50 protein-coding genes and 13 tRNA genes (2 of these 63 cut by a window edge) are annotated in these 57,671 nt (G+C 42.3%); 29 read left to right on the top strand and 34 right to left on the bottom strand.

Features of this window, described 5'->3' with window-relative positions:
* The 4 genes from J8Z24_RS13875 to arcA form a co-directional block, all read left to right on the top strand.
* Positions 1-1,028, top strand: the 3' portion of a protein-coding gene (locus tag J8Z24_RS13875; protein ID WP_176033537.1) for a methyltransferase. It extends 1 nt beyond the left edge of the window; 1,028 of the gene's 1,029 nt are visible here — the last part of the coding sequence; the start codon is cut by the window's left edge — 2 of its three bases fall inside, at positions 1-2; it ends in the stop codon at positions 1,026-1,028.
* 165 nt (positions 1,029-1,193) lie between these two features.
* Positions 1,194-2,816: a sensor histidine kinase gene (locus tag J8Z24_RS13880; RefSeq protein WP_176033538.1), complete on the top strand. Its 1,623-nt coding sequence runs from the start codon at positions 1,194-1,196 to the stop codon at positions 2,814-2,816.
* Positions 2,817-2,854: 38 nt separating this feature from the next.
* Positions 2,855-3,334 (top strand): YfiR family protein, encoded by a 480-nt coding sequence (locus J8Z24_RS13885; RefSeq protein WP_225740676.1) that lies wholly within the window; start codon positions 2,855-2,857, stop codon positions 3,332-3,334.
* 107 nt (positions 3,335-3,441) lie between these two features.
* Positions 3,442-4,161 (top strand): two-component system response regulator ArcA, encoded by a 720-nt coding sequence (gene arcA / locus J8Z24_RS13890; protein WP_125253298.1) that lies wholly within the window; start codon positions 3,442-3,444, stop codon positions 4,159-4,161.
* 9 nt (positions 4,162-4,170) lie between these two features.
* Here arcA and arcB read toward each other — a convergent pair whose 3' ends face one another.
* Positions 4,171-6,489 carry an aerobic respiration two-component sensor histidine kinase ArcB gene (arcB, locus tag J8Z24_RS13895; protein WP_125253299.1) on the bottom strand — a complete coding sequence of 773 codons (2,319 nt, stop codon included), beginning with the start codon at positions 6,487-6,489 and terminating at the stop codon, positions 4,171-4,173.
* Positions 6,490-6,795: 306 nt separating this feature from the next.
* On the opposite strand from arcB, the gene folE2 reads away from it, so the two are divergent.
* Complete coding sequence (gene folE2, locus J8Z24_RS13900; RefSeq protein WP_176033539.1) at positions 6,796-7,716, top strand: GTP cyclohydrolase FolE2; 921 nt, start codon at positions 6,796-6,798, stop codon at positions 7,714-7,716.
* 163 nt (positions 7,717-7,879) lie between these two features.
* Here folE2 and J8Z24_RS13905 read toward each other — a convergent pair whose 3' ends face one another.
* The 8 genes from J8Z24_RS13905 to J8Z24_RS13940 all read right to left on the bottom strand — a co-directional run bounded on the left by J8Z24_RS13905 (position 7,880) and on the right by J8Z24_RS13940 (position 10,640).
* Positions 7,880-9,469, bottom strand: coding sequence for a methyl-accepting chemotaxis protein (locus tag J8Z24_RS13905; protein WP_252094867.1), 1,590 nt, complete (start codon positions 9,467-9,469; stop codon positions 7,880-7,882).
* 219 nt (positions 9,470-9,688) lie between these two features.
* Positions 9,689-9,764, bottom strand: a tRNA-Glu gene (locus J8Z24_RS13910).
* 69 nt (positions 9,765-9,833) lie between these two features.
* Positions 9,834-9,909: transfer RNA gene (locus J8Z24_RS13915), tRNA-Glu, on the bottom strand.
* Between the two features lie 69 nt (positions 9,910-9,978).
* Positions 9,979-10,054, bottom strand: a tRNA-Glu gene (locus J8Z24_RS13920).
* Positions 10,055-10,123: 69 nt separating this feature from the next.
* A tRNA-Glu gene (locus tag J8Z24_RS13925) sits at positions 10,124-10,199 on the bottom strand.
* A 69-nt stretch (positions 10,200-10,268) separates the two neighbouring features.
* Positions 10,269-10,344 (bottom strand) — tRNA-Glu (locus tag J8Z24_RS13930).
* 69 nt (positions 10,345-10,413) lie between these two features.
* Positions 10,414-10,489: transfer RNA gene (locus tag J8Z24_RS13935), tRNA-Glu, on the bottom strand.
* A gap of 75 nt (positions 10,490-10,564) precedes the next feature.
* A tRNA-Ala gene (locus J8Z24_RS13940) sits at positions 10,565-10,640 on the bottom strand.
* 518 nt (positions 10,641-11,158) lie between these two features.
* Between J8Z24_RS13940 and J8Z24_RS13945 the strand changes: the two genes are divergently transcribed.
* From J8Z24_RS13945 to J8Z24_RS13975, 7 genes are all read left to right on the top strand, one after another.
* Positions 11,159-11,234, top strand: a tRNA-Val gene (locus J8Z24_RS13945).
* A 37-nt stretch (positions 11,235-11,271) separates the two neighbouring features.
* A tRNA-Val gene (locus J8Z24_RS13950) sits at positions 11,272-11,347 on the top strand.
* A 37-nt stretch (positions 11,348-11,384) separates the two neighbouring features.
* Positions 11,385-11,460 (top strand) — tRNA-Val (locus tag J8Z24_RS13955).
* A 38-nt stretch (positions 11,461-11,498) separates the two neighbouring features.
* Positions 11,499-11,574, top strand: a tRNA-Val gene (locus J8Z24_RS13960).
* A gap of 37 nt (positions 11,575-11,611) precedes the next feature.
* Positions 11,612-11,687: transfer RNA gene (locus J8Z24_RS13965), tRNA-Val, on the top strand.
* A gap of 37 nt (positions 11,688-11,724) precedes the next feature.
* A tRNA-Val gene (locus tag J8Z24_RS13970) sits at positions 11,725-11,800 on the top strand.
* A 395-nt stretch (positions 11,801-12,195) separates the two neighbouring features.
* Complete coding sequence (locus J8Z24_RS13975) at positions 12,196-13,827, top strand: response regulator (RefSeq protein ID WP_125253302.1); 1,632 nt, start codon at positions 12,196-12,198, stop codon at positions 13,825-13,827.
* Between the two features lie 22 nt (positions 13,828-13,849).
* Here the strand turns inward: J8Z24_RS13975 and msrB are convergent, their stop codons facing one another.
* The 6 genes from msrB to J8Z24_RS14005 form a co-directional block, all read right to left on the bottom strand.
* Complete coding sequence (msrB, locus tag J8Z24_RS13980) at positions 13,850-14,290, bottom strand: peptide-methionine (R)-S-oxide reductase MsrB (protein ID WP_147390154.1); 441 nt, start codon at positions 14,288-14,290, stop codon at positions 13,850-13,852.
* Between the two features lies 1 nt (position 14,291).
* A complete protein-coding gene (locus J8Z24_RS13985) occupies positions 14,292-14,804 on the bottom strand; it encodes a DUF2919 domain-containing protein (protein WP_147390155.1) in 513 nt (170 codons plus the stop codon).
* 4 nt (positions 14,805-14,808) lie between these two features.
* On the bottom strand, positions 14,809-16,827 hold the full coding sequence (gene ligA, locus J8Z24_RS13990) for an NAD-dependent DNA ligase LigA (RefSeq protein WP_128730547.1): 2,019 nt from the start codon (positions 16,825-16,827) through the stop codon (positions 14,809-14,811).
* A gap of 64 nt (positions 16,828-16,891) precedes the next feature.
* Positions 16,892-17,617: a cell division protein ZipA gene (zipA, locus tag J8Z24_RS13995; protein ID WP_147390156.1), complete on the bottom strand. Its 726-nt coding sequence runs from the start codon at positions 17,615-17,617 to the stop codon at positions 16,892-16,894.
* 17 nt (positions 17,618-17,634) lie between these two features.
* Complete coding sequence (locus J8Z24_RS14000) at positions 17,635-21,024, bottom strand: AAA family ATPase (RefSeq protein ID WP_252094868.1); 3,390 nt, start codon at positions 21,022-21,024, stop codon at positions 17,635-17,637.
* A 64-nt stretch (positions 21,025-21,088) separates the two neighbouring features.
* The gene (locus tag J8Z24_RS14005) at positions 21,089-21,823 is read right to left on the bottom strand and encodes a TrmH family RNA methyltransferase (protein WP_185745607.1); all 735 of its coding nucleotides are present in this window, start codon (positions 21,821-21,823) and stop codon (positions 21,089-21,091) included.
* Between the two features lie 258 nt (positions 21,824-22,081).
* Between J8Z24_RS14005 and J8Z24_RS14010 the strand changes: the two genes are divergently transcribed.
* Positions 22,082-22,378: a hypothetical protein gene (locus J8Z24_RS14010; protein WP_125253309.1), complete on the top strand. Its 297-nt coding sequence runs from the start codon at positions 22,082-22,084 to the stop codon at positions 22,376-22,378.
* Between the two features lie 105 nt (positions 22,379-22,483).
* On the opposite strand, the gene J8Z24_RS14015 is transcribed toward J8Z24_RS14010, so the two are convergent.
* The 5 genes from J8Z24_RS14015 to J8Z24_RS14035 form a co-directional block, all read right to left on the bottom strand.
* Positions 22,484-22,921 carry an energy transducer TonB gene (locus J8Z24_RS14015; protein ID WP_252094869.1) on the bottom strand — a complete coding sequence of 146 codons (438 nt, stop codon included), beginning with the start codon at positions 22,919-22,921 and terminating at the stop codon, positions 22,484-22,486.
* 100 nt (positions 22,922-23,021) lie between these two features.
* On the bottom strand, positions 23,022-24,029 hold the full coding sequence (gpsA, locus tag J8Z24_RS14020) for an NAD(P)H-dependent glycerol-3-phosphate dehydrogenase (protein WP_125253311.1): 1,008 nt from the start codon (positions 24,027-24,029) through the stop codon (positions 23,022-23,024).
* A 3-nt stretch (positions 24,030-24,032) separates the two neighbouring features.
* The gene (gene secB / locus J8Z24_RS14025; protein ID WP_125253312.1) at positions 24,033-24,518 is read right to left on the bottom strand and encodes a protein-export chaperone SecB; all 486 of its coding nucleotides are present in this window, start codon (positions 24,516-24,518) and stop codon (positions 24,033-24,035) included.
* Between the two features lie 89 nt (positions 24,519-24,607).
* A complete protein-coding gene (grxC, locus tag J8Z24_RS14030) occupies positions 24,608-24,865 on the bottom strand; it encodes a glutaredoxin 3 (protein ID WP_167508272.1) in 258 nt (85 codons plus the stop codon).
* 12 nt (positions 24,866-24,877) lie between these two features.
* Positions 24,878-25,309 (bottom strand): rhodanese-like domain-containing protein, encoded by a 432-nt coding sequence (locus J8Z24_RS14035; protein WP_125253314.1) that lies wholly within the window; start codon positions 25,307-25,309, stop codon positions 24,878-24,880.
* Positions 25,310-25,584: 275 nt separating this feature from the next.
* Between J8Z24_RS14035 and gpmM the strand changes: the two genes are divergently transcribed.
* The 5 genes from gpmM (at position 25,585) to J8Z24_RS14060 (ending at position 30,842) form a co-directional block, all read left to right on the top strand.
* Positions 25,585-27,126, top strand: coding sequence for a 2,3-bisphosphoglycerate-independent phosphoglycerate mutase (gpmM, locus tag J8Z24_RS14040; protein WP_252094870.1), 1,542 nt, complete (start codon positions 25,585-25,587; stop codon positions 27,124-27,126).
* Positions 27,127-27,138: 12 nt separating this feature from the next.
* Positions 27,139-28,284, top strand: a complete 1,146-nt coding sequence (locus J8Z24_RS14045; RefSeq protein WP_252094871.1) for a murein hydrolase activator EnvC family protein — start codon at positions 27,139-27,141, stop codon at positions 28,282-28,284.
* Between the two features lie 38 nt (positions 28,285-28,322).
* Entirely contained in the window at positions 28,323-29,534 is a 1,212-nt protein-coding gene (locus J8Z24_RS14050; RefSeq protein ID WP_147390161.1) for a S41 family peptidase, read from the top strand.
* Between the two features lie 81 nt (positions 29,535-29,615).
* Positions 29,616-30,359 (top strand): divergent polysaccharide deacetylase family protein, encoded by a 744-nt coding sequence (locus J8Z24_RS14055; RefSeq protein WP_252095640.1) that lies wholly within the window; start codon positions 29,616-29,618, stop codon positions 30,357-30,359.
* Between the two features lie 9 nt (positions 30,360-30,368).
* Positions 30,369-30,842 carry a GNAT family N-acetyltransferase gene (locus J8Z24_RS14060; protein WP_252094872.1) on the top strand — a complete coding sequence of 158 codons (474 nt, stop codon included), beginning with the start codon at positions 30,369-30,371 and terminating at the stop codon, positions 30,840-30,842.
* A gap of 21 nt (positions 30,843-30,863) precedes the next feature.
* Here J8Z24_RS14060 and J8Z24_RS14065 read toward each other — a convergent pair whose 3' ends face one another.
* Positions 30,864-31,517, bottom strand: a complete 654-nt coding sequence (locus J8Z24_RS14065) for a DUF2987 domain-containing protein (protein WP_252094873.1) — start codon at positions 31,515-31,517, stop codon at positions 30,864-30,866.
* A gap of 137 nt (positions 31,518-31,654) precedes the next feature.
* Here J8Z24_RS14065 and J8Z24_RS14070 point away from each other — a divergent pair, with 137 nt between their 5' ends.
* Positions 31,655-32,074 (top strand): CBS domain-containing protein, encoded by a 420-nt coding sequence (locus J8Z24_RS14070; RefSeq protein ID WP_125253319.1) that lies wholly within the window; start codon positions 31,655-31,657, stop codon positions 32,072-32,074.
* A gap of 48 nt (positions 32,075-32,122) precedes the next feature.
* On the opposite strand, the gene pepB is transcribed toward J8Z24_RS14070, so the two are convergent.
* The gene (gene pepB / locus J8Z24_RS14075) at positions 32,123-33,418 is read right to left on the bottom strand and encodes an aminopeptidase PepB (protein WP_252094874.1); all 1,296 of its coding nucleotides are present in this window, start codon (positions 33,416-33,418) and stop codon (positions 32,123-32,125) included.
* A gap of 77 nt (positions 33,419-33,495) precedes the next feature.
* On the opposite strand from pepB, the gene sfsA reads away from it, so the two are divergent.
* The 10 genes from sfsA to J8Z24_RS14125 all read left to right on the top strand — a co-directional run bounded on the left by sfsA (position 33,496) and on the right by J8Z24_RS14125 (position 42,034).
* A complete protein-coding gene (sfsA, locus tag J8Z24_RS14080; protein ID WP_176033801.1) occupies positions 33,496-34,215 on the top strand; it encodes a DNA/RNA nuclease SfsA in 720 nt (239 codons plus the stop codon).
* Positions 34,216-34,389: 174 nt separating this feature from the next.
* A complete protein-coding gene (dksA, locus tag J8Z24_RS14085; protein ID WP_017216564.1) occupies positions 34,390-34,833 on the top strand; it encodes an RNA polymerase-binding protein DksA in 444 nt (147 codons plus the stop codon).
* A gap of 10 nt (positions 34,834-34,843) precedes the next feature.
* A complete protein-coding gene (gene gluQRS / locus J8Z24_RS14090; protein WP_252094875.1) occupies positions 34,844-35,791 on the top strand; it encodes a tRNA glutamyl-Q(34) synthetase GluQRS in 948 nt (315 codons plus the stop codon).
* Between the two features lie 167 nt (positions 35,792-35,958).
* On the top strand, positions 35,959-37,278 hold the full coding sequence (gene pcnB / locus J8Z24_RS14095; protein ID WP_176033803.1) for a polynucleotide adenylyltransferase PcnB: 1,320 nt from the start codon (positions 35,959-35,961) through the stop codon (positions 37,276-37,278).
* Positions 37,279-37,761: a 2-amino-4-hydroxy-6-hydroxymethyldihydropteridine diphosphokinase gene (gene folK, locus J8Z24_RS14100; protein ID WP_128730534.1), complete on the top strand. Its 483-nt coding sequence runs from the start codon at positions 37,279-37,281 to the stop codon at positions 37,759-37,761.
* A 20-nt stretch (positions 37,762-37,781) separates the two neighbouring features.
* Positions 37,782-38,576, top strand: coding sequence for a 3-methyl-2-oxobutanoate hydroxymethyltransferase (panB, locus tag J8Z24_RS14105; protein ID WP_176033804.1), 795 nt, complete (start codon positions 37,782-37,784; stop codon positions 38,574-38,576).
* Between the two features lie 293 nt (positions 38,577-38,869).
* A complete protein-coding gene (gene panC / locus J8Z24_RS14110) occupies positions 38,870-39,718 on the top strand; it encodes a pantoate--beta-alanine ligase (protein ID WP_176033805.1) in 849 nt (282 codons plus the stop codon).
* A gap of 9 nt (positions 39,719-39,727) precedes the next feature.
* Positions 39,728-39,958: a hypothetical protein gene (locus J8Z24_RS14115; protein ID WP_128730531.1), complete on the top strand. Its 231-nt coding sequence runs from the start codon at positions 39,728-39,730 to the stop codon at positions 39,956-39,958.
* A 462-nt stretch (positions 39,959-40,420) separates the two neighbouring features.
* Positions 40,421-41,614: a porin gene (locus J8Z24_RS14120; protein WP_125253327.1), complete on the top strand. Its 1,194-nt coding sequence runs from the start codon at positions 40,421-40,423 to the stop codon at positions 41,612-41,614.
* Between the two features lie 12 nt (positions 41,615-41,626).
* Entirely contained in the window at positions 41,627-42,034 is a 408-nt protein-coding gene (locus tag J8Z24_RS14125; RefSeq protein ID WP_128730529.1) for a type 2 periplasmic-binding domain-containing protein, read from the top strand.
* Between the two features lie 357 nt (positions 42,035-42,391).
* Here J8Z24_RS14125 and J8Z24_RS14130 read toward each other — a convergent pair whose 3' ends face one another.
* The 12 genes from J8Z24_RS14130 to J8Z24_RS14185 form a co-directional block, all read right to left on the bottom strand.
* Positions 42,392-44,014 (bottom strand): methyl-accepting chemotaxis protein, encoded by a 1,623-nt coding sequence (locus tag J8Z24_RS14130; protein ID WP_128729649.1) that lies wholly within the window; start codon positions 44,012-44,014, stop codon positions 42,392-42,394.
* Positions 44,015-44,221: 207 nt separating this feature from the next.
* Positions 44,222-45,190, bottom strand: a complete 969-nt coding sequence (locus J8Z24_RS14135) for a PstS family phosphate ABC transporter substrate-binding protein (protein ID WP_125253330.1) — start codon at positions 45,188-45,190, stop codon at positions 44,222-44,224.
* Positions 45,191-45,267: 77 nt separating this feature from the next.
* Positions 45,268-46,596: a phosphate regulon sensor histidine kinase PhoR gene (phoR, locus tag J8Z24_RS14140; protein ID WP_125253331.1), complete on the bottom strand. Its 1,329-nt coding sequence runs from the start codon at positions 46,594-46,596 to the stop codon at positions 45,268-45,270.
* Positions 46,597-46,646: 50 nt separating this feature from the next.
* Positions 46,647-47,336, bottom strand: a complete 690-nt coding sequence (phoB, locus tag J8Z24_RS14145; RefSeq protein WP_010378755.1) for a phosphate regulon transcriptional regulator PhoB — start codon at positions 47,334-47,336, stop codon at positions 46,647-46,649.
* 309 nt (positions 47,337-47,645) lie between these two features.
* Complete coding sequence (locus tag J8Z24_RS14150; RefSeq protein ID WP_128729650.1) at positions 47,646-48,599, bottom strand: porin; 954 nt, start codon at positions 48,597-48,599, stop codon at positions 47,646-47,648.
* A gap of 809 nt (positions 48,600-49,408) precedes the next feature.
* Entirely contained in the window at positions 49,409-50,473 is a 1,065-nt protein-coding gene (gene fba, locus J8Z24_RS14155; RefSeq protein ID WP_125253333.1) for a class II fructose-bisphosphate aldolase, read from the bottom strand.
* 198 nt (positions 50,474-50,671) lie between these two features.
* A complete protein-coding gene (locus tag J8Z24_RS14160; RefSeq protein WP_176033806.1) occupies positions 50,672-51,850 on the bottom strand; it encodes a phosphoglycerate kinase in 1,179 nt (392 codons plus the stop codon).
* 131 nt (positions 51,851-51,981) lie between these two features.
* Positions 51,982-52,992: an erythrose-4-phosphate dehydrogenase gene (epd, locus tag J8Z24_RS14165; RefSeq protein ID WP_147390514.1), complete on the bottom strand. Its 1,011-nt coding sequence runs from the start codon at positions 52,990-52,992 to the stop codon at positions 51,982-51,984.
* Between the two features lie 170 nt (positions 52,993-53,162).
* Positions 53,163-53,780, bottom strand: a complete 618-nt coding sequence (locus J8Z24_RS14170) for a 3'-5' exonuclease (protein WP_128729653.1) — start codon at positions 53,778-53,780, stop codon at positions 53,163-53,165.
* 3 nt (positions 53,781-53,783) lie between these two features.
* Positions 53,784-55,622, bottom strand: coding sequence for a DUF294 nucleotidyltransferase-like domain-containing protein (locus J8Z24_RS14175; protein ID WP_252094876.1), 1,839 nt, complete (start codon positions 55,620-55,622; stop codon positions 53,784-53,786).
* Positions 55,623-55,710: 88 nt separating this feature from the next.
* Entirely contained in the window at positions 55,711-57,435 is a 1,725-nt protein-coding gene (locus tag J8Z24_RS14180) for a sodium:solute symporter family protein (RefSeq protein WP_176033808.1), read from the bottom strand.
* 11 nt (positions 57,436-57,446) lie between these two features.
* On the bottom strand, positions 57,447-57,671 hold the 3' portion of the coding sequence (locus J8Z24_RS14185; RefSeq protein ID WP_125253339.1) for a DUF4212 domain-containing protein. 39 nt of this gene lie beyond the right edge of the window; the window shows 225 of its 264 coding nt (coding positions 40-264); its start codon lies beyond the right edge, outside the window; the stop codon is at positions 57,447-57,449.

Genomic DNA, 57,671 nt, shown 5'->3' on the forward strand with positions numbered 1-57,671 from the left:
TGCAATTTACCAACCCCAGCTTGTTATTACTTCGAAATGAAGAAGAACTCATTGCCAATAATATTCTGGTAATCAATCATCCTCGAGATGGTTTTTTACGTGAATTGAAAGCGCTAAATCCCAATTCAGCGATCCATGCTTTTAGCTTTGATTTTGCAGATCATACACATGCAAATAATATTGCCGGTGTGAGTAGTCATGTTGGTCATCAGTTACCGGCTTTACAAAACTGTGATCTCGTTATTTATTACTACCCTAAATCAAAGCCTGAAGCGCAGATGGTATTTGATAACATTCGTTATTTAAGCACTGACGAAACACGACTGCTCGTCGTTGGTGACAATAAAGGCGGAGTAAAAAGTGCTGAAAAGCAGCTAAAAGAACACTCTGAGCATTGCTACAAGTTAGACAGTGCAAAACACTGCATTTTGTACGAATTCAACCAATTAACCAGCAATCCAAACTTTGAGTTAGATCGGTATGTTCAAGAGTTTACTGTACGTATCGCCGACACAGAGTTTACTGCCGCTAGTTTACCTGGAGTATTTAACCACGGTAAGCTTGATGCTGGGACAAAATTGTTGCTGGAGAGTATCACTCTGCCTTATAAAGGGAAGGTACTAGACTTTGGTTGTGGTGCAGGAATTATAACTTGTTACTCGTTGCTAAAAAGCCCAACTCTTAAATTTACCTGTTTAGACGTCAATGCCCTCGCGCTGTACGCGACTCAAAAAACCTTGGCTTTGAACGGGCTCAACGCAACCTTACTGTTGAGTGATGGACTGAGTGAATTAAGCGGTAAGTTTAACTTAATCCTCAGTAATCCACCATTTCATACAGGCATCTCTACTGATTATGGAATTGCTGAACAGTTCTTGCAGAACATTAAGCGTTTTATGGAGGCAAAATCAACTATCCAGTTGGTCGCTAATAGCTTCTTAAAGTATCCGCCAATATTAGAAGCACAATTTAGTCAATTTGAAACAGTCAACAAAAATACAAAGTTCGCCGTATATAAAGCACAATAACACTACTAACCTATAAGGTTTACTTGAAAATTAAGTAAACCTTCGCTGAAATCTGCCTTTTATCTTTTCATTTTCAAAGATTTGCTCTACTTTATTATAATGAGTGTTTGGGATCCCAATACTCTGTTAGCCGCAGCTAAGGCTGATCATCCAGCTGGAATAAGAATGAGTAAGCAATTAACCAAAACAAGCATAAGAAAAGTATTGATCAGCGCAGTGATGCTTGTAACTGCATTGTGCTTGTCTTTATCTATATCCATCTCAACGTATTTAGATGTAAAGGAACAAAGACAACTCATTATTAATAAAATTGAGATGATAGCTGATATCATTTCTTTCAACTCTCAAATAACCATTTTATTTGATGACAGGAAAACTGAAGATGCACGCCTAAAATCTTTTCAGCACGTTGATATTATTAAAAATATTCACATATATGCAATTGATGATGTCACCAATAGGCCAGTGTTTTTCACAAGTTATAATGCAAGTAGAACACCTCCAGTTCCTCTCAAAGTAAACCAAATTGATGAACTCTTAACTCCTAGAGTCTCAGAAGATCACATCGAGCTTGTGAGGCCCGTTATTTACGAAGGTAATATTGAAGGCTACGTATATGTTCGAGGTGGCCTTGAACGCTTATCTAATTATATCAATCAGAAAATTTTGGTTGATATTGCCCTCACCTTATTTGTATTGGTTCTCGTTTTATTAGTTTCTAGAGGCATACAAAAACGCATTGCAACACCAATTGAGGGGCTTTCGACCCTACTTCAAGATGTGTCTAAAAACCACAATTACAATGCCAGAGCTCCTGGCAGTCACATCGCAGAGCTAAATGTACTTGCTAACAACCTCAACATAATGCTGGCCAGAACAGAAAACCAACTTGAACGCCACAAAGCTGACAAACAAGAAATAAAACAGCTAAACCAAAGCCTTGAAGAAAAAGTGAACCAACGCACCATCGCACTCAGAGAGGCTAACCAAGAGCTGCTCAACGCTCTCGAACGAATGCACCAATATCAAAATCAAATCATTGAAAACGAAAAAATGGCATCTTTGGGGCAAATGGTGGCTGGAGTAGCCCATGAAGTAAATACACCAATTGGTTTAGGTATAACTGGCTCGACACTGTTACGAGATAAATTGTCAGACATCAATGATGCATTTCAGAGCAAGTCCCTCACCTCTAAGCAACTAGAAAGGTTCATTGGTGACGGTATCGAAAATTTAGATCTCATCTATCGAAACCTAAATCGTGCAGCTGAGCTCGTTTCTAGCTTTAAGCGCCTTGCTGTAAGCCAAGACTTAGAAGTAAACTCGAAAATAGAACTTTCTAATCTACTCACAGAAGTCGTCGCCTCTTTACGAGCTGAAATTGCGACCAAACAACCAGAGATCAGCATTCACTGTGACAAGGGTCTTGAAATTGAAAGCAAAGCTGGACCTTTACAACAAGTATTAGAGCAGTTGATTTCGAACTCATTACTACATGGTTTTAAAGATCAGCAAAACAACATTATAAATATTACTGTTACCTCAAGCTCAGAGCATCTAAAGCTGGAGTACTTTGATAATGGAGGAGGCGTTCCAAAAGCAATTAAAAAGCGAATTTTTGACCCCTTTGTAACGACACGCCGTGGTGAGGGCGGTAGCGGTTTAGGTATGCACCTAGTTTATAACCTAGTTACACAAGCGCTTGGGGGCTCAATTGCTTTAGATGAAGAGTGTAAAAAAGGCGCAAGGTTTATTATTACACTTCCTCTTTCTGGAAACGTACAATGAAGCGCTGCTGTATTATCATAATATGCTTATTTGCATCTATGGTTCTACATGCAAAAACGCCTGATCAAGTACGTTCTGCTTTTTTATATCAAATGGCCAAGTTTATAGAGTTCCCTGATGAGGATACCAAACAAAGCTTAATATTTTGTTTTTATTCTCTTGAAAGTGGCCCCGCATCTAATTTAAAAAATGCAACAAAACTGTCAATTCGTGGCAAACCCATAACGCTTATTGAGGCAAAAGAAACATGGACTTACCGGGAACTTTCCAGCGCCTGCGACGTCACATACATTGATGAAACCAATGAAAATGATATACTATCCGCTTGGACCGATACAATAGAGTCAAACATGTTGACCGTGGGCGAAAGTATTGAGTTTTTAGAAAGAGGCGGGATAGCTGCTTTGGTCCAAGAAGGAAGCAAAATTCGACTGTACATTAATAAGCAAGCCCTGAACAAACAGTACTTCATCGTACGCTCAAGGTTGCTTGCCGTATCCAAGTTTCATCCCAACTGATTTTACTTGTTAACAATTGGATAAGCTCCTATAATCGTAAATATTCGGATTTATTATATAAGTCCGAACTCATTGTAAATTATATATTCCGAAAAGGTTAATTAATAATGCAAACGCCAGTCATTCTAATTGTAGAGGATGAAGACGTAACTCGACTGAACCTCGTTAGTTTATTTGAAGCGGAAGGTTATAAGGTAATTGAAGCCATTGATGGCGACGACATGCACGACAAGCTAACATCACACGATGATGTAAACCTTGTTATCATGGATATCAACCTTCCTGGTAAAAATGGTTTGATTTTGGCTCGTGAGTTACGCCAGAAGAAAAACATCGGCCTTATCTTCCTTACAGGTCGCGACAATGATGTAGACCGTATCCTTGGTCTTGAGATTGGTGCTGATGATTACATCACAAAACCATTTAACCCGCGTGAACTAACTATTCGTGCCCGTAACTTAATATCTCGCACAGGCAGTTCAGCAGAAGAGTCTACGATCGATAGTAACGGCGTTATTACGTTTAATGGTTGGGAATTAGATGAGAACAGTCGCTGTTTAACATCTCCAACAGGTGACTCAAAGCGTCTACCTAAAGGTGAATATAGAGCGCTTCGTCTAATGTTAGATTCGCCTGGTCGTATCTTTAGCCGTGAGCAGCTTATTAAGCACATGACTGGTCGTGAGCTGCGTGCTAATGACCGTACAGTTGACGTCACAATTCGTCGTATTCGTAAACATTTTGAAACCGATAACAACACACCTGAATTAATCAGCACAATTCACGGTGAAGGTTACCGATTCATTGGTAAAATCGACGCTCAATAATCGTTTTTGCTAGTCTTCAGCGAGTTTTGCAATTAATGGATGAAGGGCTTCTTGCCCTTCTTCTATTTTTGCTTCCAACTCCGAAACCCACAGCAATAGCGTATCATCATCTTTTCCATCTGACTCCAGTTCCATTTTCTTTGCTTGCAACTGTGCGAGTTTCAAACCTACAGAACCTGCTGCTCCTTTCACTTTGTGAGCTACAGCTCCGTACTCTTCAATATCATTTTCGACTACTGCATCTCTTAGTTCTTGGCAGTATTTAGGGCTTAATTTTGTAAACAAATCACAGCTTCTTTGGAAAGCTGGGGCTCCCATTGACTCAACAAAGTCACAAATCGTTTCTATATCTAAATCACTATATTGCGGCTGTAATAAAGCTTCTCGAAGATCTAGGCTTTGCTTGTTCTTTTGTGCTTCTATACCGAATAACTCTGCTAACATTTTATCAAGTTTAGTGGTATTTATCGGTTTAGCTAAAGCACCTTGTACACTGATCCCTTCAAGCTCCTGTTCGGCGCTTCTAACATTTGCTGTTAATGCGACAATGGGTAGGTGATCAAAGTGACTTTCTTGGCGTATTTGGCGCGCAACTTCATCCCCATTGATGTCAGGTAACTGCATATCAAGCAAAATCAAATCTAGATCATCTTCAGTTTCAACAAAAGATAGAGCATCTTCCCCAGTTTCTGCCCAGATAACTTCATGACCACGCTGCTCAAGTAAGTTAGTCGCTATTTCTGCATTTAGAGGGACATCCTCCACAAGTAGAATGTAAAGACTTCTACCTGCGTAGCTTTGCTCTTTTGGTGCACTACATAACTGCAGTGGAACTTCAACATCAAAGCGGCTACCTGTACCTTCAGAGCTAACAACGGAAATAGAGCCTTTCATTGCATGCACTAATGCTTTTGTCACAGCTAACCCTATACCTGAGCCTATCGCATTACTGCCAGACGCATCTGGCGCTTTATAGTACATTTCAAAAATTCGTTCTAGCTGCTCTTCGGGTATTCCCATTCCAGTATCAATAACGCTAATGGACAGCCACGGGCCATCACTACGATTCTCACGTCGACACTCTAACGTGACACTACCTCTGTGCGTGAACTTCACCGCATTATTGATTAGATTCCACAATACTTGGCGAAGTCGAGTTGGATCAAGTAAAGCATATACATCTAAAATACCAGAGCGGTTAATTGTAAACTCAAGCCCTTTCTGCTCGGCTATTAAGCCAGCAAAGTTTACAACATCATTGATAAAGTCTGAGACGTTTATACTATCTGTCGCAATGTCTAGCTGTTCTCGGTCAATTTTGTCTAGGTCTATAATGTCGTTAAATATATTCCCCAGCGTCTCAGCACTTGAGAACACTGTATTACACCAACTCTTCTGCTGCGCGGTCAGCTCTGTATCTAACATCATGCGAGTCAAACCGACGATACCGTTTAGTGGTGTTCTTAGCTCATGACTGAGTGTTGCGATGAACTTACCTTTGTCTTTATATGCAGTTTCAAGTGCCTGCTCCGCTTCTTTTCGGCTAGTAATATCCCGTCCAAATGCTAATAAGCCGATATACTCACCTTTATCATTAATAAACGGTAACTTACGCATTTCAAACCAGCGCTGTTCACCCTTAACTGGGTATTCGACATCGAGAGTTAACGGTTGCTGGGTGTTTGCGACCTGTTCATCCGTTTCTAAAACTTTGGGTAAATACTGAGTGGGATAAATTTGCTCTACAGATTTGCCAATAAGCTCTTCACTGCTCTTCCCCATTACCAATTCAAACATCTTATTGCAGCCGGCAAACACACCATTTTCATCTCGGTAGTAAAACAAATCAGGAGATGAGTCGACGATGTTTCGCAATAACATACCTTGCTGAGCTAGCTCTAATTGCGTCTTTTTGCGCTCCGCAATTTCTTTTCTTAATTCATCAATAGCCCTATGCTTTGCGTGCAGGGCTAGTTTCCTTTCATCGATTTCACTATTCAGCCGATTAATATTGTCCTTCAATGTTTGATTCAACATTTTTTCTTGCTGTGTGGCTGATTCAAGATACGCTTTTGAAGACTGAACTTCTCTCATTGCGGCAACTGACATCATGATCAGAGCGGGTGAAATGACGGCGGTTAGAAAAAGTAACGCTGATATATCAGCTATTTCCACCACACCAAGTGCAACGTAATAAAACATACAAGACAGGATCACGGCAACAAATAACGTAAATACATAAGCAATTGCAAATGCACGTTTGTTACCATACTTTTCTACCAAATTTGATAAAATTCGAGCCCATGAGCCAAACGAATTTTCTGCCATATTATTACATCACCACTTATTAAATACTGATCAGAACAAGAGTATTTCACTGCTTATAGCCTGACCATCGCACAATTTAGACCGCAAAGTAAATATTATACAAAAGCCCTAGTAATAAGCGAGCACAGATATTGCTGAGCACAGTATTACCTATAATCATTGGATTCTACGAGCACAAATAAAAGCCTGTATCACTAAATGCACAAATTGTTTAATTTAATACAGATAGATTTGCACTCATCATCCCAACTTTATGTGATTTGGTGTAATATGCGCGTTTTTTAAGTCTTAGAAAAGAGAGCCTCTATGCAAAATAACATGCCAGACATTGCACATAGTGCAAGTGCGTTACAAACCGGAACTTTAGACTGGGTAGGCATGGGCAACATAGAGCTACCTTTAGTTATTGAAGTTAAGGGGCTGGGCCAAGTCACCGTAACAGCAAAAGCAGATGCTTTTGTTGATTTGCAAAAAGAGGATGCCAAAGGCATTCACATGTCACGCCTTTTCCTTGCTCTCGACTCACTCTCCTGTGAGAAAGTATTAACGCCTAATACCTTAAAGCAGTTATTAGACAACTTTTTAAGTACCCATAATGAACTGAGCACAAGTGCAAAAGTACTTTTTCACTTTGAGTTGCCAATTAGGCGCCCTTCACTTTTAAGTAAAAAAATGGGCTGGAAATCGTATCCAATAAAGCTAGATGCGACATTACGAAATGGTGTTTACACACTTGAACTCGCTTTAGACATAACCTATTCATCTACCTGCCCTTGCTCTGCGGCACTATCACGCCAGTTAATACAAGATGCCTTTCAACAAGCATTTGACGGTACCGAATTAGATTTTAATAGCGTTCATAAATGGCTTGGTAGCACAGAAGGTATTGTTGCTACTCCTCATTCTCAGCGCTCCATTGCAAATATTAAAATTCGCCTCGGCGAGCATATCGATGAGTTTGAGATCTTAGACTTAATTGAATTAGTCGAGAATGAATTAAAAACACCAGTTCAAGCCGCTGTAAAACGTGAGGATGAACAAGAATTTGCTCGTCTAAATGGACAAAACCTTATGTTTTGTGAGGATGCTGCACGAAAACTTAAAGCACTTTTCAACCAACAACAATTAGCTGACTTTTATATAAAAATTAACCATTACGAGTCACTTCATGCCCACGATGCTGTTGCTTATGCAGTTAAAGGGATAAACGGTGGTTATCAAATTTAATATACTTTTTTAATTCAATGATCTATACGTGGCGGGAAATCATCTCGATAATCCCGTTACTGCTGAAGTACCTATTTTCATAATAGGTACTTCAAAGAAACAAAGTATCATAAATACTAAAAAGTCATCAAATGAACACTAATTCACCCCAGATACTCTAGGTTTAATCACGGCTGCTGTTTAACTTGCGAATAAACTGATCAACCAAAGCCTCCTGATTATCAAGTGCTTGCTCTGTATTTTTCATGGTTTCGTGCGTTTTGCGTGCGCTTTGCATTGATTCATCAGCAAGACCTGAAATCGTCACTGCATTCACATTTAACTCATTTGATACGCTTGACATTTCTTCTGTTGAAGTAGCAATTTGATAGTTAAGACTCGAAATCTCATTAACGATAGTATTGATCGTCTCCAAGCTCGACTTTGTCCCTTCAGCTTTAGAAACACATTCCGAAGAGCGCGCAACACCACTTTGAATCGCTGCAACGGCCCTTTCCGCACGAAGCCTAAGATCTGCGATAATCCCATTTATCTCTGCTGTAGAATCCTGTGTCCGCTGCGCAAGTGCCCGTACTTCATCAGCAACGACGGCAAACCCTCTCCCCTGCTCTCCTGCTCTAGCTGCCTCAATGGCGGCATTTAAAGCCAATAGGTTGGTCTGCTCTGAAATCCCTCTAATCACATCAACCACGCCTTCTATATTAACGCTCTGAGCATTTAGGTCCTCAATATCTTTTTGCGTCTGTGACAATTCTTCTGATAGCGAATAATTATTCTGCATATTATCGTCAACCGCCTTGTGCCCACTTACTACAGATTCAAGTGCCGCTTCAGACTGTTTTGCAGCATTGTTTGTATTTGATGCAATATCACTGATAGAGACCGACATCTGATTTATAGCTGTGGCAAGAGATCCTGTCTGTGCTTGTTGCTGATTTAAAATATCTGCACTGCTTTTACACTCTTGCATGGTTTTCGTAGCATACTCTGACACCGTTGAGCTCGCATCTTTGACACGCCCAAGAACAGCTCTAAGCTCAGATTCTCGAGCAATTAATGCCAGCTCAATTGCAGCAACATCGTTAACTTTATTTAGATATACCTTTTGCATTAGCGGGTTGTCATGCACCTTTTTGGCTTTTTTACTTAATTCGCGTACAGGAGCAAGGCGTGAATACGTAATAAATAAGACAATACAGGTCAGAATCGTTTCGGCAATGTAATTCCACGGAGTAGCAAAGCTTGAGATAACCATAGTTAGGACATAAAAAATGATGATAATTGCCATCATTTGTGCAGATAGCGACCAAGATGCACGAGTGAACTTACTTAATGGAGCACCACCGTGCAAATCTGAGTATATTCGCTCTGCTCGGTTAACTACCTCTTTATTAGGCTTAGTCCGCACTGACTGGTACTCTACAGTATTACCTGACTTGTCTTTTATAGGCGTAACAAAAGCATTAACCCAATAATGATCACCATTTTTGCAGCGATTTTTTACCATCCCCATCCATGGTTTACCTGCTTCAATATAATCCCACAAGTTTTTAAACGCCACTTTTGGCATAGTTGGGTGTCTTACGAGATTATGTGGCTTACCTTTTAATTCATCTAGAGAAAACCCTGCAACTTCGCAAAATTGCGCATTTGCATACTTAATTTGTCCTTTGACATTTGTTGTCGAAAGTAAGTTATAAGAACTTGGATAATCTCTTTCTTTACCAGTGTAATCAGCTCTACCTTTGCTCATTGTGCACTCTCTATAAAAAGGCAATAATAAATTATTACTTTCTAAGACGTCGTGAAGAAAAGCATCAGAAACTGATCAAGATCATGGATATCACTATTTTGGCTATTAAACACACAGCAGGAAGTTAATATATAAATTAGCAGAATAATCTTGTTAGGCAATATAACGACTGATATTGAGAATTATTAATGAGATATGATGTATGGAGAAAATAAGAAATGGCGTCCCCTAGGGGATTCGAACCCCTGTTACCGCCGTGAAAGGGCGGTGTCCTAGGCCTCTAGACGAAGGGGACACAGATGTGTCACTAGGACTTTTTTAGCGGTTTATTCTCTTGCTAACCGAGTTACTTACCAAAAGTAAGTGGCGTCCCCTAGGGGATTCGAACCCCTGTTACCGCCGTGAAAGGGCGGTGTCCTAGGCCTCTAGACGAAGGGGACACAGATGTGTCACTAGGACTTTTTTAGCAGTTTATTCTCTTGCTAACCGAGTTACTTACTAAAAGTAAGTGGCGTCCCCTAGGGGATTCGAACCCCTGTTACCGCCGTGAAAGGGCGGTGTCCTAGGCCTCTAGACGAAGGGGACACAGATGTGTCACTAGGACTTTTTTAGCGGTTTATTCTCTTGCTAACCGAGTTACTTACCAAAAGTAAGTGGCGTCCCCTAGGGGATTCGAACCCCTGTTACCGCCGTGAAAGGGCGGTGTCCTAGGCCTCTAGACGAAGGGGACACAGATGTGTCACTAGGACTTTTTTAGCGGTTTATTCTCTTGCTAACCGAGTTACTTACCAAAAGTAAGTGGCGTCCCCTAGGGGATTCGAACCCCTGTTACCGCCGTGAAAGGGCGGTGTCCTAGGCCTCTAGACGAAGGGGACACAGATGTGTCACTAGGACTTTTTTAGCAATTTATTCTCTTGCTAACCGAGTTACTTACTAAAAGTAAGTGGCGTCCCCTAGGGGATTCGAACCCCTGTTACCGCCGTGAAAGGGCGGTGTCCTAGGCCTCTAGACGAAGGGGACACAAATACAAAAAGCTTGGCACTCGAGGCGTTACCTTTTGAATTATGTACTAGGACATATGCACTGACGATTTTTTGGTGGAGCTAGACGGGATCGAACCGTCGACCTCTTGCATGCCATGCAAGCGCTCTCCCAGCTGAGCTATAGCCCCATTAAGTCAGACTTAAACTGCTAGCCTGTATCGCTGAGTGCGGGGCGCATTCTATGCAGGAGCAAAAATAAAGTCAATAACTTTTATGAAAGTTTTTTCTAACTGATTCATTTTAAACCAAGAAGCGTAGAATATAACCAAACCACTCCCCTTTGCAAGCCTAACACCCTGAATTGGGTTGTTTATTACACAATTTAAAACACACAGTTACCGCACCTCTACGTTTTTACTTTAAATCCAATTAGGCCAGAGTGATTCACGGCTCTTTTCTTTTCAGCATGGTACCTAATCCAGCTTGATCCCGAGCTATAACATGCAAAGCTCAGCAGCCTACCTTCCCCAAGTTAAGATGATTCTAGTACCAAAAATATAAGCCCCCTCCCCTCTTCTATAATGAAGAGCTTAAAACGTTGAGCATAAAAACATCACACAGCATAGTTTTTTAAAGTTAAGTGTTGACTCTTTTCAAACTAAACCTATAATACCGCCCCACAACGCCAGACGTTGTAATACAATTTGGGTTGTTAGCTCAGTTGGGAGAGCATCGCCCTTACAAGGCGAGGGTCACTGGTTCAAGTCCAGTACAACCCACCATAAACTCTATTCAAGAGTATAAATTGAAACACAATTCGGGTTGTTAGCTCAGTTGGGAGAGCATCGCCCTTACAAGGCGAGGGTCACTGGTTCAAGTCCAGTACAACCCACCATAAACTCTATTCAAGAGTATAAATTGAAACACAATTCGGGTTGTTAGCTCAGTTGGGAGAGCATCGCCCTTACAAGGCGAGGGTCACTGGTTCAAGTCCAGTACAACCCACCATAAACTCTATTCAAGAGTATAAATTGAAACACAAATTTGGGTTGTTAGCTCAGTTGGGAGAGCATCGCCCTTACAAGGCGAGGGTCACTGGTTCAAGTCCAGTACAACCCACCATAAACTCCATTCAAGAGTATAAATTGAAACACAATTTGGGTTGTTAGCTCAGTTGGGAGAGCATCGCCCTTACAAGGCGAGGGTCACTGGTTCAAGTCCAGTACAACCCACCATAAACTCTATTCAAGAGTATAAATTGAAACACAATTCGGGTTGTTAGCTCAGTTGGGAGAGCATCGCCCTTACAAGGCGAGGGTCACTGGTTCAAGTCCAGTACAACCCACCATATACTGCTTTACTTGAACTAACCGATGCAAAGCATCGCGCCAAATTTAAGCAAGGCAAGGGTCACCGGTTCAAGTCCAGTACGACCCAGCATATCTTAAGGCTAATATATAAAGTCTTCTCATCTTACCTAATCTGCGTAAAATTTTTGCCTAGTTATCGACAAGCTTTTCTCGCCTCAAAATAGATCACTTAATTAAGATAATTGATATAACCTCAAATCTTATCTAAAGCCTTAAATTCAAACTTGATTTTTTAACTATTTCGTCACCAACCATAATGAATAATTGGTATAAGTTGAATAGACTAACTCATTAGAAATTAGCTAATTTTTGTTTTCAAAGCTATCCTTAAGTACTAGACTAAAAGCAAATCCGATGTCTAATAAACGCCTCTATGCCAGCACCAACTATTCAAAACGCCAAAATGCTAATCGTTGAAGATCAACCATTAGCATTGAGCTATATGAAACAATCTTTGGAGCAGCTAGATTTTAGAAACTTAAAGTTTGCAGAAAGTGCAGATGCAGCTAAAGAGCTCTGTACCATTAATAAATTTGATCTTATCGTCTGCTCTTTTGGTTTAACAAAGAAACAAAATGGCTATCAGTTTTATGAAGAGCTTCGTGCTAAACAGTTAATTCGCTCAAGCACCGCTTTTATTTTTATTTCTTCAGAAACCAGCCCTGAGCTAGTTCATAGCATTATTGAGCTACAGCCAGATGACTTCTTGGTAAAACCTTTTTCAATAAAAGAATTACAATACCGTATTGAACGAGTACTCAAGCGTAAACAAGCACTCAAACAAATAAATACACTCATAGACGATAAAAACTACTCTAAAGCACTGAAAGTGCTCGATCTTGAGCTTGATAAAAAAGAACATAACTACACTTCCCTATTGCTCAAATTGAAAGGAGAATTACTCTTAAAACTTAATCATTTAGAAGAGGCAAAATCTTTCTATAAATCAGTATTAGCCTTACAAAAGTTTACTTGGGCGAAGCTTGGGCTAGTAGAAGCACTTATTAGCAATAACGAGGACGTTATTGCCCAAAAAATGCTGAAAACTTTGATTGAACGTTCAGAGACACGATTAGCAGCGCTAGATTTGCTTAGTAAACTCGAAATAAAGCTCAATCAATATGAGAACGCTCAACAACTCTTGCAGCAGGCTATTGAAATGGCGCCGAGAAATATAAACCGGCAGCAGTCCTTAGGCCGTGTAGCTCAAATTAATCATGATTATGAAGCCAGTTATAAAGCGCATAAAGATATAGCAGCATTTGCTAGGTACTCTATTCACGACGGCCCCGAAGTATACCTAAATGCCGCAAGAGCCGGTATCGACTTTGCTCTCAGTACAGACCAATCCGATCAAGTAACTCGCCTCACCCGCCAAACTCAAAAGTATCTCAATGACTTAAAGAGTCAATTTCCGAGTGCTCAAAATCAAGCTCAAATTGATGTGCTCAATGCACGAGTCCACTACCTGAAAGACGAACATCACAAAGCAAAGCAATTGTTAGAACAATTAGAAGATGAGACTGTAATTCGTTCCGTAGACTCAACATTAGACAAAGCTAAAGCACTGCATGAGGTAGGACTAAACCATAAAGCGCAGGAGTTATTTAACCAAGTTATCGCACACTGTGAGCGCCACCGTTCAGCAGCAGATCCAATCACCATGCGTTATCTCTACCAGCAACAGCAAGAGAAAAAAGAAATTACGATGGGGCCTAGAGAGCTTAATAACCATGCGGTAACACAATTTAATAAAGGTCAGTATGAGACTGCCTTAGAGGCCTTTACACAGGCATTTCGAGTGATGCCAAAAAATGCAGGCATCGCACTGAATCTACTGCAATGTATGAGCGATCACTGCGCTAAAACAAGTGCCACATTCAACTCAAATTTAGCCAAACGCTGCACCACCTTGCTAAATCAAGCTGAATTAGACAGCGAACAGCAAATCCGCTTTGGAAAATTAAAAGCTAAATTAAGTGAAATGAAGCTCGACTTTGAGTAGCCAACCAATAAATATTCTGGCCTTATTGCTTTTTCATTGAAAGTGCATTAACACAATAACGCAACCCACTTGGCGCAGGACCATCTGGGAAAACATGACCTAGGTGACTATCGCAAATATTACAAGTGATTTCGATGCGCGTCATTCCATGGCTCTTATCGCCATGATACGCCACCGCTTCCACTGCTGCAGGCTGTGTAAACGAAGGCCAACCAGAGCCACTATCAAACTTTTCTTCGGCATCGAATAACAACTCGTCACAGCATACACAGTAGTATTTACCAGGTTCAAAAAGCTGACAACTGTGTGAGCTAAACGGGCGCTCAGTCCCCTTTTTCCTGGTGATAATGTAAGTTTCTGGAGCAAGTTCTGATTGCCATTGCTGATCCGATTTTTCAACTCTGCGAGGAGCAGTAGGATTACCATTTCTGGCAAAGTTTAATATATCTAACCACTTTAACATCTTAATTCTCTCTCTTGTTTACTTCTGTCTTGTGTTCTTCAACAGGAAGTGGCCAATCGCCAAAAAAGCAACTTAGATAGCGGCTTTTAATCAAATATAAAAGTACCCAACTCACCAACACAATTTGTACGGCAATATAAGGAGAAAAACTATAATGGGTTTTCCCAGCTTGCAAAATTAACCATGCTAAATCAAACACCGCAGTTAATATTAGTGGCAAACGCATATAACGCCAGACAACAGCGAGCTTTGGAGAACTTGTTGGCCGCCTAAGAGAAAATACAACAGTTGGTATAAGCGCGATACAAGCGATCCCTATCGCAACAAAAAAATGTTGTTTAGATTCAAAAAATAGCGACATTAAATCTAAGTCTGGGCGCCTTGTAAGTGCAGAGAAAGCCCAAATAAGCAATGGGCGAAGTAACACGACCAGCGCTAAATTAAAAGCGATTGGCGTACGATAAACGCCATATTTATCCCAATATTCAGGGCCGTATCGTGTTACTGACTTCATTTGACTACTCGTATTTATTTAATAGTGCGATCAGCGCCTCTTCATCGAACACGTCAATACCTAGCTCTTGTGCCTTGGCGAGCTTAGAGCCTGCTTTTTCGCCGGCATAAACTGCATCCGTATTTTTCGACACACTACCCGCGACCTTAGCGCCAAGTGCTTGCAATCTCGCTTTAGCATCGTTGCGGTTCAATTGACTTAATGTTCCTGTTAACACTAACGTCTGCCCTGTGAGCGGCTGAGCATCTTTAGGCACAGCTGCAACCTCTTGCCACATAATACCTACTTCAATCAATGCAGTTACCACTTCTTGATTATGCTGCTCAGCGAAGAAACTGTGAATGTGCTGTGCCACAATAACACCAACATCACTGACTTGTTGTAAAGTATCAATGGAGGCGGCCATCACTTTTTCAAGCGTCAGGAAGTGATTTGCCAAGTTTTGTGCTGTCGCTTCACCAACTTCTCTGATCCCAAGCGAGTACAAAAATTTGGCCAACGTTGTTTGCTTTGCAGTTTCCAGCGCCGTAACCAAGTTTTTAGCTGATTTAGGGCCCATGCGTTCAAGAGACTCAAAATGCCCTTGCTTCAAAACGAATAGGTCAGCAGGCGTTTTGATAAGCTCACGTTCTACTAGCTGTTCAACTATCTTGTCACCAAGACCATCAATATCTAGCGCTTTTCTTGAAGCAAAATGTTTTATTGCTTCTTTACGTTGTGCACGACACACTAAACCACCGGTACAACGCGCAACCGCTTCGCCCTCAACACGTTCAACATGCGAATCGCAAACTGGGCAAGTGTCAGGAAATTCAATCTCTTTAACATCGTCAGGACGTCTATCTAGAACTACTTGCGTCACTTGAGGGATAACATCACCAGCCCGACGCACAATAACCGTATCGCCAATTTTAACACCCAAACGTGCTATTTCATCACCATTATGAAGCGTTGCGTTTGATACGGTAACGCCACCGACAAATACCGGCTCCAAGCGTGCAACAGGCGTGATTGCGCCAGTACGACCAACCTGAAACTCAACATCAAGTAACTGTGTAATCTCTTCTTGCGCCGGAAACTTGAACGCAATCGCCCAGCGCGGCGCGCGAGCGACAAAGCCTAGTTGCTCTTGCTGCGCTTTGTCATTTACTTTAATTACAACACCATCAATTTCATAGGGAAGGTCAGCACGACGAGTCATAATATCTTGATAGTAGTCCAGCGCTTGTTGCGCATTTTCTACAAGCTTAGTTTCAGGGCTCATCGGCAGCCCCCAGCTTTGCAATTGCTGTAATTGCGCATAATGTTCACCAGCTAATGCTCCGCCTTCAACTAATCCCATTGAATACGCATAAAACATCAATGGCCGCTTAGCTGTGATCTTAGAGTCTAATTGACGCAAACTGCCTGCGGCCGCATTTCTAGGGTTTGCAAAGGTCTTTTCGCCTTTTGCTTGCGCTGTCTCATTTAACTTATTGAAACCAGCTGTATCCATAAAAACTTCACCACGTACTTCGACTTCACGAGGGATATTTTCACCACGAAGTTTCAGCGGTATATTTCGAATAGTTTTGACATTCTCAGTGATATTCTCGCCAACTTGACCATCTCCCCTCGTTGCTGCTTGAACCAGCACTCCATCGCGATACAAAATAGATACGGCCAAGCCATCTAACTTTGGTTCACAACAAAAAGAAACATCTTTACTCGCTAACAAGCGCTCTTTTATACGCCGGTTGAATGCCGTAAATTCACTCTCGTCAAAAGCGTTATCCAGCGACAACATGGGAACCTGATGTGTTACCTGCTCAAACTTGCTAAGCGCTTCTCCTCCAACCTTCTGTGATGGAGAATCAGGGCTTTGTAACTCGGGGTGCTGCTGTTCAAGTGCCATCAATTGGCGCATTAAACGATCATATTCAGCATCAGGAATGCTAGGATTATCTAAAACATAATATTGATAATTGTATTCTTCGAGTTGCAGCCTAAGTTCAGCAACTTGAGTTTCGATGTTCTTTGACATTTAGACCTCTAAACGTAAAAAGCCACCAGCAAATGCCAGTGGCTTAGTATTTTTCTAGGAGAAGTTAAGCTGCGAATTCACGCACTTTTTCAACATAACCGCGCACAGCTTCAACTGTTAAAGGCTGACGGTCTTTATCTAGCACAGTTGCACCAAACTCTTCAGCAAGCTTTTTCGATGCGCTATGCAGCATATTAAATGCAGCCAAATTATCACCTTCACAAGGTAAAGTCATAAATAGGCTGATCCCACCGGTGTTAAATTGTTCCATGTTATCGATATCAAATGTGCCGGGGTTAAACATATTCACCAAGCGAAATAACACAGGACCATTACCAGATGGCTCTAGGTGACGGTTAAAAAAGCCTTCATCTGAGTATTTAAAACCAAGACTTAAGACAGTTGGTAATAATTTTGATCCAGCCATACTTAATCCCTCAGGCATTTCTACATGCAAAATGATGAAATCCTGCGGTTCTAGCACTGCATCGCTTGCTTCATTGTCTTGCAGATCGCGCTCGTCGGCGTCAGCCTCAGCTGAATTACCTTCGCTTCCAGACTCTAAGACGCCATCAGCAACAGGCTCTTCATCCACCGCACTGAAGGTCATTTCACCAATTTCAGGCTCGTCTGGCTCTTTGTCGGAGTTTTGCGTTTTGGGTTCTTGAGATACCTCCGATGACTGCTTTTCACTGCCCTTCTTTCGAACAGACCAAAGCCCATGAATGAGTAACCCGCCTATGACCAATGCACTGATCACGATTAATGCCCATCTTAACTCTGTGGCCATTGCTCACCTTTTTGTTGTTATGCCTGTGCCATTTGCACTGCTTGTTCTATATCTACGGCAACCATACGCGATACCCCAGGTTCAGCCATGGTCACCCCCGTCAGTCTACCCGCCATTTCCATGGCGACTTTGTTATGACTGATATAAATAAATTGTACCGTTTGCGACATTTCTTCAACCAAACGACAAAATCGTCCTACGTTTGCATCATCAAGCGGCGCATCTACCTCATCCAGCATACAAAAAGGGGCTGGATTCAGCCTAAATATTGAAAATACCAATGATAATGCGGTCAGCGCTTTTTCTCCACCACTTAACAGATGAATTGTCGAGTTTTTCTTACCTGGCGGTCTTGCCATGATAGAAACACCACTTTCAAGCAGATCATCACTAGTGAGTTCAAGGTATGCACTGCCTCCGCCAAATACCTTAGGAAACAACTCAGCTAAGTCTTCATTTACTTGGTTGAAGGTCGCACTAAAGCGAGTTTTGGTCTCTTTATCTATTTTTCTAATTACCGATTCTAACGTGGCGAGGGCATTGCTCAAATCATCTAGTTGCGTATCAAGATACAATTTACGTGCACTCGCCTCTTCAAATTCTTCGATTGCCGCTAGATTTACCGCACCTAATTTACTCAGCTTATTACTCACTTGACTCAAATTAGCTTGGTAATGCCCAAGATTAGCATCTTGTGGTAGCTGCTCTAACTCTGTTTTTAAAGTGCGACCCAGCGCCTCCAAAGGCTCAAGTGCAGCTTGCGCTTTTAGCATAAGGCTTTGTTCATCTAGCTTTAGCTGCTGCAAGGTTCCATTAAGTTTATTAACTTCCCCTCCAGCGTCTTTTAATACCGCTTTCTTTTGACTTAAATTTTCTTTTGCTTGCTTAAGCGCATCAAGCATCGTTTGTTTTTGTGCTTTCGCTTCTAGGTGTTTTACCAATAAGGACTCAATCTCCTCACTGACCTCAGCAAGCGGCTCATCACAAAGTAAAATATCTTCTTGCGCCTGCTCGATACGCAAGGTTATTTCATCATGACGATGCGCTAAATGCTCTAGCTTAGATTTACTAAGCTGTAATTCACTGTCAACTTGCTGTGATGCAAGCGTAGTGGTATGAACTAATTGCTGCGCCTCTTGTAATGCGGCGCGTCGAGATTGACTATGTAGTTTAAACTCAGTCAACTTGGCCTCGGCTAGTTGTTGTATTTCTTGTGCTTGCGCTAGCAACTCATCACGTTGTAATTGCTGTTCCGTATCAAGTTCAAGTTGTGCGATGGCCTCGGCTCGCTCTTGAGCAATAACATCAAGCTGTTCTTGAATTTTTTGTCCTTGCTCACGCCAAGCGCTCAGATTCTCATCCAGCATTTCAATTTTGGTTTTATGGCTGGCGATTGCTTGTGCTTTTTCGTGAACGCATTGCTGTAATTCTAATAAGTCAGCTTGTGTGTCTTCAAGGGCAATACGTTTTTGTGCTACAACCTGCTCGGCCTCTTCGGCGAGTTGTTGCAAATGAGGAAGTTGAGTATGGCATGACTGCAATTGGGCATAGCGTTTTAATGCGCCACTCTCTTCATTGCTTTTCGCCTTTGCCTTAAAGTTATCACCTACAATAATGCCATTGACCGTCACGCCGAGAAGGAATTGTTCACACGATTTAAAATCTGTAGATTCAGCACATAATTTTATTTTAGTTAAAAAGCTGGGGAACAGCCCTGAGCTTATTTTTGTCGCGACGGAATCAACGGGAACTTCGAGTTCGATGGGCCATAACGTATTTATTTCGTTTTGCTCAACGACTAAATGCGTCAACCCAAGCAATGCCGCTTCAACGCATTCTTCATACCCTGACTCAACAACAAGCTGCGATAACATAGTCGCAGCAGAAGCCTCCGACGTTTCCTCTGCCCAGCGTGATAACGCTTTTATTTCAGATTGCACTTCTTGTAAGGCCTGAAGCGCTTTTTGGGCATGAGTCTGTGCCTGTAAGATTTCTCCTTTATTGGTTTGTTCTTGACCTTGCAACATACCAGCTTGGCTTTGTAATTTAGCCATCGCTTGAACCAGCTGATGATGTGCATCCTGAGCGTCAGCCAAGTCATTTTCCAACATAGAGGCGTGATGCGCTTCGGCCTGTTCCAGCAGTTCAGCCTGACGCTTGTCTATATGCAGTTTAGCTTGCTGTTGTTGCGTTAATTGACTTGCTCCTTGCTGTACCTGAGCATGTATTTGTTGATACTGTTTCTGTGCGTCACTATACTGCTTATCTAATTGAGTTTGCTCGGCGTCACGTTGCTCGTTTGTGAGCTGGAGTTCTTCCAATTGCAATAGTGCAATCTCAAGTCGTTCAGAAACTGCATCGACTTTTTCAGCGCGGCTCGCCACATACTCGGCTTGCTCGTCTTGCGCCTCAATTACTTCTTGCTGTTGTGATTTCAGTATTTGAGACTGCTCAATTAGCAGACGCTTTTTATCTGTTAGATTGACTTTCTGTTGCTCAAGCGTTGCTAACTGAGTTTCAATACGGTGAACACTATGTTGCGCTTGCTCATAGCCATCATTCAGGTGGGTAATTTCATGTTCCAGTGTTGCTAGCACAGAGTCATGACCACTGTGAGCCTCATTTAAAAATGCTAACTTTTCATTTAATTTAGCTATTTCGTTCGCTTTTTCCGCTTGCTTCTGCTCCAACGACTGCCACTTTAACACCGCTATCCACGATTTAAGATCACGCTCTTGAGATTTAAATGATTTGTATTCACTGGCCTGTTGAGCTTGAAGTGAGAGCTTATCTAACTGGCCTTGTAGCTCCTTCCTAACATCGAGTAAACGTTCCATATTTTCACGAGTACTTTTAATTCGAGTTTGTGTTTCTCGGCGGCGCTCTTTGTATTTTGAAATACCCGCAGCCTCTTCTAAAAAGACTCTAAGTTCCTGAGGTTTGCTCTCAATAAGCCGCGAGATCATACCCTGTTCAATAATAGCGTAGCTTCTAGGGCCAAGCCCTGTACCAAGAAAAATATCGGTAATATCACGCTTGCGACACTTACTACCATTTAAAAAGTAAAGGGATTGACCGTCTCGGGTAACTAAACGCTTGATAGCAATTTGATTACGATCTGCGAAAGTACCAGGTAACCGGCCTTGAGTATTATCAAAGATGAGTTCAACTGAAGCTTGTGAAATCGGCTTACGTTTAGTGGAACCGTTAAAAATAACGTCTGTCATGGCATCGCCACGAAGGTTTTTGGCTGAGCTTTCACCAAGCACCCAGCGTACAGCGTCAATTACATTAGATTTGCCACAACCATTAGGCCCAACGACACATGTCATCTGATCAGGAAATGGGATCTTGGTTGGCTCAACAAAGGATTTAAAGCCTGCCAGTTTGATGCTGCTCAGTCGCATAGCTTATTCGTATCAATCTTTGTTATTTTTAATAAAAGCACAATTCGTTGCTAACGGCTGTAGCTTAAGCATGGCAGCGTTTAATATTATCAAGAATAATGCCGGTAGCCATTGCCACATTTAATGACTCAGCACCGCCAAATGCAGGGATCGTCACTTTTTTATTGATGCAAGCCGCAATAGGGTCGCTGATACCATGAGATTCGCTGCCCATCACTAATACTGCATTGGGACTAAATTGACACTGATGCACACTTTCGCCACCAAGAAACGCACCATAGCATTCACCTTGATAGTGTTTTAAAAACGCCTCGAGATCGGTTCTCACCACATTAACCCGCACAAATGACCCCATCGTAGCACTGATAACTTTGGGGTTAAATTGATCAGCACAATTTTCACTCACGACAAGCTGCGTCAATCCATACCAATCAGCAAGGCGAATAATGGTTCCGAGATTACCGGGATCTGATACTCCATCTAATGCCAGCACCAGCCCATCAGTATTAATCTCCTGTACCGATGGCATAGGCACAACCGCAATCGCTGCATTATTTGACACTAAAGTGCTTACTTTTGTCAGCACTTCCTCTTCAGCCTCCACGCAGGTAGTAGTGGCGAGCTTGGCTTCATACTTTGTCAAAAATTCACTGGTGGCAAACAACTGCTCGATGGCCAATCCTGCATCAACTAACTCAATCACATTTTTTTCGCCCTGTACTAGATACAGACCATGTTGTTTGCGATATTTTTTTTGCCCTAAAGCACGTAGTTGTTTTTGTTGATTCTTGGAGATCATGTGCACCTCAAAAGTTGGATTGTCCATTATACCTGTTCAGTATCCGATAATACCAATTTTACTTGACCTAAACTTGGGATAGAAAGTGAGTGAGTCAATTAAAATATCCATACTCAAAAGCGTTATATCTCGCTAGCTAGGTGTTATGCCAAGCTCAGGTTATACCAACTCCATTTGAAGGAGCAAATTATCTGCTAGCGCATTAAATCATGAAAGTATGTTATCTTGTGCCAAATAATACAGGGTACAGAGGTTAATATGTCACCTGAGCTAACGCTTATTCTGCTTAATTTTATCCTTCTTTTTATTGCTTACGCTTTCGTCTATCCAAAATTACAAGATAAGTCCTTTGCCAATATCGGCAAACAAGACCTATTGGTGACGGCGGCTTCTTTAATCGTTTCTGGAAGTCTATTTTATGGAAAAGACATTGAATTTTCTTTGGTGTTTTTTGACAGCAACTGGGTAGTATTTACTGTTGTGGTGTTTAGCGTGATGGAGATCCCATTTGGGCTGTGGTTTAAGCGTCGCTTTAACATTAAATTTGGAGAGTGAAGCTCATACTCTCCAAATAGACTTGACCTCGAGTTAACTAACCTGAGGTTTAAATAAAGGATGCTCTAATCCATTATTTTTAAAACATTGAACTGTGGTTGTTGCCTATTCACAGTTTAATTTTGCTTGCGCTTCACAACGCATTTGCGCATCTGCCAAATCCGCTCCGCCCATGCAAAAGTCAATTCTCATCAACTTTTCTTCCCGCCCGCGGCGCTGCCCATCAATAGCAGACCATCGCCAAGTTTTTATAAGTCGTTTAGCGTGCTTAGCCAATTTTTGAGATGGGACGCTAGTAACGTGCTCAATCTCATCAGTGTTGCCATCCGCATCAATCACAACCTTAAATACGCTACACCCTGCGAGCTTACGCTTTGCTAATGCAGCTGGATATATAGGTGTACTATCAGCTTCTTTTTGCCAGATAGCAGTCTCTGTAGATGGGTTTAGCTCTGTTGACTTTACGTCGGCGTATATTGTCTTTGCCGTTGCAGTCCAGCTTGCGGCTACGATTAACATACCTATCAATAATTGAATTTTCATAAATCTTCCTTTTTATAGTATTCAAATAGAGATCCAATCTACTACTTATTGATTAAAAAGCCAAAGTCTAATTGACTTTGGCTTTCACAGGCAGCTTAACTCACTCAGCTCGCTTTTCGCGACCAAGTAACGCCATTGCGGCTTCTTTCACATCTTTTTGCTCATAAAGCACTTGATAGATCTGCTCAGTGATAGGCATTTCGATACCGGTGCGCTTAGCTAGGAGATAAACTTCTTTGGTATTTCGATAGCCTTCAACTACTTGGCCTATACTTGACATGGCTTCATCTACCGACTTCCCAGTACCAAGCGCAAGGCCAAAGCGGCGATTACGTGACTGATTATCAGTACAAGTAAGAATAAGATCACCAAGCCCCGCCATCCCCATAAAGGTTTCAGAACGCGCCCCTAACGCACACCCTAAACGGCAAAGTTCAGCAAGCCCTCGAGTAATCAGTGCCGTTCTGGCATTCGCACCAAAACCAAAACCATCTGACATACCCGCACCAATCGCGATAACGTTTTTGACCGCTCCACCAAGCTGGATACCGATAAAGTCTTCGTTGCTATACACCCTAAATGAGCGTCCGCAATGAAGTAACTCTGCAAGCTCTTCACGGAACTTTGCACAAATAGAAGATACGGAAATCGCAGTGGGTAATCCCGCAGCCATTTCTTTTGCAAAAGTAGGTCCACTTAACACGGCAAGCGGCACATCGTCACCCAACACATCCAGTGCAACCTCTTGTAATAATCGCCCAGTATTTGGTTCGAGCCCTTTGGTTGCCCACGCGACTTTTGCATTTTCAAGTAGCATAGGTTTAATCTTCTTTAGCGTGTCAGCAAAGGCATGACTTGGCACTACCACCAAAATACGTTCGCTAGACTTAACAGCCGTTTCTAAATCAGCCTCAAGGTCAAGCGTGTTTGGAAACTGGATGTCTGGAAGATAACGTTGGTTTTTACGCTCAGCTGCTAGCGCCTCAACGTGTTCGCTATTGCGTCCCCATAATGTCACTTGATGACCATTTCGGGCAAAACAAATAGCAAGGGCGGTGCCATAAGACCCCGCCCCTAATACAGTTACAGCTGATTTTGCTGTACTCATCAATTATGCGTCAGCAGTTTGCTCAGGCTGTGCTTGTGCTGCACGTTGCTGCATATATTGAGCAAATAATGCGTCAAAGTTAACTGGCGCAAGGTTTAACTGTGGGAAAGTACCACGGTTAACTAGGCTTGCTACCGCTTCACGCGCATAAGGGAATAGGATATTAGGGCAGAAAGCACCTAGCATGTGCGCCATTTGCATCTCTTCAAGGTCAGCAATTGCGAAAATACCAGCTTGTTGAATTTCACATAAGAATGCTGTTTCTTCACCAATTGTTGCTGTTACTGTCAATGCTAGTACAACTTCGAATACGTTATCATCAAGCTTGGCAGAACGAGTGTCCATGTCTAGCTTAACTTCTGGCGTCCACTCTTTTTGGAAGATAGCTGGCGAGTTTGGTGTTTCAAAAGACACATCTTTAGTGTAGATGCGTTGAATATTAAACTGTGCACCTTCTTGTTGTTCTGCTGCTTGGTTTTGTTCTGCCATGATTATTTCCTAAATTCTGTTGTGTTTCTGCTAATTCATTAACAGTCATTATTTAAATTACGTTACGCAACTTATCGCTCTTCAATCAATTATGCTTGCAATAAATTGTCGAGCTCGCCTCGCGCTTCAAGCGCCATCATATCGTCACATCCGCCGATATGGCGTTCAGCGATAAATATTTGTGGCACGGTGTGTCCACCATTCGCTTTTGCTATCATCTCATCACGAAGTTCAGGCTGTGCACCAATATCATACTCCGTGTATATAACGCCTTTAGCGTCCAATAGCGCTTTTGCACGGTGGCAAAATGGGCAATAGTCTTTGGTGTAGATCACGACTTGGCTCATCATATACCTCGATTATTTTCCGTTAGAGATTGGTAAACCCGCATTTTGCCATGCGCCAATACCGCCGGATAATACAAATACTTGCTCGAATCCAGCTTTGTGCATGTTATCAGCCACAGCGGATGCTGTCATACCCGTATTACAGACTAATATAATGGGCTTCGATTTATGTTTTTCAAGACCAGCAAAATCTTTTTGCTTAAGCTTTTCAGCATTCACTTGTTCAGCTCCCGCAATATGGCCTTGGTTAAATTCTTTTACCGCTCGCATGTCAAGCACTTGACCTTCTTGACGATTTACTAACAAAGTAAGCTGCTGAGGGTTAATCTGTCTGATTTTAGAGAATTTGCTCTTAAACCAGCTGTTCAGTAGCATCGCGGCTAACACAATCCAAATAATGCTAAGTACCGGATGGTTACCTAAAAACGCAACGTATTGTTCCATTAATTTTTTCAACCAAAAGTTTTCAAATCATTAAGTGGCAGCAAGTATACCCTCTTTATTCTCGACAAAACAGACTTGTTCACATCCGCAAATATCAATTTGTATGCTGATAATTCATCACTGTGGGGCTGAATATTCATACAAAAACAGGTATTCTACTGTCAACAACCAGAGCAGCTTATATCAAGTACCGCAGTATAACTTTTCAATATTATTGCTGGTTTCTAGTTATGAGCCATCAACATCGTGCCTAATTCAGGATTTCAGGAGCGCAAATGACAGCTAAGAAAAAGCCATTGGTATTAATGATTTTAGACGGTTGGGGCTATCGCGAAGAAAGCGAAAGTAACGCTATTTTGGCAGCCAATACCCCAGTATTAGACGAACTCTGGCGCTCAGCTCCTCATACCTTAATCTCTGGATCTGGTCTTGATGTCGGCCTACCTGATGGCCAAATGGGTAACTCTGAAGTTGGCCACGTAAACCTAGGTGCAGGACGTGTGGTTTATCAAGACTTCACTCGCATTACCAAAGCAATTGATGATGGTGAGTTTGAACACAACCCCGCACTGGTTGAGAATATCGACAAAGTGGTTGCTCAAGACAAAGCGGTTCACCTAATGGGACTTCTAAGTCCAGGTGGTGTTCACAGTCACGAAGACCATATTGTTGCAGCGATAAAATTAGCCGCTGAGCGCGGAGCCACTGTATATCTACATGCCTTTCTAGATGGCCGTGATACGCCGCCACGCAGCGCACAAGCGTCAATCGAAAAGATAGAAGCCCTGATGCAGTCTTTAAACTGTGGTCGACTCGCTTCTATTGTTGGTCGCTACTACGCAATGGATCGCGACAACCGCTGGGATCGCGTTGAATTAGCCTACAATCTAATGGTCAGTGGTGAAGCTGAATTTACCTACCAAAACGGTGTTGAAGCATTACAAGCTGCCTACGCACGCGATGAAAATGATGAATTTGTAAAAGCATCTATTATCGCTGCTGAAGGTGAGTCTGCCGCGACTATCAATGATGGTGACACAGTTATTTTTATGAACTTCCGAGCTGACCGAGCGCGTCAGATGACCCGTGCTTTTGTTGATGCTGACTTTAATGGCTTTGAAAAACGCAAAGCGCCAAACCTAAGTGCTTTTGTGATGATGACGGAGTACGCTGCCGACATTAAAGCACCTATCGCTTTCGCGCCCGAAGCTTTGGTCAATGTCCTAGGTGAATGGCTAGCTAAACACAACAAAACTCAGCTACGTATCTCAGAAACAGAAAAATATGCTCACGTTACCTTCTTCTTTAGCGGTGGTCGTGAGGACTTATTTGAAGGGGAAAAACGTGAACTTATTCCTTCACCACAAGTGGCCACATACGACTTACAGCCTGAGATGAATTCAGAAATGCTAACTGATAAATTAGTGTCAGCTATTCATAGCGGTGAATTCGACGTGATTATTTGTAACTATCCAAATGGTGATATGGTTGGGCACTCTGGTGTATTCGAAGCTGCTGTAAAAGCATGCGAAGCCGTAGATAAATGTATTGGCCGTGTGGTTGCTGCGCTAAAAGAAAGTGGTGGTGAAGCATTAATAACAGCAGATCACGGCAATGCAGAGCAAATGCTTAACCCGAAGACAGGTCAAGCTCATACCGCTCACACCAGCGAGCCAGTACCATTTATTTATGTTGGTCGTGATGCAGAGCCACAAGCAGGAAAAGCACTAAGCGACGTTGCGCCGACAATGCTACATTTACTTGGCATGGAGCAGCCTAGCGAGATGACGGGCACTCCAATAATGCGTTTAAAATAGCGGCTCACTTTTATGCCGTTAAAAACGACGCTCTCTTATGCTGCACTACTCAGTGCAGCATTGTTAATGTTAATAGCTCCTGTTAGTGCCAATGAGTCACGCACTAAGCAAGATTTAAGCGAAGTACAGCAGCAGCTTAAAGCCAGCCAACAAGCGCTCGAAAAACAGCGCAGTACAATTAAGTCACAAGAAGCTAAGCTCAAAGCGTTTGAACTTGATATAGCAAAAAGTGCCAAAGCAGTCTCGCTCACTGAAGCCGGTATTAAAGAGAATAAAACAGAGCAAACGACATTAGAACGACAAAAAGACGCTCTTTTAAGTGATAAAAGCAAGTTTGAAAAGCAGCTCGCAGCTCAGTTAAAAAGCGCTTACATGACTGGCTCTCATGATTACTCAAGAATGTTACTCAATCAAGAGCATGCAACCAAGCTAGAGCGCACGATTGCTTACTACGATTATTTAAACAAAGCCAGAATTGAGCAGTTAGAGCAGCTTAAAGTCGTTCGCCAAGCCTTAGCCAATACCCAAGCCGAACTCACACGCAGCCAATCCCAGCTTGAGGCGCTGAGACGTCATCAAAAAGAACGCCTTGAAGCTCTGAGAAAAGCCAAACAAGCACGGCAGAGTCAACTTGCGGACTTACACAATCAACTCAAAGAAACGCGTTCAGCAATAGCCTACCTCAAAGAAAATGAGCAAACTTTGATCCAAACGTTAGCAGAGCTTGCTAAAGCTCAGCAAGCTGCCGAAATACGACTAGATGGCTTGGCGCAATTAAAAGGCAAGCTACATCTACCGGCGAAAGGGCGTATTCAACATCGATTTGGCCAACGTAAGCATGCTGGAATGAATTGGAAAGGCGTACTAATAGGAGCAAAAGAAGGTGCAGACATAACCAGTGTCGCTCCAGGGCAAGTCGTATTCGCCGATTGGTTAAATGGCTTTGGCTGGGTCATGGTACTGGATCATGGTCATGGCTTTATGAGTCTGTACGGTCATGCCCAAACACTGTTGTTTGATGTTGGCGATCAAGTTCGCAGTGGCGAAGTTATCGCTTTAGTTGGACAAAGCGGCGGACAAAGAGATCCTGGTCTATACTTCGAGATACGGCATAAAGGAAGCGCTGTCGATCCGATAAAATGGTGCAGATCCAGTTAACTGATTAACCCGTGCTGCACCTTGATGAGGAGCAGCACATGAATAGACAAACTCGTTTCTATGCGCTTGCGGCACGCTATGTCGCACTGTTAGGTATTTTACTGTTACTAAGCTTTAGCGCGCTAAGTCAAACACCTGCAAAAAAGTTTTCCGCTCAAGAAATGGATGAGATCCTTTATCATATCCATACCTATTACGTTGAGGATTTACCACTTAGCCGTTACAACCAAAGTAACCTTTCCAGTTTGTTTGACAACCTAGATCCTTACTCTAAATATTTAGATTCAGAAGAATTAGAAGCCATATTCAGCGCTGCAAACGGTCGCTATACAGGGCTTGGTATTGAAGTAGAAGAACAAGGGAATTATGTAACCATTGTAGATACGCTCCCTAATTCTCCGGCAGAGATAGCTGGTATTGAGCGCGGCGATAAGCTCTCATTGATTAATAACATTGACGTCACCGGAAAGACAATAGCCGAAGTTTCCGCGCTACTAAAAGCTGCTAACAAAAACCAGCTGCAGTTGGTGGTACTAAGAGGCTCAAGCGCAGTCAATATCGCATTAAAACGACAAGAGATCGTGCTCGAAAGTGTTGCCAGTAAACTACTCAAAGATGGCACCGGTTTTTTGAGTGTAAATAGCTTTAATCACCATACGTACCACGATGTTGCGAGACAAATAAACTACTTACAGTTGCAATATGGTGACGCCTTGAAAAAGCTCGTCATTGACTTAAGAGATAACCCAGGTGGAACTTTAAACAGCGCGGTTGCAATATCAGATTTATTTCTGGACAGTGGCACAATAGTCACAACTAAAGGGCGCTTCTTCGATGCTAATCAAGCCTACTTCGCAAGACAAGGAGACATACTCAATGGTGCCCCTATTGTGGTGTTGATAAACAACAACTCAGCCTCTGCTGCTGAAATATTGGCAGCTGCGCTAAAGGATAATAAACGAGCACTGGTTGTAGGGTTGCGCTCATATGGTAAGGGCTCAGTGCAGTCTCTTATCCCTATCGGAAATGGCACCACCGCACTAAAATTAACCACAGCCAGATATTATACGCCCACAGGGACATCAATAGAGGGCACGGGTGTAGAGCCTGATGTATATTTCACCAAACAAGCGCTTTCCCTGCTCGATAAAAGCGCTATAATCACTGGTGAAGAATCCATCAAAAAAAATGGCATTGAACAACTTGCATCACATTGGCCAAAGGCGTTTGCATTAGTTCAATCACAATAATGAAAAGCCGCTAAGTAAGGCGGTAAACTACAACAATAAGATCGTGTGCTAATAAAAATTATCGGGTTAATGCTGGCCTGTATAACATTCGCAGTGCCAGCAAAACAATTTGCTATTGTGATTGATGATATTGGAAATCATCAACGTGATTTAGAATTACTCTCTCTACCAGGTGGGATCACTTTTTCGATTCTGCCTCACACGCCTTATTCTCAGCAATTTGCATTTGCCGCCAGCCGTCAACAGCGAGAACTCATGCTTCATGTTCCTATGCAGGCAAAAGACCCTAACAAGACATTAGGGCCCGGCGCTTTAACGGTAGGTATGGAAAAGTGGCAGCTCCAAATGACACTTGGTAACGCATTATCTACCCTGCCCCAAGTAAAGGGTGTGAATAATCACATGGGGTCAGCATTAACAGAACAAATTGATCCCATGAAATGGACGATGGAAATACTAAAAAAACGTAGTCTATACTTTTTAGATAGCCGTACCACCAGCCACAGTCAGGCGCAGTATGCAGCCAACCTATATGGAGTAAAAAACATCGCTCGACAAGTCTTTTTGGACAATGATGTATCCGCTGTTGCACTTAATACCCAGTGGCAAAAGATGCTTAAATTACTTGAAAGCCATCAACAAGTTATTATTATTGCACACCCATACAAGGAAACAGCTGCATTCCTTGCAACCAAATTAGCTGAGCTTGAAAGTACTGACATCGAATTAGTTCCTGTGTCTCAACTGGTTGAACAAAAATACGTAAGACTGGCGAAAACTGCTGAGCAACATGCTATTTCCGGACAATTACGACTTCAGGAATAAAGACTAACAATGATTACCATCAGACAGTTTCAATGCGGCGAAGAAGCCGTATTACGTAAGCTTATGTTTGACACGATACGCTCTGTCACTATCAAGCATTACTCCGATAACCAAGTCAAAGCATGGGCACATAGCGACATAGCTGATGAGAGCTGGCAAGACCGATTAAGGAGTAATCAGCCCCTTGTGGCCGTGCTGAACGGTAAAATTGTTGGTTTTGCTGATATCCAAGCTAACGGACTGATTGATCACTTTTTTTGTCATGCAGAACATCAAGGCCAAGGCATAGGGAAAGCACTTATGCTCGCACTTTTAGAACACAGCAGAACAACCAACATAACGCGCTTATTTTCCCATGTTAGCAAAACGGCTAAGCCTTTCTTCGAGCGTTTTGGTTTTGATGTGATAAAAGAACAGCAGGTGAATGTTCGTGGCGAAGTGCTAACTAATTACCTAATGGAAAAAGTTATGCTTACCCGCTAGCAGGCATAGAAGCCCTCTTCTCTAGTCAATGGGCGCAAACTGTTTTGGTAAAACACTAAATTGCAAGGATGGGTTTTGCTGCATCCATTTTTTCTTATTAGGAATTTGGATCTTAAACTCATCATCCGTCATAAACTGTTGAGTTTTACCTTTTGCATCCACAAACTGAATTGATGCAGGTTCAGAAAATGTAAATTCCAGTTCATCAAAATTAGGAGCAAGCCAAGACAAACTGCCTGCCATCAGCTCAACAAAAGCGTCCATATCCTCCAAAAGGATAAACAAATCGCGATATTTAACCTGCTGTCTAGTCAGCGGCGCTATATCGGTATTAACCATAATCGCAACAGCGTCTTTTTCTTGGTTGATCACTAAGTTGACTTCATCTGCGCGGGGCTGCGGTAGAATAGGCAAATCGATATTGCCATCTTTATCTATGGTGCCATTGGCAATGACTTTACCATCGTGCTCGAGCCAAAGTTTAACCTCTTCTAGTTTGAGCTCTGGCTGCTTCACTTCTACGGTAAATTTAGACAAGATATATTGCGACTGCGCTTTGTTAGCAATTAAATCTAGAATTTTATTAATTTCGCCATATTCCACACTTCGCTCGGCTGCAAAAACTGAGTTGCAAAGCAAAATCGCAGCAGTACCTAACATCAGTAACTTTTTCATCGGGTTATCCTTTTTATTGTTATTTTAATAAGAACTAAGGCACGACAAATAGTTCAAAACTTGATCTCAATGCCGTACATTAAAGTCGAATCAAGCTACACTCAATGGTAAGACTGTGTAGTGAAAAGGAGTAACCAATGACTCAAACCGTAGCTGATTTAATGACACCAGATCCATTCGCCGTTAGTGCTGAGAATACCTTGCAAGATGCGCATAACTTAATGAAAGAGAAAAATGTTCGTCATATTCCGGTGATTGACCAAAGCGGTACTTTGGTAGGCATGCTGACTCAAAAGATCATGATTGCCAAAGTCATGGGAATTATGGCCACCTATGGCGCAAATGCACTAGCTCGTAAAGAAAAGCAAACTAAAGTTTTGGATATTATGGCAACAGATTTTGCAAGTGTGCAACCGGATCAATCACTACAAGATGTGGTACGTTTTTTTGTTGATAATCGACATGGCTGTATGCCGGTGGTAGATAAGCAAAACAAGCTGGTTGGCATACTCACATCTTCAGATTTTGTTCGTCTGGCTGCGGCACTGCTGTCTTGAAAATAATGAGGTTGCTCCATGAGCGGAGCAGCCTCAGTTGGTAAGCCGTTATGCTTTTTCTTGCAATGTTCTTGCAACCGTTCTCATACCAAGCGTTGTGGCACCAGCAGACCATTGACCGCCAGCACTATTCTGGAATGAAGCAGCAAGATCAATATGCACCCAGCCTTGACCTTCATTTGGAACAAAACGAGATAAGAAGCCAGCTGCATTAGATGCGCCTCCAAAGCCGCCACCTTTTTGTGCACGACTGTTTGCAGTATCAGCGTATGGTGATGGGCAATTATTTTGGTGCCATTTTTCAAGCGGCAGTGGCCATGCAGCCTCAAACTCCTCGCTAGCGTATTGCTGTACATCATTGACTAATGCTTTATCAAGTCCAAAAAGCGCGTTGTACTCTTGGCCTACGGCGACTAATGCAGCTCCTGTCAGCGTAGCTGCATCAATGATAAGTTCAGCGCCAGTTTCACCAGCAGCCATCAAGCCGTCAGCAAGTACCAAACGACCCTCAGCATCAGTATTCACGATTTCAACTGTGGTACCATTTTTATATGTAAGAATATCACCTAATTTATAAGCGTGACCTGAAATAAGGTTCTCAGCGCAGCATAAGAATAGCTTAACTCGACGGTCAAAACCTCGCTGGATAGCTAAAGCTAATCCTGCTGTTACGGTAGCTGCACCGCCCATATCGCACTTCATTGTAAGCATGCCTTCGCTTGGCTTAATTGAGTAGCCGCCCGAGTCAAACGTGATCCCTTTACCAACCAACGCAGCACTCACTGGTGCCCCGTCATTCCCTGTTGGATTATAGTCCAGTTCAAGCAATACAGGAGGGCGCTCACTACCGCGTCCAACTTCATGAATACCAATCCATTGCTGCTCTAATAGCGCATCACCTTTAATGATCTGGTAGCTCACATGCTCAGGAGCAAGAGACTGAATAAACTCAGCCGCTTTACCCGCCAGGCTCTCAGGGTAAATATCTTCCGCAGTGCCATTGATCATTTTACGCATCCAAGTGGCTGATGACTGCAATGCAGCAAGTTCTTTTAGATCTGACTGATCATTATCAGCAAAAACCACACCATCTAGTGCTTTAGGTGAGACAAACCCCTGATAAAATGCCCATTGTGATTCAGTGCACCACAACTCACCCTCAAGGTGTACTTGTTTAATTCCTTGCTGAGCGATACTACGTGCCGCTTTTTGGATATTTTTTAGCGTTTCATCTTGTTGCAAATGAATTGAAGCACCGTCCTTTTCAAACGACAGGGCCGCACCCGCTGATAAATATGCGGGTTTTGCTGCTTCGCTCAGTCGTACAATAAATTTCTCTGACATTCTATTTTTCACTCTTGTGCTTATACGTGTGCTTAAGTGTACACTAGCCCTTAAATTCACCCAACTGAAAGCGACCAATGAACTTTTCTAGCCAATTACAGCAAGCCACCTTATTAAAACGCTACAAGCGCTTTCTCGTTGATCTACGTACCGCTGATGGCGAGGAATTTACCGTGCACTGTGCCAACACGGGGAGAATGACGAATTGTGCAGACCCTGGGTTTACTGCCTATTACTCAACCAGTGACAACCCCAAGCGAAAATATATTCACTCCTTGGAGCTTACCCAAGATCAAGTGGGTCACTTTATTTGCGTCAACACAGTCGTGGCAAACAAAGTTGCCGTTGAAGCAATAGAGCGCGGGATAATCACGCAGTTAAACGGCTATGATACGCTGCAAACAGAGATAAAGTACGGTGCTGAAAATAGTCGCATTGATATTTTATTAAGTAGCAATGAAAATGGACAACCTCCACACTTATGCTACGTTGAAGTAAAGTCTGTAACTCTACTCGAGCAGCAGCAAGGTTTTTTTCCCGATGCTGAAACGGCAAGAGGCCAAAAGCATTTAAGAGAATTAATCCAAATAAAACAACAAGGCCACCGTGCTGTGCTACTGTTTGCGGCTCTACATACCGGAATTAAGAATGTGAGACCCGCAGCCCATATTGACCAAAAGTACGCAGCATTAATAAAAGAAGCAATCTCTCATGGGGTTGAAATTATCGCCTACCGAGCACACGTTGATGATCGCCAAGTACAATTAATTGAAGAAATTCCTTTTGACTGCGCTTGACTTTTTTCATGCCGCCCACATATAGCCGTGATAGTTTTCTCCCCCAAAAGGCTAAACTTTGGAAAAAGAGGCTGACATTCGCACTAAAAAAGTGTTTGCTAAGGGGTAAAGATTTTGCTATTTATACCCGCCGGCGAAAGCTGGGGTTATGTATTAAGGATTTAGGAGAATGGTATGCCAGACCAGAAAAAACTAGGGTTATTGGCTCAAGCCGGTGTAGAACCTTATCAAGAAAAGCCAGGCGAAGAATACATGAATGAAGCACAACGTGCTCATTTCAAAGCAATATTAGAAGCATGGCGTGCCGATCTACGTAACGAAGTAGATCGTACTAAAACACACATGCAAGATGAAGCGGCAAACTTTCCTGATCCTGTGGACCGTGCAGCGCAAGAAGAGGAGTTTTCTCTTGAACTGCGTACTCGCGACCGCGAGCGTAAGCTAATCAAGAAAATTGAGAAAACACTTCAGCTAATTGAAGATGACGACTTTGGTTTTTGCGAATCATGCGGTATTGAAATTGGTATTCGTCGCCTTGAAGCGCGACCAACTGCCGATTTATGCGTAGATTGTAAATCTCTCGCAGAAATTAAAGAAAAACAACAAGGCAGAGGATAACCTCAGCTCTGTGTCCCCAAGCTTAAAGCAATCTGGGAGCTATCGCGGTCGATTTGCTCCCTCGCCTTCTGGGCCGCTTCATTTCGGATCTTTAGTCGCAGCGTTAGGCAGTTACTTAGATGCAAAAGCCAATCGTGGTCAGTGGCTCGTTCGTATTGAAGATATAGACACGCCAAGAGTGGTATCCGGTGCTACCGAAAATATATTGGCAACTCTTGAAGCATACGGCCTTTATTGGGATGAAGAGGTTGTCTATCAATCTCAGCGCCACACTTTATATCAGTCTTACCTTGATGAATTAACATCCAACGAGCTTGTTTATGCGTGCCAATGCACCAGAAAACAGATTAAAGCCATGGGTGGATTTTATAATAATCATTGCCGTGATCTGAACTTAAGTCTGCAAGGTAATGCACTGCGCTTACAGCAGCGCTCTCCTGTTACCGAGTTTAATGACAAGATACAAGGTGCTGTCGTTATTCCCAATGCGATTGCCCATGAAGATTATATTACTAAACGTCGAGATGGTTTATTTGCTTATCAGCTAGTGGTTGTTGTGGACGATATTGAACAGCAGATCAGTCATGTCGTACGAGGAGCCGACCTTTTAGCACCTACCGCTAGACAAATTAGTTTGTTCCAACAGCTAAACCAGTCTGTACCTGAGTATGCACATCTTCCACTTGCTGTAGCAGCTCCAGGCTTCAAATTATCAAAACAAAATCATGCACCTGCAATTGATACTCATCACCCACTCCCGACACTCCATGCCGCGCTACGGTATTTGAATGTACCTGTAGGCTCAATGGCTGACTATCAAAATATCGACGCGTTGCTAGAACATGCTGTCGATGTTTTTAACCTTAATTCCATCCCTAAAGTACAAGAAATTCAACTAAACTCATTAGAAAATGGTGAATTTGCTTTTCGCCCGCTGTTTTCAAGTACTTCAATTTAGTCTCATTTGAGTATATGATAGCGAGCCTTAAATGTGACCTGTTTTAACACCAAAGCAGGGCTTTATAACCACTAAAATCGAAAACTTGATTGCTCAGGAGACGAGTTATTATTTCCAAGCTTGTAAACTTTTGCCGCCAGTTCGTAACTGGAAAAGGCGATGAGACGGTGAAAAAGACCAGCCCGACACCTGTGATTATTCCTCGCAGCGAGCATGGTATATCTCGTAAACAATTTAGCCCTAATGCTATCAAGGTACTGTACCGATTAAAAGATGGTGGTTACGACGCCTATTTGGTTGGTGGCTGTATCCGAGACATTATGCTCGGAATAGAGCCTAAAGACTTTGATGTAGTAACGAACGCGACACCGGAGCAAATTAAAAAATTATTTCGTAACTGTCGCTTAATTGGCCGCCGCTTCCGCCTTGCACATATTGTGTTTGGCCGTGAAATTATCGAAGTGGCAACGATGCGTGGTCACCACCAAAGCGACGATTCTTGTGCAACTACCAGCCAAGCAAGCGAACATGGACAGCTCTTACGTGACAATGTTTACGGCAGCATAGAAGAAGATGCAGAGCGTCGCGACTTCACCATTAACGCGCTTTATTATTCTATTAATGATTTTACATTAAGAGACTTTGCCGGTGGTGTTAGCGACATTAAGGCACGCAAAATTGAGCTAATTGGCGATCCTGAAACGCGCTACCGTGAAGATCCCGTACGTATGCTCCGAGCTATTCGATTTGCTACAAAGCTAGGAATGGAAATAGCAACACCAACGCGCACACCGATCAAAGACTTGGCACCATTGCTGGGTCATATTCCCGCGGCACGATTATTTGAAGAAACACTCAAGCTATTTCTCAATGGCAAGGCAGAAGAGAACTTTCTGCAAATGCGTGAATACGGCTTATTTTCTCAGTTGTTTCCTGCACTCGACAAAATTTTAGCAAGACCTGAAAGTGAATTTGAACGTCGCTTTATTCAACAAATGTTTGCCAATACGGACAGCCGTATTAACGCCAATAAAAAAGTGACCCCTGCTTTTATTTATGCAGCACTTTTATGGTTTCCAATTTTAGAGAAAAGCCATGCTTTAGCCGCAGATGGAATGAATGAATACGACGCGTTTATGCAAGCTATCAATCACATACTTGCTGATAACGCAAAGCATGTTGCGGTTCCCAAGCGATTTACTTTGGGTGCTCGCGACATTTGGCATATTCAGCAACGCTTGGATAAACGTGCGGGTCAACGTGCCTATCGCTTAAGTTTACAGCCTAGATTCAAGGCCGCTTATGACTTCTTGTTACTGCGTGTAGAAAGTGGCGAACAAGATCAATCTGACCTTGCAACATGGTGGACTGAATATCTTAAAAGCGATGTCAATGGCCAAAAAGAGATGGTGCGCAATTTAGGTAGTCAGAACAAACCAAAACGTCGCCCACGACGAAAACCAAAAAGAAAACCAAAAGAAGATTAAATGAATACTGCGTACATTGGATTGGGCGCAAACCTATCCGAACCGATGACACAACTACAGCGAGCGCTAACTGTGCTCGCCTCTCACCCTGCTTTATCTGTTATTCATCACTCTAGTTTATATGGCTCCAAGCCTATGGGGCCTCAAGATCAGCCTGACTATGTTAATGCAGTAGCTAAGTTGGAAACATCTTTAGCTGCCGAAGCATTATTAGATGTTCTGCAACAGATAGAACTTGAACACGGAAGAGTACGAAAGTCAGAACGCTGGGGACCACGCACTCTTGATTTGGACATTCTGCTTTTCAATGAGGAAATCATTGCGAGTGAGAGGCTGGTTGTGCCACATTATGGCCTAACGAAGCGAGAGTTCGTCGTTTATCCATTATTAGAAATTGCGCCAACACTCAAACTACCTGATGGTACTACCCTTGAGTCTTTGGCAGAACAGTTACCACTTAACGGACTAACCATCCTTAATTAATTCAACCCAAGGGGTTCAATATGGCAAAAATTTCTGTATCAACACTTGCCAAAATGAAGCGTGAAGGAACAAAAATAACAGCCCTCACTGCATATGATGCAAGTTTTGCAAAGCTATTTCACGACAACGGTGTCGATGTCATCTTAGTGGGTGATTCTTTAGGTATGGTTTTACAAGGCGGTGAAGATACACTAGCTGTAACCACTGAAGACATCGCCTACCACACCCGCTGTGTAAGAGCTGGGAGTAAAGCGCTATTTGTGATAGCTGATATGCCTTTTATGAGCTATTCAGATCCACAGTCCACTTGTGAAAATGCAGCGAAGTTAATGCGTGCAGGTGCAAATATGGTCAAGCTTGAGGGTGGAGAGTGGCTATATGAAAGTATTGAAAAGCTCACACAGCAAGGTATTCCTGTATGTGGTCATTTAGGCCTAACCCCTCAGTCTGTTCATGTTTTTGGTGGTTTCAAAATCCAAGGCCGTGAAGCAGAACAAGCACAAAAGATGGTTGATGATGCAAAAGCACTAGAACGTGCAGGCGCTCAAATGATCGTGATTGAATGTGTACCTTCAGCACTAGCAAAGCGTATCACTGATGCAGTCTCGATCCCGGTCATCGGTATTGGTGCAGGAAAAGAAACTGATGGTCAAATCCTAGTGATGCATGACTTGGTTGGTATTTCTGCTGGGTATATTCCTAAGTTTTCAAAAAACTTTCTACTAGAGACAGGTAACATGCCAGATGCCGTAAAGAAGTTTTGTGCCGATGTACAATCGGGTGAATTTCCGGCAGCTGAGCATGAGTTTAATTAATATCAACCAGCTTAATTAAACGATCTATTTTGAGGCGAGGAAATCTTGTCGATAACATGGCTAGCGCGCCTACTATCGCCAGGGTTCCTATATATATACATGCAGGCAAAAATTTTGCTACTTAATTGTTCTAAATAAAAAACTGTTAATGTAGTAGGTACCTAATTTTTTTCCTCAAACTGAGCGGATATTAAGATAAAATGATATAACTTGCGGTGTGCACTACTCACCGCTCACCCCCAATTCCAGCCCAATATTGAATTGGTACATTTATTTTTAAGTTAGAGTACAACATGCAATCAGTTACTGAGATAAAGTCTCTTCGAAGCCAAGTTAAAGCGTGGCGCCAACAAGGGTTAAGTATCGCTTTCGTACCTACAATGGGTAACCTTCATCGAGGTCACTTCTCTTTGGTAGAAAAAGCAAAAACACTCGCAGATAAAGTTGTCGTTAGCATCTTTGTTAATCCAATGCAATTTGGTGCGAATGAAGATCTTGATAGCTACCCTCGTACGTTAGAACAAGATAAACAGGGACTTGCAGAACTAGAAACCGATATTTTGTTTACCCCAAGCGTTGATACTATTTATCCCAGCGGACTGGAAGCACAAAGCTTTGTTGACGTCCCCGGTGTGTCTGAAGGTCATTGCGGTGGTGCGCGCCCAGGCCATTTTCGTGGCGTTGCGACAGTTGTCACTAAGCTATTTAATTTAGTCCAGCCAGATTTCGCCTGTTTTGGTGAGAAAGACTTTCAGCAATTACAAGTCATCAAAACAATGGTCAAAGATCTCTCTATTCCAGTTGAAGTCATCGGAGTGCCAACTCAAAGAGAGGTATCAGGACTTGCTATGAGCTCAAGGAATGGCTATCTCTCTGAGTCAGAAAAAGAAACGGCAAAAGTACTTTTTCAAGCACTGAAAAAGGCAGCTTCAGCACTAGAGCAAGGCGAAAAAGACTTTGATCTGATCATAAAAAATGCCACAGATATGCTACATAATGAAGGCTTAAAGTTGGACTATTTCAACATTTGTCAAAAAGATACCCTAAGACCTGCTACACTCGAAGATGATAGGCTGGTAATTCTTGCCGCTGCATTTCTTGGGAAAGTCAGGTTGATTGACAATATACAAGTTTCCCTTTAAGGATTTATGATGAAAACTGTGTTCATATTATTAGTATTAGCAACCACAATGCTTGGTTGTACGAGTACACTCTCACCTGAATTAAACCAATGTGCTCAACAGCACTATCAATGTGAACGCAGCTGTGAAATGCAAAATACACCAGAAACAATGTCATTACAGTTGTGTACAGATAAGTGCATTGAGCAGCATAATGCCTGTAAAATACAAGCCGAAAAAATCACAAAGAGCAAGCGCTAGCATACTCTTTGTGCTTCCTAGTTATCATTTCCCCAGCTTTATCATCATTTCTGCTATTTTTTATTCGTAACCTTGGAATAATTTACGATACAATTTGAGTGGTCAGATGAGGTGAGTGTGTCTTATACCGATTATCTTAATTAAGTGGTCTATTTTGAGGCCAGAAAATCTTGTCGATAACCAGGCAAAAATTTTGCTATTTAGTTGTTCTAAATAAGAAATTTTTAACGCTGTTAGCGCCAGATTTACTCCTTCAAATTGAGCAAGTATTAAGTCAAATTGGTATTACCCTAGTAATTGAAATTATGCGCTTGATTATCGCAGTTATGTATTGTTAGTAACTTGTTATTTCAAGTTTTTACACTAACCTCTAAGACAAAGTAATGTGAACTAAATCGGCGAATCACCCTTTATAGGTACACATTCTTAATATGACTCTTTGCAAAGAAAATGGGAATCAATATGAAAAAATCAGCAATTGCTTTAGCGATAGCACTAGGCACAATAAGTTTCAATAGCGCTGCTGAAATCAGAATTAATGGTTTTGCCTCTATAATTGGCGGCCAAACGCTGGATAGTGATGATACACTTTTTGGTTACGATAACGATTTTGATATGGAAAATCGTAGCTTATTTGCATTACAGCTAGCGGCTGATTTGCAAGATAACCTTAGTGCTACGGCACAAATCGTCGGCCGAGGAGCAAATGATTTTGATGCAGAGTTCGAATGGGCATATTTAACCTATACTATTTCGGATTCCGCACAGATCAGCGCTGGTAAAATGCGAATTCCGTTTTATCGATATTCTGATTTTCTGGATGTAGGTTATGCTTACCGCTGGATAAAGCCACCTCAGTCTGTCTACAACCTCAGCTTTAGTACATATAACGGACTTAGTTACATTCACAATGCCACGTTAGGCCAGTGGGATAGCACAGTACAATTTGCATTGGGTAGCGTCGATGATGATATTATCGCAATTACTTATTCTGACGAAGCTGAGTTGAACAACACTGTAGGTGCCAACTGGACGCTTAGTCGTGATTGGTTCAGTATGCGCATGGCATATTTTGCTACAGAAGCGAGTATCAGTGCAGCAAACAGTCCAGAGCTTTCAGGGTTATTAGCGGGACTAGCGGGCTATGGTCTCACGCAGCAAGCTGAAGATTTAGCTGTCGAGAAAGACGATGCCTATTTTGCCGCATTTGGTATTTCTATTGATTACAATGATGTGTTATTTGATGCTGAATTCACACAATTCGAAGTAGACGATAGCATACTAGCAAAGCAGCAACAGTATTACGCTTCTGTCGGTTATCGAATGGATGAATGGACTGTACATTTGACTTACGAACACAACAAAGATAAGAATGCAAACGACGAGTTTAATTCTGTTCCACTTACGATCACAGCACCTAATGGTGTCACAATTCCTGTTACTACAGATCCAACTAATCCAAATGCACCTTACTTACAAACGCTTGTAAATGGCGCGCTTTCGGATGCCCGAGCTGAGTCTGAAACCTGGAGTGTTGGAGCGCGATACGACTTTCATCCATCAGCGGCATTCAAAGTTGAATTAAATCAATTTGACAACCAGCTAACGGATCAAAAAGTTGAATTGTTAAGCTTCGGTATCGATTTAGTATTCTAATAGAGGTCGCACATGATTAAGAAAATTATAACTTTAGGTCTGCTGCTGAGCAGTCAAATAGCACTTGCTGATATCGCCGTTATTGTTAATACAGCCAACAATACAAGCGTAGACGAGGCTGTGATAAAAAAGCTGTATCTTGGCAAAAGCAAGTCATTTGCTGATGGCAGCAGTGCAAACCCAGTCAATCAAGATGGCAATGCGACATTTGATGAGTTCAACGACAAAGTAATCGGTAAATCAAGTTCTCAGCTAAATGCGCATTGGTCTAAGCTCGTATTTACAGGTAAAGGGACACCACCAAAAAAACTAGCTAACGACCAAGCAATCATTGAATTTGTCTCAAAAAATGCTGATGCGATAGGCTATATTGACGCAAGCAAAGTGACGGACGCGGTCAAAGTAGTTGGGAAGTACTAATGTGGGTTAAGCGATTTAACCTGAGATTTGGATAAGACATGTTCCAACTCATTGTTGCTAAATCACAGCTTAGTTTTTTTACTTATCTAGCCAAAGAGTTTTAGGGAAACACCGCTTCCGCGTCCTGCTCTCGCTAAGGTATCTACATCCTGCAGACAAGGCAATTGGTATTACGCACCAATAGCGGGCTATTGGAAGTGAATTTAACTCAGTTAGCGCTAAAACTGGCCAGAATGATATTATGCCTATGAGCTTGGGTATTTTAGTTGATTAACTAACTTCTTACCCTGAGCTCAGGTTAAATAAAAAACAGCCACTTAAGTGGCTGTTTTTTATTTTGTGGTAGTTACATTGCCTCTATACTCTAAATTTAGAGGTTGCATCTTTTAAGTTATCCGACAACACATGCAGGTTCTCAGCAACATCCTGCACTTCATTTAGCGCTTGCATCGTGTCTTGGAAAGATTGGTGCATAGAAGTTACATTATTCACAACCATCGCAGCAACCGAAGTTTGCTCCTCTGTTGCTGCTGCAATCTGACCATTCATACTATTTATAGATAAAATTTGTTCGGCAATTTGCTCAATTGACTGTCCTGTTTGCGCAGCTGCTTCTGCATTATTAATGGCCATACTACTGGCACTTGTCATCGCCTTAACCGCTTGATTGGCAGCTTCTGTTAAGACATTGAGTAGTTCCCTGATCTCATTCGTTGACTTAGCAGTTCGAGAAGCCAGCTCTCTTACTTCGTCAGCAACAACCGCAAAGCCTCTCCCTTGCTCACCCGCTCGTGCAGCCTCAATTGCAGCATTGAGAGCAAGCAAGTTAGTCTGCTCAGCAATCGACGTAATAACATTAAGTATTTGTGTCACATTTTGAGTATCGTCAGCAAGCTTATTAATGGTTTCTGCCGCATGATTGATTTCTTCACTCAGAGCTTGAGATTCATTTACTGATACTTGTATTTGACGCTTACTCTGCTCAACTTCCTGCTCAGCAAGCTGAGCAGCATCAGATGCCTGTGATGCCGAGTTGGAGATATCACCAACACTTAAGCGCATCTCTTCCATTGATTGACGCACCACTTCAGCATCATGTGTTTGTTGGTTGGTAGCACCTTCCGCTTTTTCCATGCCTTTAACCAAGCGACTTGAGTCCTGCATTAACGGCTCAACTACATTCATCACTTCAACAACTGCCCCTTTAAGTAGGCCTACAAAATCATTAAAGTTTATTGATACTTGGCCAATCTCATCGTGAGATCGAACATTCAAAGTAGTAGATAATGACCCTTGACCTTGAGCGAGTAACTTAAGATTTTGGGCAGCATCTTTAGCTGAGTTACCTATCCCCCGCGCGATGATAACAGCGAGTAAAATCAGCACGATTAACGAGATAACAGCCACAATTAACATGATAGTTAGGGCATTTGAGGAGCGAGCTTCTGTATTTTGTAACAACTCAACAAAGCGGTCATTCGCATTTTCTTTGGCGGTCGTAAAATCTTTTACCAGTGCTTCATAAATTGCAGTTTTGTTTTTAGCGTCTTCTTGAATGCGGGTAAAATCAGCGGTTCCGTCAATCATGCCTGATGCAATTCGCTGCGCAATTTTTGCATACTGAGTAAGTTCATCTCTGTTATCTGATGGTATAAACCCACTTTGGATTTCATTTATTTTCTGCAGATTATCTTGGATTTGTTGCCGATGCTCTTTTGCTTTATCTAATAATTCAGCATCGCCAAAAGTGACCGCCTGCGTGAACAACTCATCTAAATTTTGTAATTTATTGGCATTCTCCGTTGTTAGGTTCAGGATTTTATATGTTTGCTGTTCCAGCTCATTAAGTGCCCTCTGATTAGAACTTATAGCGTTATAGTTAACAAACACGATAACCACAAAAGCGATAACCGCAACGAGCGTTATTGCATGGATCTTTTTGGTGATACTTAGATCAGCAAAAGCAGTACCTAGACTCATATATACACCTTTTGAAGTAAGACGAGTTCATTATCGACTGATTTATTATAAATTTTAACTAAATATAGAATATTTCCAGCTTTTTTGCCGCGTTAAGATGAATATTTAGACAAATTATTTAATAAGGGGACATTGAGTTGTAGCAACAAAAAAATGCCGCATGAAAGCGGCATTAATAACAACAAGTACTTGGCTATTTGGTTGGGATTATAATAGTCCTAGCTTTTTCAGCTCACGCGTAGCCATTTCACTAGACATTGGCACATAACCGTCTTTCTCTACGATTTTTTGGCCTTCTTTCGAAAGTACCATTTTTAAGAATTCGGCCTCAATCGGTGATAATTCTTTGTTTGGATGCTTGTTAACATATAGATATAAGAAACGCGACAGTGGATATTTTCCTTGAGCTACATTTTCAAGTGTAGCGTCAACATAATTCGTACCCTTTTTAGACAAAGGTACAGTACGTACACCCGAAGTTTTATAACCAATACCAGAGTAACCAATCGCGTTCACTGAAGAAGAGATAGACTGTACCACAGAAGCAGAGCCTGGTTGCTCATTTACATTATTGCGAAAATCACCCTTACATAATGCTTTTTTCTTGAAGTATCCATATGTTCCAGACACTGAGTTACGACCATATAGCTGGATGTCTTTGGCAGCCCAATCTCCAGTCAAGCCGATATCACTCCAACGATTTGCTTGCGCTTGAGCACCACACTTACGGGTTGATGAGAAAATCGAATCTACTTGCTCAATCGTTAGACCTTCGATTGGGTTATCTTTGTGTACAAATACGGCAAGTGCATCAATTGCTACACGAACTTCTGTCGGTTTATAACCATAGCGCTTTTCAAAAGCCTCAATCTCTTTTGACTTCATCTTACGACTCATTGGACCGAAGTTTGCCGTTGCTTCTGTCAATGCTGGAGGCGCAGTAGATGATCCTGCCGCTTGAATTTGGATGTTAACGTTAGGGTATATTCTTTTATACTCTTCTGCCCAAAACGTCATCATATTTGCAAGCGTATCAGAACCAACTGATGAGAAGTTTCCTGAGATACCGCTGGTTTTATTATACTCAGGTAACTTTTCATCTAATGCAGATACTTGAGTAGAAACTAATGTAGTAACGGCCACACCCATTGCGGCAACTAAGCTTTTAAATTTCATTGGGGTCACTCCAATTGTTGGTCCCAGTTATTTTACGCTGCTCATTGTGCAGCGATAAAATGACAATAAAATTACCTTTAAATTACACTTTTATGACTTTCATCATTTGTCATAAAAATGCGTTTTTGCTTTGAAAAAGAAAACCAAAATCGGGAACCTTCACCGACTTTACTCTCGATGCGAAGCGCTGAATCATGTCGAGAAAGCACATGTTTGGTAATAGCCAAACCGAGTCCTGAGCCACCAGTTTTTCTACTGCGTGCCTTATCGACACGATAAAAGCGCTCAGTGAGGCGATTGATATGTTCCGGTGCAATACCGTCACCATTGTCTATTACACAAAATGTTGGTTTTTCATCTTCAAGGTACCACCGCACATGGATCCGACCATTAGGCTTGGTATAGTGGATAGCATTAAACACTAAATTTGAGAATGCGCTACGCAATTCATCCGCCGCCCCTTTGATATCTAATGTCTGATCAATATCAAACGTTAGTGTATGTCCTTTGTCTTGGTTGAGAGACTTAGCCTCGGTGTGGATCAACTCTAACATAGCTGGAATATTGACAGCTTTATCATTATCTTGCTTCCTAGCTCCCTCGATGCGAGATAGAGAAAGTAGCTGATTGACGAGACTATCCATTCGTTTACATTGGTCTATCATGGTGCCATGAGCTTTAGCCCACATTGCTGGCGGAGGCATATTATCGCTGTCCATCATTTCTAAATAGCCAGCCATCACAGTTAAAGGCGTTCGTAGTTCATGAGAAACGTTAGCGACGAAGTCTTTGCGCATCTGCTCAAGCTGCTTTAGCCGACTCACATCCCGTGCCACCAGCATCAGCTGTTCAGCATAAGGCATAACTCGGATCTCCAATACTTGCTCATGTGCAAGTCCAGTGTCGAGCTCTAACGCTTCATCAAAACGATGCTCATTCATATACTTTACAAACTTGGGATCTCGGATAAGGTTATCTAGCCTCTGACCATGATCTGTCGGCCATTGTAATCCGAGCACTTTCAACGCGAGCTGATTACACCACACGATGCTCAAATCTTGTTGTAATACGACAACCGCATCAGGGATAGCTTCAGCGCCTTCTCGAAAGCGACGGATCAGCTCAGCTAATTCATTGCGTTTTTTACGATTTCGCTGTTGTAGCTGATATATCCCTTCAAAAACTTGCTCCCACGCTCCTTTGCCCTCAGGCGGATTGAAGCTGCGCTGGTTGATCAGCCAATCACTTAAACGATAAAGCTGCTTGTAATGCCAAACCAATAAAACGAAGGCACCAATGAAAAGAAATAGAAAAGGCGCACTGAGTAAATAACCAATAAGCGCTAAAGGTAAGAAATACAAAAACAGGCGTCTAGTTAACGCCTGCTTATCAATTACTCGATACATAAAGAAATCCATTTAGAAGCCATACAATATAGCTTCTTTTGGAGTACCAATTACAGTTTACTCGAAAAACGGTAACCTGCACCACGCACGGTTTGCACCAAACGATCATGGCCTAGAGGTGCAATCGCTTTTCGCAGCCGTCGAATATGTACATCAACAGTGCGATCTTCAACATAGACATTCGTTCCCCATACATGATCAAGCAATTGCTCTCGGCTGTAAACACGCTCGGGGTGTGTCATGAAAAAGTGTAATAATCGAAACTCTGTCGGTCCCATATCAAGCTCAGTACCAGCAGAAGTAACACGGTGGGATATCGGATCAAGGCGCAAGCCATGAACTTCTATTGCTTCTTCAAGAGAAGTGGGAGACACCCGTCGCATCACCGCTTTGATTCGAGCCATAAGCTCTTTTGGAGAGAAAGGTTTTGTCACGTAATCGTCCGCACCAACTTCCAATCCTTTCACTTTGTCTTCTTCCTCACCTCGCGCTGTAAGCATGATGATTGGGATCTGACGAGTGTATTCACTTTGCTTGAATTTTTTAGCGATTTGAATGCCACTGCCCCCAGGAAGCATCCAGTCAAGCAGTACCATATCGGGGTATGGCTCTACCATGGCAGCCACTGCTGAATCATAGTCTTCAGCTTCAATTGCTTGAAAACCATTTTGTTCTAATACAAACACCAACATCTCTCTGATCGGTGCTTCATCATCAACTACAAGTACTTTACGTGACATTCCCAATGTTCTCTCGTTACCGACGTTGTTGATGTCATTATTATGACTAACTATGACAGTTTTATGAAAGTGTAACGTGTAAACTGAAAACAAGCCAAAAAAATCTCTTTTTTCAGCGCAAAAAAGAATATTTTCAAAGTCATAAGTACATGTTATTAAATAAGATAATAAATTTATTTTTGAAGAATAATTATGTTTTTAAAATATGTACATTCATTTTGTTTTCGCTAATCATATGCCATTTAAAATAGAATAAACGTCAACCAAATACACATAAAAAGTACTGTCGATACAATATCTCGCTAAGTATTAAAAGTCATAACGTAATGTTACTGCCATTGCGTCGTGATCTTCATTATTATCAAGCGAAAACTTAGAGTACCAAAGATACATACGTGCTTGTTTACTCAAGCTTCTTTCGACTCCAAAAGACGTCGCATTTCCTGAATCCTTGAGCTTACCATTAGCACCGTCAGAGTCTTGATACTGAGCTAGTATAGTGTAAGCACTCACTTTATACGAGGCACTTATCATGTAGCTATCAACTTCATCATTACTGTCTATCGCTTCACTTTGTTGGTATATTCCCCCTACTTTAAAGCTCCCCAGTTTCCCCTGTACCGTAACACGATTTATGTCTTGTCCAGCGACCTGATTGTCATGAGCAACGGCAATATATATGCTTGTTTTCTTGAGCTTACTATCACCATAACTTGCAGCTAAAGACAGTCCATCCTCATCTTTTTGCTTGCTGTTCTCTTCAGCAATGTAACTCACAGTAAACTTCAAATGGTTTATTGCTGGTGTTGAATACTGCACGGTGTCGCCCAGTCGGTTTTCTCCAACAAAAAAAGAATTAATATCACCAGAAAAGTCATTCATTAAATCAACTTTGCCTTGGGACTTCTTCATTGCCGTGTCATCGCGGCCGATTAACAACTGGCCATATTTACCTCGGATCCCCAAATACTGAGATCTTGCCGTCAGGTTATCTCCAGACTTACCATCTTTATCTTGATCTGCGATCTCAACTTGAAATTCGTATTTATAAAAAACATCAATACCTTCGTTGATCTGTGTCGATCCTTTGAGCCCCATTCTTGAGTTATAACTTTCAATCGATGTGTCACTATCTCCATCTTTGTCAGTATTTTGTATGCCAACATGTGCTCGGCCATATACAGACACGGCGTCATTAGCATAGCCATACATACTGACGAAGCTGCCACAAAGCAAGATTGCACAGAGGTATTTCGTTTTCATAATTGATCACCTTGGGGATTAGTTGGGCGCAGTACAACAAGGTTTAGAAAGCAAGCGGCGAGAGTCAACTCATCACGTCCTGATCTCATATTTTTAAAGTTAGACTCTTTTAGCCACAGATCAAGAAAGCAAAAATGTAGGATCGTTATTTTATTAACTACTTCGAATTTTACGCTCAAGATCATTTTTTTACTAAGTGATCACTGCCGGGATCGCGCTCATACTAACTAAAACTGACTTTTACGCACATTCACTTAGTATAAAAATGATCCAGGATCTCATCGTTGATTGATCTCAGCACGTTAGACGACTTACTTGGTATAAAAATGATCCCGGCTGAAGTGAACACTAAGCGCGAAGTAAATTGGTTTTAAAGTTGCGGGAGAAAAAAGTAAGATATTGTTTTTATTGCTAATATAAATTTAATGTCACAACCATACAATACCTTTTAAAAATAGCTTTCCCCCAACACTGATCATGAAGAGCTGTACATAAGGCGAATTGACACCACAATTCTAGTACTACTAGCTACATCTACACTACCACAAGCGTCGATCATATCGGCTAAAACACCCAGAGTGTTATGCTAGAGACTGGTTAGTTAGTAAAGATCTGATCCCAACTTAACCCGATCTACAGAAAATTTCCTCACTTAATATCACAAAAAGTAAACAGACTGAATTAAGTTACCTATTATAAAAAGTGTACAAGATCGTTTTTTTGATCAAAAAAAGCCCCTAACTCTAGGGGCTTTTAGATTACTTTGACAGCGAAGCTCTAGTCTAAGCGGAGCTATGCTCGTACTGTGATCACTTTACTTTTGGATCTAATTCACCTGTTAAATATTTCAGGTGCATATCATCAAGTGAAATTGGCTTAATCTTCGCTGCTTGACCTGCCGTACCGAAAGCTTCATAACGAGCAACACAGATCTCAGTCATCGCTTTGGTCGCCTCGGCTAAGAATTTGCGTGGATCAAAATTGCTAGGGTTCTGTGCTAAGTGGCGACGAATTGCACCAGTTGATGCAAGACGCAGATCTGTGTCTATATTGACCTTGCGAACACCATACTTAATCCCTTCTACAATCTGCTCTACCGGCACACCGTAAGTCTCAGGAATTTCACCGCCAAACTCATTAATAACAGCCAACCAGTCTTGTGGCACAGATGAAGAGCCGTGCATTACTAGGTGTGTATCAGGAATACGTGCGTGGATTTCTTTGATGCGGTTAATCGCTAAAATATCACCCGTTGGTGGACGAGTAAATTTATAAGCACCATGTGATGTACCACATGCGATAGCAAGCGCATCTACATTGGTTTTCTTGACAAAGTCTGCCGCTTCTTCTGGATCAGTAAGTAGCTGATCTTCTGTTAATTTACCTTCTGCACCGATGCCATCCTCTTCACCTGCTTCACCAGTTTCAAGTGAGCCTAGTACACCTAGCTCTCCCTCTACTGACACACCACAAGCATGAGCCATTTCAACTGTACGGCGTGTTACATCGACATTGTACTCATAGCTCGACGGTGTTTTACCATCTTCTAGCAATGAACCATCCATCATCACTGATGAAAAACCAAGTTGAATTGAGCGTTGACATACCGCAGGCGAAGTACCGTGATCTTGGTGCATTACAACTGGAATATGAGGCCATTCTTCAACCGCTGCTAAAATCATGTGGCGGATAAACGGTGCACCAGCATATTTACGCGCACCAGCAGAACCTTGTACGATAACCGGACTGTTAGTCTTGTCCGCAGCTTCCATGATCGCACGCATTTGCTCTTGGTTATTCACGTTAAATGCAGGAACGCCATAACCATGCTCAGCTGCATGATCGAGAAGTTGACGCATACTGATTAAAGCCATATTGCTTTTCTCCAATTGTTGATAGCCACCGCTATCGGTTTGAACGGATAATATATATACACCAGCCGTGCTGGTGTGATTAACCCTCATCGAGGTTAACCTGACGCCATTGAGCGTCGCCAAGCAATCATCAAATAAGTGAGAGAGTGATGATTGCTAGGTAGTAAAAGAGGCAGCCCGAAGCTGCCTCAATCAATTTTAGTCTTTAGCTCGCTGTTCAAGCATAGCAACTGCTGGTAGGGTTTTACCTTCAAGAAATTCAAGGAAAGCACCACCACCTGTTGAGATATAAGAGATATCTTGCTCAACACCATATTTGTCAATCGCGGCCAACGTATCACCGCCACCAGCAATTGAAAATGCTGACGATTTAGCAATTGCATTGGCAATTGCTTCAGTGCCATTGCCAAATTGATCAAATTCGAACACGCCCACAGGACCATTCCATACAACAGTGCCAGCGCTTGCAATGATTTCAGCGAGCTGCGTTGCGGTGTCAGGACCTATATCGAAGATCATGTCTTCGTCTGAAACTTCGCTCGCATCCTTAATAGTTGCAACCGCAGATTCTGAAAACTCATTACCTACAACCACATCAGTCGGAACTGGAATATCACCATCATTTGCTCTCGCAGCGGCGACAAGTTTATTCGCTTCTGGTATCAAATCAGCTTCGTACAATGACTTACCAACGGGGTTACCTGCTGCTGCAATAAAAGTATTGGCAATACCGCCACCGGTAACGAGTTGGTCAACAACTTTAGATAGCGAATCTAGTACGGTGAGTTTTGTTGATACCTTTGAGCCACCAACAATAGCAACCAAAGGACGAGCTGGATTATCTAGAGCTTTACCAAGCGCTTCAAGCTCGGCGGCAAGCAATGGACCTGCACAAGCCACTTCAGCATAGAGGCCTACACCATGTGTCGACGCTTGAGCACGATGTGCAGTACCAAAGGCATCCATTACATAAACATCACACAGGGCAGCTAACTTCTTTGCAAGGGTTTCATCATCTTTCTTTTCACCCACGTTAAAGCGTACGTTTTCAAATACGATTACTTCATTGTCGCTGACGTCAACCCCGTCAAGATAGTCCGTCACCAAACGTACTTCTTGAGACAGAGCATCATTAAGATAGTCCACTACAGGCTGCATAGAGTATTGCGCGTCGAACTCACCCTCAGTTGGACGACCAAGATGAGACATAACCATTACTTTGGCACCTTTTTCAAGTGCTAGTTTGATAGTTGGTAATGCTGCACGAATACGTGCATCTGACGCAACTTTGCCATCTTTAATTGGCACATTTAGGTCTTCGCGGATCAATACACGCTTGCCGTTTAAATCTAAATCCGCCATCTTAATGACTGACATTGGACATCTCCTTTAAGAACGATACTTTTATTGTCTACAAGGCGACTGAGGTTACTCTAATCACCTAAATTTGAATTTTTGTTTTAATTTTATGCAGCAGCTTTGATTATAACAGCGTATTTCTAAAATTATTAGCTTCTCATCATCTCGCCAGCCGTGTCTAACATGCGGTTAGCAAAGCCCCACTCGTTATCACACCATACTAATAATTTAACCAAGCGTTTATGGCTTACACGGGTCTGGGTGCCATCGATAATGCAAGAATGTGCATCATGATTAAAGTCGACTGATACAAGTGGCTCTTCGGTATAGCTTAATATCCCCTCTAACCGGCCACTGGCAGCGTCCTGCAAGACTGAGTTTACGGCATCAATAGTCGCATCTTGGTTAAGGGTTACACTTAAGTCCATTGCGGTCACATTGATGGTAGGTACACGTACAGCGATTGCTTCAAAGCGGCCTTGAAATTGCGGTAAAATTCGCTCAATACCACGAGCTAGTTTGGTATCAACAGGAATGATGGATTGACTTGCCGCGCGTGTGCGGCGTAAATCACTATGATAAGCATCAATCACTTGCTGGTCGTGCATCGAAGCATGAATGGTGGTGATCGCACCTGACTCAATCCCAAAGTTATCGTCTAACACTTTTATCACAGGGACAATACAGTTTGTTGTGCAAGAACCGTTTGACACTATCGTATGTTGAGGGGTCAGTACGTCTTCATTAATCCCAAAGATAACGGTCGCGTCAACATCTGCATCCGCCGGATGTGAAAAGAGCACTTTTTTTGCACCAGCTTGAATATGCGCTAGTGCATGTTGGCGAGAGTGATACACACCAGTGCAATCTAATACTACATCAACATCGAGTGCACGCCACGGTAGGTGGCTAGGATCTGGTTCGGAGAATAGCTGGATCTTATCGCCTGCCACTTCTAAGAAAGACTCTGTCAAGGAAACGGGAAAACCAAAACGCCCGTGTGACGTATCATATTTAAGTAGATGTGCGATCCCTTGCGGATCCGCGAGTTCATTGATGGCTACAATTTTTATTTGTTGATCACGACCGGATTCGTAGAGCGCCCTGACGATATTACGCCCTATTCTCCCAAAGCCGTTTATTGCAAGCTTGATTGTCATTAAATTGAAAATCCATTAAGTCGCAAGTACGAAAGCTACCCTTCGTTTTGATGGCGCTATTGTAATCGACCTAGGATAAATGTGTAAGAGGCTTAATCAATTTTTTCCTTCTCAAAAAGAACCCAAGGCGTTCATAAAGCATTATTTTAGGAACCAGCGAATTTACCTATTCAAGTTAAATCCGCTATTTTGCATTTGCCACCGAGGCATATCGCTTGAGATTGTGCGAGTAGTAGCTCCGCTGTAGCAAGTGCATCTCCCAAGGCATCGTGAAGTTGATGTAGTGGTAGCCCATAGCGCATTCGACAAGCATTGAGTGTTAATGCGTCTTGCGCTAACGGATACCCCTGCTTTAACACCCGGCGTTTATCAATTTGCATTGTATCTAGCATCAAAGCCGGTTTGACATTCAAATTAAACTGCTGAAAAGCGGTTTTCAAAAAAGCCCAATCCATTTGCACATTGTGACCAACTAAAACGTTGCCATGAATCGCTTGTTGTAGTGCGAGCAACAGTGTTTTTAACGAATACCCAGATGCCAGCTGTGCGCTATCTATACCATGATATACAGGGCTTTGCTCAAGTGATTGCACTTCTTTATTAAGGTAATGCTGAGCGTCTTTCACTTCGATCCGCATATTTTTAATGGGTAGCCAACCCGCTGATACAATTTCATGCTGTTTTGGATCCAACCCAGTAAGCTCCAGATCCAGCACCACCAACTCAGCTTGTGAAAATAATAAATGCTTGTAACGCCATTTGGCGAGAGAACGAGAAAGCCACTCCATCGCTTATAAGCTTCCTCTTGCAAATTTAAACGCACTGGCCTGTTGAGCTTGTTTTACTAGATAGAATGCTTCTTTGAGCTGATGCTTTTCAAGCGAAGACAAGCTTTCAGGGTTAATACAATTTCCAGGCAACCCCTCGCGGTTGATTTGAGTTTTCAGTCTCAGTTGAGTTAAAAAACGCCAGCAATCCTTCAAATTATTAATATCTGATTTGGCTAATAGCGCACCTTTATTCAGTGCCTCAAGCCGCTCTAAAGTATTGGCTCTGGCCACCCCAGCTTTTAAAGCATAGAGGCGTACAACATCATTGATAATTGCTACTCCCCGCTTTTTCAAATCAAGGTATTTATGTTTACCCTTATCTTTTTCCAACTTAAATTGCTGAAAAATACCAATAGGTACTGAGTTCGCATTAATGTCTGTTGCCATTGCCGCATAAAAAAGCTCATTTTTGCTAATGTTAGCCAAAGATTGACTTAGTGCGGCATATAGGTCGCTCGCTCCATCAATAAAGCGCATATCAAAGTAAATTTTACAATTAAGCATTGCTTTGGGTGTCGGTGATAAGATCCAGCGACTAAATCGCTCGCTCCACTGAGCAACCGTACCACGACACTCCGAGTTACTGGCCATGATATTCCCCGGACAAGAGCGGATCCCGCATTCATTAAGCTGCTCACAAACAAAAGCACCAAGCTTTGCAAAATACTCGCGTGCTGATTCATCAATATTATCCGGTAGCAACAAGCCGTTATCTTGATCCGAATGAAGTGTCTGCTCCTCTCTTGCTTGAGAACCAAAACAGATCCAAGCAAAGCGGCATGGTGCCGCACCTTGTTGTTGTTGATATAAATAAATAAGCCTTGAAGTCAGAGCATCAGTAAGACCACTCAGTAACTTCCCTATCAATGAAATGTCTTCAATATGATATGAGAATTGTCGTAATAGATCCGGGATCTCTTGAGCATAGTTCTTGATGCTTAAAAGATTCTGCGCTTTGTAGATCCGCCCGATCAACTGTACTGGATCACTTTTTTGTTGTCTTAATAGATCTGTACTCGTTAGCATGCCTAACGGCTTATGTGCTTCATTTAATACAGGTAAATGATGGATGTTGTGTTTTAACATCAAATGTAGCGCTGAAAATACTCGGTTGTTTTCAAAAATATGTTTTGGTTTTTTTGTCATGATCTCTGCAAGTGATGCACAGGGATCTCGGTCCTGCGCTAAGACACGGTTTCGCAGATCTCTATCAGTAACAACCCCCACTAGACGATCATGTTCAGTGATCATGATCGAGGAAACTCGATGCTCACTCATTAACCTTGCCGCATCACGGATACTTGCATCGGGTGTTATCGTCACAGCCTCTTTGGTCATTAACTCTGAGATCTTGCGTTCAGACCAAGTTTCACTTTGTTGCTTATAACGTGATGCCAATAGGCGATTTGCGTGAGCTCTTACAAAATACTGCTCGAAAGGCTTATATTCTCGACGCAAAAAATCAAAATCATGCTCTTTTAAGATGTAAACCAACCCATCCTTCTGCACTTCAATATGGTTTTGAATTGCATCACCAGTCAACAAAGACGGATAACCAAAATAATCTCCTTCACTCATGCGCCCAATGACTTCATCTTTTGCCGAGATAAGGTCAATAATACCTGAACGGATCAGGTAAAGGTTAGGCTGGCTGTCTTGCAACCAATCTTGCTGATTTGATTTGCTAAGGTATACGACTTGAATATGTTTGGAAAAATAACTTGCTGCTGACTCTGGTAGCTCAGAGAAAGGGGCTTGCTTGAGTACAAACTGAAAAATATCTTTAATTTCGGCTGTCATATCTCATCATCCTTTTCAACCAAATCACTTCGCTTTACCAAAAACAAAGCTGCCCAGCACTTTGGCTGGGCAGCTAAGCTAGCTTTGCTTAGTGCGCGTGAGCTGCACTTGACCCTTTCGGATTACGGATCCCTTCCACCATTAATTTAACTTCTTCAGGCGTTTCAGCAGTTACTTTCATTACCACTGCGGCCACAATGAAGTTAACCAACATACCAATGATGCCTATCCCTTCAGGGGAGATACCAAATAGCCAATTAGCAGGCGCATTAAGTTCAGGACTAACAAACTTAAAGTAGATGATATAGGCTGCGGTGAAACCTATACCCGTTACCATGCCAGCAATAGCACCTTCTTTGTTCATGCGCTTAGAGAATATACCCATGATGATCGCTGGGAAGAAACTCGCCGCTGCTAAACCGAAGGCAAATGCGACCACTGAGGCAACAAACCCCGGTGGATTAATACCAAAGTACGCTGATATCCCTATCGCCACCATCGCAGCTAAACGCGCAGCCAGCAATTCTTGTTTATCGTTGATATCTGGCTTAATAGTACGTTTTAACAAATCATGTGATACGGATGTTGAAATAACCAGTAGCAGGCCCGCAGTTGTCGATAGTGCTGCCGCGATGCCACCTGCGGCGACCAGTGCAATCACCCATGCAGGTAAATTCGCAATTTCTGGATTTGCTAAGACCATAATATCACGGTCAATCTTCACCTCGTTTGCACTTGCAGGATCATCAATCTTGCCCGCAGAGTACTGCATTTTTCCATCACCGTTTTTATCGTTGAATACGATAAGACCAGTTCTTTCCCAGTTTTTCACCCACTGTGGTGCTTCTTCATAAACCGTACCACTGCCATCTTTACCGTTAATTGTGTCTATCATGTTCACACGAGCAAACGATGCAACAGCTGGTGCTGTTGTATATACGATAGCGATAAATACTAAAGTCCAAGCAGCTGAAATACGAGTATCTTTTACTCTGGGAACGGTAAAAAAGCGAACGATTACATGCGGCAAACCAGCTGTACCTACCATCAATGCAGCTGTGATCGCAAACACATCAATCATGCTTTTGGAGCCCTCTGTATACTGCGCAAATCCAAGCTCGGTACTGAGTCCATCTAACTTGTCGAGTAAATAGGTGCCCGAGCCATCAGCCAGCGTTGCGCCGAAACCGGTTTGTGGTAGCAAATGGCCTGTCATCATCAGTGAGATGAAAATAGCAGGAACCAAATAAGCGAATACGAGTACACAATACTGAGCGACCTGTGTATACGTGATCCCCTTCATACCACCAAGTACAGCATAGAAGAATACAATCACCATACCGATGTAAACACCTGTTTCAATATCGACTTCTAAGAAGCGAGAGAACACCACACCAACACCACGCATTTGACCAGCAATGTAGGTAAAACAGATGAAAATAGCGCAAAGTATCGCAACCACACGTGCAACCTGAGAATAGTAACGGTCACCGATAAAATCCGGTACTGTGAACTTACCAAATTTACGTAAGTATGGCGCTAAACACAGTGCTAGAAGTACATAACCACCAGTCCACCCCATAAGATAGACACCGCCATCGTAGCCCGCGAAGGAAATAATCCCCGCCATTGAAATAAAGGACGCAGCACTCATCCAGTCTGCTGCAGTTGCCATGCCGTTGGCAACGGGAGGTACACCTCCGCCTGCTACATAAAATTCATTCGTTGAACCAGCTCTTGCCCAGATAGCGATACCGATGTAGAGCGCAAAACTGAGGCCGACGATAATAAAAGTTAAAATTTGAACATCCATCGATTAGCTCCTCACTCGTCCACGCCATATTTTTTGTCAAGCGTATTCATTTTAGAAACATAGACAAAGATTAACGCAACAAAAGTATAAATTGCGCCTTGTTGAGAAAACCAAAATCCGAGTTTAAATCCAAAAAAACGAACTTCGTTGAGCACATCAACTAACAGGATGCCAAATCCAAATGAAACGACAAACCAGATAGTGAGTAGCTTAAACATCAAGGCGAGATTTTCTGA

The sequence above is a fragment of the Pseudoalteromonas sp. SCSIO 43201 genome (assembly GCF_023716725.1).
Taxonomy (GTDB): Bacteria; Pseudomonadota; Gammaproteobacteria; order Enterobacterales; family Alteromonadaceae; genus Pseudoalteromonas; species Pseudoalteromonas peptidolytica.

Excerpts from the sequence above, each read along its gene's own strand:
- J8Z24_RS13880 (WP_176033538.1), top strand. The coding sequence starts at position 1,194 with ATGAGTAAGCAATTAACCAAAACAAGCATAAGAAAAGTATTGATCAGC.
- J8Z24_RS13885 (WP_225740676.1), top strand. The coding sequence starts at position 2,855 with ATGGTTCTACATGCAAAAACGCCTGATCAAGTACGTTCTGCTTTTTTA.
- arcA (WP_125253298.1), top strand. The coding sequence starts at position 3,442 with ATGCAAACGCCAGTCATTCTAATTGTAGAGGATGAAGACGTAACTCGA.
- arcB (WP_125253299.1), bottom strand. The coding sequence starts at position 6,489 with ATGGCAGAAAATTCGTTTGGCTCATGGGCTCGAATTTTATCAAATTTG.
- folE2 (WP_176033539.1), top strand. The coding sequence starts at position 6,796 with ATGCAAAATAACATGCCAGACATTGCACATAGTGCAAGTGCGTTACAA.
- J8Z24_RS13905 (WP_252094867.1), bottom strand. The coding sequence starts at position 9,469 with ATGAGCAAAGGTAGAGCTGATTACACTGGTAAAGAAAGAGATTATCCA.
- J8Z24_RS13975 (WP_125253302.1), top strand. The coding sequence starts at position 12,196 with ATGCCAGCACCAACTATTCAAAACGCCAAAATGCTAATCGTTGAAGAT.
- msrB (WP_147390154.1), bottom strand. The coding sequence starts at position 14,290 with ATGTTAAAGTGGTTAGATATATTAAACTTTGCCAGAAATGGTAATCCT.
- J8Z24_RS13985 (WP_147390155.1), bottom strand. The coding sequence starts at position 14,804 with ATGAAGTCAGTAACACGATACGGCCCTGAATATTGGGATAAATATGGC.
- ligA (WP_128730547.1), bottom strand. The coding sequence starts at position 16,827 with ATGTCAAAGAACATCGAAACTCAAGTTGCTGAACTTAGGCTGCAACTC.
- zipA (WP_147390156.1), bottom strand. The coding sequence starts at position 17,617 with ATGGCCACAGAGTTAAGATGGGCATTAATCGTGATCAGTGCATTGGTC.
- J8Z24_RS14000 (WP_252094868.1), bottom strand. The coding sequence starts at position 21,024 with ATGCGACTGAGCAGCATCAAACTGGCAGGCTTTAAATCCTTTGTTGAG.
- J8Z24_RS14005 (WP_185745607.1), bottom strand. The coding sequence starts at position 21,823 with ATGATCTCCAAGAATCAACAAAAACAACTACGTGCTTTAGGGCAAAAA.
- J8Z24_RS14010 (WP_125253309.1), top strand. The coding sequence starts at position 22,082 with ATGTCACCTGAGCTAACGCTTATTCTGCTTAATTTTATCCTTCTTTTT.
- J8Z24_RS14015 (WP_252094869.1), bottom strand. The coding sequence starts at position 22,921 with ATGAAAATTCAATTATTGATAGGTATGTTAATCGTAGCCGCAAGCTGG.
- gpsA (WP_125253311.1), bottom strand. The coding sequence starts at position 24,029 with ATGAGTACAGCAAAATCAGCTGTAACTGTATTAGGGGCGGGGTCTTAT.
- secB (WP_125253312.1), bottom strand. The coding sequence starts at position 24,518 with ATGGCAGAACAAAACCAAGCAGCAGAACAACAAGAAGGTGCACAGTTT.
- grxC (WP_167508272.1), bottom strand. The coding sequence starts at position 24,865 with ATGAGCCAAGTCGTGATCTACACCAAAGACTATTGCCCATTTTGCCAC.
- J8Z24_RS14035 (WP_125253314.1), bottom strand. The coding sequence starts at position 25,309 with ATGGAACAATACGTTGCGTTTTTAGGTAACCATCCGGTACTTAGCATT.
- gpmM (WP_252094870.1), top strand. The coding sequence starts at position 25,585 with ATGACAGCTAAGAAAAAGCCATTGGTATTAATGATTTTAGACGGTTGG.
- J8Z24_RS14045 (WP_252094871.1), top strand. The coding sequence starts at position 27,139 with ATGCCGTTAAAAACGACGCTCTCTTATGCTGCACTACTCAGTGCAGCA.
- J8Z24_RS14050 (WP_147390161.1), top strand. The coding sequence starts at position 28,323 with ATGAATAGACAAACTCGTTTCTATGCGCTTGCGGCACGCTATGTCGCA.
- J8Z24_RS14060 (WP_252094872.1), top strand. The coding sequence starts at position 30,369 with ATGATTACCATCAGACAGTTTCAATGCGGCGAAGAAGCCGTATTACGT.
- J8Z24_RS14065 (WP_252094873.1), bottom strand. The coding sequence starts at position 31,517 with ATGAAAAAGTTACTGATGTTAGGTACTGCTGCGATTTTGCTTTGCAAC.
- J8Z24_RS14070 (WP_125253319.1), top strand. The coding sequence starts at position 31,655 with ATGACTCAAACCGTAGCTGATTTAATGACACCAGATCCATTCGCCGTT.
- pepB (WP_252094874.1), bottom strand. The coding sequence starts at position 33,418 with ATGTCAGAGAAATTTATTGTACGACTGAGCGAAGCAGCAAAACCCGCA.
- sfsA (WP_176033801.1), top strand. The coding sequence starts at position 33,496 with ATGAACTTTTCTAGCCAATTACAGCAAGCCACCTTATTAAAACGCTAC.
- dksA (WP_017216564.1), top strand. The coding sequence starts at position 34,390 with ATGCCAGACCAGAAAAAACTAGGGTTATTGGCTCAAGCCGGTGTAGAA.
- folK (WP_128730534.1), top strand. The coding sequence starts at position 37,279 with ATGAATACTGCGTACATTGGATTGGGCGCAAACCTATCCGAACCGATG.
- panB (WP_176033804.1), top strand. The coding sequence starts at position 37,782 with ATGGCAAAAATTTCTGTATCAACACTTGCCAAAATGAAGCGTGAAGGA.
- panC (WP_176033805.1), top strand. The coding sequence starts at position 38,870 with ATGCAATCAGTTACTGAGATAAAGTCTCTTCGAAGCCAAGTTAAAGCG.
- J8Z24_RS14115 (WP_128730531.1), top strand. The coding sequence starts at position 39,728 with ATGAAAACTGTGTTCATATTATTAGTATTAGCAACCACAATGCTTGGT.
- J8Z24_RS14120 (WP_125253327.1), top strand. The coding sequence starts at position 40,421 with ATGAAAAAATCAGCAATTGCTTTAGCGATAGCACTAGGCACAATAAGT.
- J8Z24_RS14125 (WP_128730529.1), top strand. The coding sequence starts at position 41,627 with ATGATTAAGAAAATTATAACTTTAGGTCTGCTGCTGAGCAGTCAAATA.
- J8Z24_RS14130 (WP_128729649.1), bottom strand. The coding sequence starts at position 44,014 with ATGAGTCTAGGTACTGCTTTTGCTGATCTAAGTATCACCAAAAAGATC.
- J8Z24_RS14135 (WP_125253330.1), bottom strand. The coding sequence starts at position 45,190 with ATGAAATTTAAAAGCTTAGTTGCCGCAATGGGTGTGGCCGTTACTACA.
- phoR (WP_125253331.1), bottom strand. The coding sequence starts at position 46,596 with ATGTATCGAGTAATTGATAAGCAGGCGTTAACTAGACGCCTGTTTTTG.
- phoB (WP_010378755.1), bottom strand. The coding sequence starts at position 47,336 with ATGTCACGTAAAGTACTTGTAGTTGATGATGAAGCACCGATCAGAGAG.
- J8Z24_RS14150 (WP_128729650.1), bottom strand. The coding sequence starts at position 48,599 with ATGAAAACGAAATACCTCTGTGCAATCTTGCTTTGTGGCAGCTTCGTC.
- fba (WP_125253333.1), bottom strand. The coding sequence starts at position 50,473 with ATGGCTTTAATCAGTATGCGTCAACTTCTCGATCATGCAGCTGAGCAT.
- J8Z24_RS14160 (WP_176033806.1), bottom strand. The coding sequence starts at position 51,850 with ATGTCAGTCATTAAGATGGCGGATTTAGATTTAAACGGCAAGCGTGTA.
- epd (WP_147390514.1), bottom strand. The coding sequence starts at position 52,992 with ATGACAATCAAGCTTGCAATAAACGGCTTTGGGAGAATAGGGCGTAAT.
- J8Z24_RS14170 (WP_128729653.1), bottom strand. The coding sequence starts at position 53,780 with ATGGAGTGGCTTTCTCGTTCTCTCGCCAAATGGCGTTACAAGCATTTA.
- J8Z24_RS14175 (WP_252094876.1), bottom strand. The coding sequence starts at position 55,622 with ATGACAGCCGAAATTAAAGATATTTTTCAGTTTGTACTCAAGCAAGCC.
- J8Z24_RS14180 (WP_176033808.1), bottom strand. The coding sequence starts at position 57,435 with ATGGATGTTCAAATTTTAACTTTTATTATCGTCGGCCTCAGTTTTGCG.